The 57,671-nt window shown below is 47.3% G+C and carries 60 protein-coding genes and 1 pseudogene (1 of these 61 running past the window's edge); 60 read left to right on the forward strand and 1 reads right to left on the reverse strand.

Annotated features, from left to right (window positions below):
• The 5 genes and pseudogenes from L696_RS28810 to L696_RS0118210 form a co-directional block, all read left to right on the forward strand.
• Positions 1–530, forward strand: a pseudogene (locus L696_RS28810) (DNA ligase); the annotation flags it as partial.
• Positions 527–826: an EscU/YscU/HrcU family type III secretion system export apparatus switch protein gene (locus L696_RS0118195; RefSeq protein WP_025684909.1), complete on the forward strand. Its 300-nt coding sequence runs from the start codon at positions 527–529 to the stop codon at positions 824–826. The pseudogene L696_RS28810 and the gene L696_RS0118195, both read left to right, overlap by 4 nt.
• Entirely contained in the window at positions 826–1,209 is a 384-nt protein-coding gene (locus L696_RS0118200) for a YraN family protein (protein WP_025684910.1), read from the forward strand. The genes L696_RS0118195 and L696_RS0118200 overlap by 1 nt, the downstream gene beginning before the upstream one ends.
• A 153-nt stretch (positions 1,210–1,362) precedes the next feature.
• A complete protein-coding gene (locus L696_RS0118205) occupies positions 1,363–1,914 on the forward strand; it encodes a nitroreductase family protein (RefSeq protein WP_025684911.1) in 552 nt (183 codons plus the stop codon).
• A 150-nt stretch (positions 1,915–2,064) separates the two neighbouring features.
• Positions 2,065–3,816: a YifB family Mg chelatase-like AAA ATPase gene (locus L696_RS0118210; protein ID WP_025684912.1), complete on the forward strand. Its 1,752-nt coding sequence runs from the start codon at positions 2,065–2,067 to the stop codon at positions 3,814–3,816.
• A gap of 264 nt (positions 3,817–4,080) precedes the next feature.
• On the opposite strand, the gene L696_RS0118215 is transcribed toward L696_RS0118210, so the two are convergent.
• On the reverse strand, positions 4,081–4,509 hold the full coding sequence (locus L696_RS0118215; protein ID WP_025684913.1) for an organic hydroperoxide resistance protein: 429 nt from the start codon (positions 4,507–4,509) through the stop codon (positions 4,081–4,083).
• Between the two features lie 147 nt (positions 4,510–4,656).
• Between L696_RS0118215 and L696_RS0118220 the strand changes: the two genes are divergently transcribed.
• The 55 genes from L696_RS0118220 to L696_RS0118490 all read left to right on the forward strand — a co-directional run.
• Positions 4,657–5,130 carry a MarR family winged helix-turn-helix transcriptional regulator gene (locus L696_RS0118220; RefSeq protein ID WP_025684914.1) on the forward strand — a complete coding sequence of 158 codons (474 nt, stop codon included), beginning with the start codon at positions 4,657–4,659 and terminating at the stop codon, positions 5,128–5,130.
• 332 nt (positions 5,131–5,462) lie between these two features.
• Positions 5,463–6,623, forward strand: a complete 1,161-nt coding sequence (gene sucC / locus L696_RS0118225) for an ADP-forming succinate--CoA ligase subunit beta (protein WP_025684915.1) — start codon at positions 5,463–5,465, stop codon at positions 6,621–6,623.
• A 49-nt stretch (positions 6,624–6,672) separates the two neighbouring features.
• Positions 6,673–7,602 carry a succinate--CoA ligase subunit alpha gene (sucD, locus tag L696_RS0118230; RefSeq protein WP_025684916.1) on the forward strand — a complete coding sequence of 310 codons (930 nt, stop codon included), beginning with the start codon at positions 6,673–6,675 and terminating at the stop codon, positions 7,600–7,602.
• Between the two features lie 228 nt (positions 7,603–7,830).
• Positions 7,831–8,949: a DNA-processing protein DprA gene (gene dprA / locus L696_RS0118235; protein WP_025684917.1), complete on the forward strand. Its 1,119-nt coding sequence runs from the start codon at positions 7,831–7,833 to the stop codon at positions 8,947–8,949.
• Positions 8,950–9,009: 60 nt separating this feature from the next.
• Positions 9,010–11,112, forward strand: coding sequence for a type I DNA topoisomerase (gene topA / locus L696_RS0118240; RefSeq protein WP_025684918.1), 2,103 nt, complete (start codon positions 9,010–9,012; stop codon positions 11,110–11,112).
• Between the two features lie 27 nt (positions 11,113–11,139).
• Positions 11,140–12,480, forward strand: coding sequence for an FADH(2)-oxidizing methylenetetrahydrofolate--tRNA-(uracil(54)-C(5))-methyltransferase TrmFO (trmFO, locus tag L696_RS0118245; RefSeq protein ID WP_025684919.1), 1,341 nt, complete (start codon positions 11,140–11,142; stop codon positions 12,478–12,480).
• Between the two features lie 28 nt (positions 12,481–12,508).
• Positions 12,509–13,051, forward strand: a complete 543-nt coding sequence (gene hslV, locus L696_RS0118250; protein WP_014281071.1) for an ATP-dependent protease subunit HslV — start codon at positions 12,509–12,511, stop codon at positions 13,049–13,051.
• 36 nt (positions 13,052–13,087) lie between these two features.
• Positions 13,088–14,488, forward strand: a complete 1,401-nt coding sequence (gene hslU / locus L696_RS0118255; RefSeq protein WP_014281072.1) for an ATP-dependent protease ATPase subunit HslU — start codon at positions 13,088–13,090, stop codon at positions 14,486–14,488.
• Between the two features lie 408 nt (positions 14,489–14,896).
• Positions 14,897–15,304, forward strand: a complete 408-nt coding sequence (gene flgB, locus L696_RS0118260; RefSeq protein ID WP_025684920.1) for a flagellar basal body rod protein FlgB — start codon at positions 14,897–14,899, stop codon at positions 15,302–15,304.
• A 6-nt stretch (positions 15,305–15,310) separates the two neighbouring features.
• A complete protein-coding gene (flgC, locus tag L696_RS0118265) occupies positions 15,311–15,763 on the forward strand; it encodes a flagellar basal body rod protein FlgC (protein ID WP_025684921.1) in 453 nt (150 codons plus the stop codon).
• 39 nt (positions 15,764–15,802) lie between these two features.
• Complete coding sequence (gene fliE, locus L696_RS0118270; protein WP_025684922.1) at positions 15,803–16,117, forward strand: flagellar hook-basal body complex protein FliE; 315 nt, start codon at positions 15,803–15,805, stop codon at positions 16,115–16,117.
• Between the two features lie 35 nt (positions 16,118–16,152).
• On the forward strand, positions 16,153–17,739 hold the full coding sequence (gene fliF, locus L696_RS0118275; RefSeq protein ID WP_025684923.1) for a flagellar basal-body MS-ring/collar protein FliF: 1,587 nt from the start codon (positions 16,153–16,155) through the stop codon (positions 17,737–17,739).
• A gap of 11 nt (positions 17,740–17,750) precedes the next feature.
• Positions 17,751–18,767, forward strand: coding sequence for a flagellar motor switch protein FliG (fliG, locus tag L696_RS0118280; protein ID WP_025684924.1), 1,017 nt, complete (start codon positions 17,751–17,753; stop codon positions 18,765–18,767).
• Entirely contained in the window at positions 18,760–19,596 is an 837-nt protein-coding gene (locus tag L696_RS0118285; protein ID WP_025684925.1) for a FliH/SctL family protein, read from the forward strand. Before fliG ends, L696_RS0118285 begins: the two co-directional genes overlap by 8 nt.
• Positions 19,583–20,902: a flagellar protein export ATPase FliI gene (gene fliI / locus L696_RS0118290; RefSeq protein WP_025684926.1), complete on the forward strand. Its 1,320-nt coding sequence runs from the start codon at positions 19,583–19,585 to the stop codon at positions 20,900–20,902. Before L696_RS0118285 ends, fliI begins: the two co-directional genes overlap by 14 nt.
• A 10-nt stretch (positions 20,903–20,912) precedes the next feature.
• Positions 20,913–21,356 carry a flagellar export protein FliJ gene (gene fliJ, locus L696_RS0118295; protein ID WP_025684927.1) on the forward strand — a complete coding sequence of 148 codons (444 nt, stop codon included), beginning with the start codon at positions 20,913–20,915 and terminating at the stop codon, positions 21,354–21,356.
• 47 nt (positions 21,357–21,403) lie between these two features.
• Positions 21,404–22,387 (forward strand): magnesium transporter MgtE N-terminal domain-containing protein, encoded by a 984-nt coding sequence (locus L696_RS0118300; RefSeq protein WP_025684928.1) that lies wholly within the window; start codon positions 21,404–21,406, stop codon positions 22,385–22,387.
• Between the two features lie 27 nt (positions 22,388–22,414).
• A complete protein-coding gene (locus tag L696_RS0118305) occupies positions 22,415–23,887 on the forward strand; it encodes a flagellar hook-length control protein FliK (protein WP_025684929.1) in 1,473 nt (490 codons plus the stop codon).
• Positions 23,888–23,905: 18 nt separating this feature from the next.
• Positions 23,906–24,439 (forward strand): flagellar hook capping FlgD N-terminal domain-containing protein, encoded by a 534-nt coding sequence (locus tag L696_RS0118310; protein WP_025684930.1) that lies wholly within the window; start codon positions 23,906–23,908, stop codon positions 24,437–24,439.
• A complete protein-coding gene (locus L696_RS0118315) occupies positions 24,436–24,816 on the forward strand; it encodes a TIGR02530 family flagellar biosynthesis protein (protein ID WP_025684931.1) in 381 nt (126 codons plus the stop codon). The genes L696_RS0118310 and L696_RS0118315 overlap by 4 nt, the downstream gene beginning before the upstream one ends.
• A gap of 105 nt (positions 24,817–24,921) precedes the next feature.
• Positions 24,922–25,731 (forward strand): flagellar basal body rod protein FlgG, encoded by an 810-nt coding sequence (gene flgG / locus L696_RS0118320; RefSeq protein WP_025684932.1) that lies wholly within the window; start codon positions 24,922–24,924, stop codon positions 25,729–25,731.
• Between the two features lie 60 nt (positions 25,732–25,791).
• Entirely contained in the window at positions 25,792–26,016 is a 225-nt protein-coding gene (locus tag L696_RS0118325; RefSeq protein ID WP_014281086.1) for a flagellar FlbD family protein, read from the forward strand.
• Positions 26,013–26,486, forward strand: a complete 474-nt coding sequence (locus L696_RS0118330; RefSeq protein WP_025684933.1) for a flagellar basal body-associated FliL family protein — start codon at positions 26,013–26,015, stop codon at positions 26,484–26,486. Before L696_RS0118325 ends, L696_RS0118330 begins: the two co-directional genes overlap by 4 nt.
• A gap of 42 nt (positions 26,487–26,528) precedes the next feature.
• Positions 26,529–27,527: a flagellar motor switch protein FliM gene (fliM, locus tag L696_RS0118335; protein ID WP_025684934.1), complete on the forward strand. Its 999-nt coding sequence runs from the start codon at positions 26,529–26,531 to the stop codon at positions 27,525–27,527.
• Positions 27,517–28,824: a flagellar motor switch phosphatase FliY gene (gene fliY / locus L696_RS0118340; RefSeq protein WP_025684935.1), complete on the forward strand. Its 1,308-nt coding sequence runs from the start codon at positions 27,517–27,519 to the stop codon at positions 28,822–28,824. The genes fliM and fliY overlap by 11 nt, the downstream gene beginning before the upstream one ends.
• Before the next feature lie 29 nt (positions 28,825–28,853).
• A complete protein-coding gene (locus L696_RS0118345; RefSeq protein WP_014281090.1) occupies positions 28,854–29,219 on the forward strand; it encodes a response regulator in 366 nt (121 codons plus the stop codon).
• 12 nt (positions 29,220–29,231) lie between these two features.
• On the forward strand, positions 29,232–29,765 hold the full coding sequence (locus tag L696_RS0118350) for a flagellar biosynthetic protein FliO (RefSeq protein WP_025684936.1): 534 nt from the start codon (positions 29,232–29,234) through the stop codon (positions 29,763–29,765).
• Entirely contained in the window at positions 29,762–30,517 is a 756-nt protein-coding gene (gene fliP, locus L696_RS0118355) for a flagellar type III secretion system pore protein FliP (RefSeq protein WP_025684937.1), read from the forward strand. The genes L696_RS0118350 and fliP overlap by 4 nt, the downstream gene beginning before the upstream one ends.
• A gap of 37 nt (positions 30,518–30,554) precedes the next feature.
• Complete coding sequence (gene fliQ, locus L696_RS0118360; protein WP_007430038.1) at positions 30,555–30,824, forward strand: flagellar biosynthesis protein FliQ; 270 nt, start codon at positions 30,555–30,557, stop codon at positions 30,822–30,824.
• A 10-nt stretch (positions 30,825–30,834) separates the two neighbouring features.
• The gene (gene fliR, locus L696_RS0118365) at positions 30,835–31,620 is read left to right on the forward strand and encodes a flagellar biosynthetic protein FliR (RefSeq protein ID WP_025684938.1); all 786 of its coding nucleotides are present in this window, start codon (positions 30,835–30,837) and stop codon (positions 31,618–31,620) included.
• Positions 31,620–32,732, forward strand: coding sequence for a flagellar biosynthesis protein FlhB (gene flhB, locus L696_RS0118370; RefSeq protein WP_049827444.1), 1,113 nt, complete (start codon positions 31,620–31,622; stop codon positions 32,730–32,732). Before fliR ends, flhB begins: the two co-directional genes overlap by 1 nt.
• Before the next feature lie 23 nt (positions 32,733–32,755).
• A complete protein-coding gene (gene flhA / locus L696_RS0118375) occupies positions 32,756–34,789 on the forward strand; it encodes a flagellar biosynthesis protein FlhA (protein WP_025684940.1) in 2,034 nt (677 codons plus the stop codon).
• Positions 34,786–36,225 carry a flagellar biosynthesis GTPase FlhF gene (gene flhF / locus L696_RS0118380; RefSeq protein ID WP_025684941.1) on the forward strand — a complete coding sequence of 480 codons (1,440 nt, stop codon included), beginning with the start codon at positions 34,786–34,788 and terminating at the stop codon, positions 36,223–36,225. Before flhA ends, flhF begins: the two co-directional genes overlap by 4 nt.
• Positions 36,222–37,109, forward strand: a complete 888-nt coding sequence (locus tag L696_RS0118385) for a MinD/ParA family protein (protein ID WP_025684942.1) — start codon at positions 36,222–36,224, stop codon at positions 37,107–37,109. Before flhF ends, L696_RS0118385 begins: the two co-directional genes overlap by 4 nt.
• A 31-nt stretch (positions 37,110–37,140) precedes the next feature.
• Positions 37,141–38,670: a chemotaxis-specific protein-glutamate methyltransferase CheB gene (gene cheB / locus L696_RS0118390; protein WP_025684943.1), complete on the forward strand. Its 1,530-nt coding sequence runs from the start codon at positions 37,141–37,143 to the stop codon at positions 38,668–38,670.
• Positions 38,671–38,703: 33 nt separating this feature from the next.
• Complete coding sequence (locus tag L696_RS0118395; RefSeq protein WP_025684944.1) at positions 38,704–40,809, forward strand: chemotaxis protein CheA; 2,106 nt, start codon at positions 38,704–38,706, stop codon at positions 40,807–40,809.
• A 60-nt stretch (positions 40,810–40,869) separates the two neighbouring features.
• Complete coding sequence (locus L696_RS0118400; protein ID WP_014281101.1) at positions 40,870–41,331, forward strand: chemotaxis protein CheW; 462 nt, start codon at positions 40,870–40,872, stop codon at positions 41,329–41,331.
• Between the two features lie 3 nt (positions 41,332–41,334).
• Positions 41,335–41,961, forward strand: a complete 627-nt coding sequence (locus L696_RS0118405; RefSeq protein ID WP_025684945.1) for a chemotaxis protein CheC — start codon at positions 41,335–41,337, stop codon at positions 41,959–41,961.
• Positions 41,954–42,451, forward strand: coding sequence for a chemotaxis protein CheD (locus tag L696_RS0118410; RefSeq protein WP_025684946.1), 498 nt, complete (start codon positions 41,954–41,956; stop codon positions 42,449–42,451). Before L696_RS0118405 ends, L696_RS0118410 begins: the two co-directional genes overlap by 8 nt.
• 2 nt (positions 42,452–42,453) lie before the next feature.
• Complete coding sequence (locus L696_RS0118415) at positions 42,454–42,876, forward strand: hypothetical protein (RefSeq protein WP_025684947.1); 423 nt, start codon at positions 42,454–42,456, stop codon at positions 42,874–42,876.
• A 5-nt stretch (positions 42,877–42,881) separates the two neighbouring features.
• Positions 42,882–43,670 (forward strand): FliA/WhiG family RNA polymerase sigma factor, encoded by a 789-nt coding sequence (locus L696_RS0118420; protein ID WP_025684948.1) that lies wholly within the window; start codon positions 42,882–42,884, stop codon positions 43,668–43,670.
• Positions 43,671–43,715: 45 nt separating this feature from the next.
• Positions 43,716–45,125, forward strand: a complete 1,410-nt coding sequence (locus tag L696_RS0118425) for a flagellar assembly protein A (protein ID WP_025684949.1) — start codon at positions 43,716–43,718, stop codon at positions 45,123–45,125.
• A 76-nt stretch (positions 45,126–45,201) separates the two neighbouring features.
• Positions 45,202–45,522: a hypothetical protein gene (locus tag L696_RS0118430; RefSeq protein ID WP_025684950.1), complete on the forward strand. Its 321-nt coding sequence runs from the start codon at positions 45,202–45,204 to the stop codon at positions 45,520–45,522.
• 41 nt (positions 45,523–45,563) lie between these two features.
• Positions 45,564–46,190 (forward strand): DUF6115 domain-containing protein, encoded by a 627-nt coding sequence (locus tag L696_RS0118435; RefSeq protein WP_025684951.1) that lies wholly within the window; start codon positions 45,564–45,566, stop codon positions 46,188–46,190.
• Positions 46,187–46,834: an endolytic transglycosylase MltG gene (locus L696_RS0118440; RefSeq protein WP_025684952.1), complete on the forward strand. Its 648-nt coding sequence runs from the start codon at positions 46,187–46,189 to the stop codon at positions 46,832–46,834. The genes L696_RS0118435 and L696_RS0118440 overlap by 4 nt, the downstream gene beginning before the upstream one ends.
• 257 nt (positions 46,835–47,091) lie before the next feature.
• On the forward strand, positions 47,092–47,790 hold the full coding sequence (rpsB, locus tag L696_RS0118445; protein WP_013309916.1) for a 30S ribosomal protein S2: 699 nt from the start codon (positions 47,092–47,094) through the stop codon (positions 47,788–47,790).
• A gap of 132 nt (positions 47,791–47,922) precedes the next feature.
• Positions 47,923–48,570 (forward strand): translation elongation factor Ts, encoded by a 648-nt coding sequence (gene tsf / locus L696_RS0118450; RefSeq protein ID WP_025684953.1) that lies wholly within the window; start codon positions 47,923–47,925, stop codon positions 48,568–48,570.
• Between the two features lie 125 nt (positions 48,571–48,695).
• Entirely contained in the window at positions 48,696–49,424 is a 729-nt protein-coding gene (gene pyrH / locus L696_RS0118455; protein ID WP_013309918.1) for a UMP kinase, read from the forward strand.
• A complete protein-coding gene (frr, locus tag L696_RS0118460; RefSeq protein ID WP_025684954.1) occupies positions 49,424–49,978 on the forward strand; it encodes a ribosome recycling factor in 555 nt (184 codons plus the stop codon). Before pyrH ends, frr begins: the two co-directional genes overlap by 1 nt.
• Before the next feature lie 84 nt (positions 49,979–50,062).
• A complete protein-coding gene (locus L696_RS0118465) occupies positions 50,063–50,830 on the forward strand; it encodes an undecaprenyl pyrophosphate synthase (protein WP_025684955.1) in 768 nt (255 codons plus the stop codon).
• Positions 50,831–50,847: 17 nt separating this feature from the next.
• Entirely contained in the window at positions 50,848–51,639 is a 792-nt protein-coding gene (locus L696_RS0118470; RefSeq protein WP_025684956.1) for a phosphatidate cytidylyltransferase, read from the forward strand.
• Between the two features lie 81 nt (positions 51,640–51,720).
• On the forward strand, positions 51,721–52,860 hold the full coding sequence (locus tag L696_RS0118475) for a 1-deoxy-D-xylulose-5-phosphate reductoisomerase (RefSeq protein ID WP_025684957.1): 1,140 nt from the start codon (positions 51,721–51,723) through the stop codon (positions 52,858–52,860).
• A gap of 107 nt (positions 52,861–52,967) precedes the next feature.
• Positions 52,968–54,239, forward strand: coding sequence for an RIP metalloprotease RseP (rseP, locus tag L696_RS0118480; RefSeq protein WP_025684958.1), 1,272 nt, complete (start codon positions 52,968–52,970; stop codon positions 54,237–54,239).
• 50 nt (positions 54,240–54,289) lie between these two features.
• The gene (proS, locus tag L696_RS0118485; RefSeq protein ID WP_025684959.1) at positions 54,290–55,738 is read left to right on the forward strand and encodes a proline--tRNA ligase; all 1,449 of its coding nucleotides are present in this window, start codon (positions 54,290–54,292) and stop codon (positions 55,736–55,738) included.
• Positions 55,739–55,954: 216 nt separating this feature from the next.
• Positions 55,955–57,671, forward strand: the beginning of a protein-coding gene (locus tag L696_RS0118490) for a PolC-type DNA polymerase III (protein ID WP_025684960.1). 2,600 nt of this gene lie beyond the right edge of the window; the window shows 1,717 of its 4,317 coding nt (coding positions 1–1,717); it begins with the start codon at positions 55,955–55,957; the stop codon falls past the right edge of the window.

The following is a 57,671-nucleotide window of genomic DNA, read 5'->3' on the forward strand; positions in this document are numbered from 1 at the left end:
GAGCGCTGCTCCAGTTGATGAGCAGCGACGACCTGCCGCCTGCCCTGAAAGAGGCGGCGCAGCAGGTCGTGCAGCACCTGACGGGTCAGCAGTTGCTGCTGAATACGGACCGGACGGCTCCTTTTGCACAGGTACACATGTTTATTCCGTTTGTCGGACCGGATGGTCGTGAAACAGCTACGATCCAGATTCAGTCTCGACGCGGTAAACGCGGGGAGCTGGATGCATCCAACTGCCGGCTTTGGTTTGATTTGGACATGAAGGCGCTCGGGCCGACATTGGTGGATGTGCAAGTCGTGGACCGGATTGTGAGCCTCAAGCTCCATAACGATCAGGATTGGGCTGCTTCGCTGTTGACCAGCGGGCGTGAATCCATTCATACGGCGCTAGAATCGCTAGGCTATCAGCTTTTATCGCTGCGTACCGAACCGATGCCGGTAAGGACTGGACAGGAGAGCAAAGGTCTGGTCTCTGCGGAGGTACAATGCTATGTGCCTCAGCCGTATAAAGGAGTCGATCTTAAAATATGAAAGAGCCGTTGAAGGCTCCTTCTCCTTCCAGGAAGAAGGCTGTCGCCCTTAAATATACGCCCGGTGAGAGCGAAGCCCCTATCGTCGTTGCCAAAGGCAGTGGTCGTATTGCAGATAGCATTTTGGAAAAAGCCAAAGAGCATGGTGTTCCCGTTCAAGAGGATGCCGCACTAGTTGAGGTATTGTCCAAGCTTGACTTGGATGAACAAATTCCTGCTGAGCTATATCAATTGGTAGCAGAAGTGCTCACCTATATATATCAAATGGATAAGCTTGCTCCAAGGGATGACACCTGATGAGGAACGACATGGGGACCGGAGGCAAGGATCAACGAAAAGCCAAAGGAGCTTTGGGTGAACAGGCAGCGGCATCGTTTTTGGAAAATCTGGGTTATCGTATCATAGAGCGTAACTGGCGATGTCGTAGCGGAGAAATGGATCTGATTGCCGTGCAGCATGATATTCTCGTGTTTATTGAAGTACGCAGCCTAAGTAGCTCCAATTATGGAACGCCCGCAGAATCAATCACTGCACGTAAAATAACCCAAGTTCGCCAGACAGCCGCTGTTTATTTGCATATGAACGGGATTGAGGATGTTTCAATCCGTTTTGATATGATCTCTGTACGATTGATTGACGAAACCGCGGTCGTCACGGACCATATAATCGAGGCATTCTAAAAGAGCGATAAATTTTTTGAAGGTTCATTTCGAATTTCATATGCACAGGTTGACAGGAAGGAATGCTAAAGGTATATTTGTTGAGAATGGTTATCATTTTGATTTGTAGTTATAGTGAACATCCACGAGCTATTCCTACGAAGGAGGATATACGTGACAGAGCATACCTTTAGTGAACATGTCATAGATGTAATTCAGGAACGACGGACCATTAAACGGTTCAAATCCGACCCCATTCCAGTAGATACCATTAAAGAACTGCTGGACGTTGCTGTATGGGCTCCCAATCATAAAATGCGTGAGCCATGGCGTTTTCTCTTATTTGCTGGCGACGGACGGAAAAAGCTCGCTAAAGCTATTGAAGCTGATATTGGCAAGGATAACAAATTCGAAAGCGGCATTTTACACAATCCGATTCAGCTTTTAGTTGTGTTGGAGGAAGACCCTCGTCAGGCAGTTTGGGATGAGGATTTTGCAGCGGTTAGTGCCCTTGTACAAAACTTTATGCTTGCCGCATGGAGTAAAGGAATCGGAACGTTTTGGGTCACAAAGCCTTTTCTTTATTCACCGAAATTCCGCAAACATTTGGGAATTCAGCCTGGTGAGAAGATCATCGGCATGGTGTATGTAGGTTATCCTGAAGTCATTCCAGAGCCAAGACCACGTATTCCAGCAGCGGATAAGCTGACCCTGTTTGACAAATAATCTTTTGTCGAATAACCTTAATTAGACAGTTTGGAAATTAAAGATGTAACATTATATTTGCAACAGATGAAAATTTGGAAGCACCTTTTTTCATATATGCAATGCTCCTAGGGGGAGACATTTCAGTATGAGGAGAGGTGTTTTTTTGTTATGTATGGAAAATTACATGGAGCTTGTCTTTATGGAATAGACGGTGTTCTGATTGAGGTGGAGACGGATTTGTCGAATGGGTTGCCTCAAACTGCGATTATCGGATTGCCGGATTCGGCCATTCGAGAAGCCGTGGAGCGCGTAAGAGCAGCGATCAAAAACTGCGGTTTCAAATATCCGTCCCAGCGTGTAACCATAAATTTGGCTCCTGCTGATTTACGTAAGGAAGGCTCATCCTTTGACTTTGCTATCGCTTTGGGACTGCTGACAACCAGCGGACAAGTCGTTTTACCTACGGGGGAACGGACGTTATTTATCGGTGAACTAGCGTTGGACGGCAGTATTCGCCCCGTGAACGGGGTATTGTCTATGGTTGATTTGGCCAAGCGAGAAGGATTTCATTCGGTGCTGCTTCCTGAGGAAAATGCAGGGGAAGCACGCCTGATCACGGGTATACGTATTTACGCTGTTCGTCATCTGATGGATCTCATTCCAGAAAAAGGTCACACACAATACGTTATTGAAGGCCAATCAAAAGATCGGAATTCTAACTACCTACCTGATCCAATTGATAACGAGGGTACTAACCAAGTCACTAACCAAGTCATTAAGCAAGCTATTGATCCAGCCCCTAACCCAGTCTCGAATCAAGTTGAAAATCATGACCGAGGCAAGCGTATTACTGCTAGACAGCAGATCATTATCCATTCTTATGAGCATTTGCTTCCGGCAGATCAGATACCGATACGTGAGGTCAAAGGGATAATTGACGTTATGGAGGATTACAGCGATGTATTAGGTCAGCTACACGCCAAACGAGCGCTAGTTATTGCTGCTGCCGGAATGCACAATATCATCCTTATTGGGCCGCCTGGTGCCGGAAAAACGATGCTAATCCGCAGGCTGCCATCCATTCTGCCGCCCTTGACCGAAAAAGAAGCACTGGAGGTTACCAAAATATACAGCGCCGCTGGAAAGTGGAAGGAGTCATCGCCTCATTTGATGAACATTCGCCCCTTCCGTTCACCTCATCATACGATTTCTGCTGCTGGACTGGTGGGAGGAGGCGGGATTCCCAAGCCGGGAGAAATTAGTCTTGCACATCGGGGGATTTTATTTCTGGATGAGTTGCCTGAGTTTAGTCGTCATGTGCTAGAGGTGCTGCGCCAGCCATTGGAAGATCGCAATGTGACAATTAGCCGTTCACGTGCAGTTTTTAAGTATCCTGCACATTTTTTACTTGCAGCTTCTATGAACCCGTGTCACTGCGGCTTTTTCGGAAGTGATACGCAACATCAGCGTTGTACCTGTTCACCTTCTGCGGTAGCTCGCTATCGTTCGCGTATTTCTGGTCCATTACTGGACCGGATCGATCTTCAGCTTGAGGTATCACAACCGAAGGACTGGCGTGAGGAAAAGGAGTCGCTGTCGTCCGCTGAAATGCGAAGACAGGTACTAACTGCTCAAGCCATACAAATCGATAGGTACAGCAAGCTCCCTTTTTCATGGAATAGCGAACTATCCGGTCAAATGCTCCGGAAATATGCGGTATTAGAACGCAATGCGGCAGAGCTACTTGATCAGACGATGGATGCGCTCGGTTTAAGCATGCGTGCGTATGATCGAATTCTCAAACTGTCACGTACTATTGCAGACTTGAGTCAATCAGAGCAGATCACCGTGTCGCATGTAGCTGAAGCCATTCAATATCGGAATATGGACAGAGCACATGCCAGTTTTTTAGAAGAATAAAACAGCATAGGAATAACGATATGTCCATATTTTTTATGTAAGACAAAAAAAGCTCCAGACGCAAAGTTCTGGAGAAGAAAAAAGATTATGACAATGTGATTATACAATAAGTATATCAATTTCGTATATACGATTATGCATCATCTGCCATGTTACTTGATGGAAAAAAAACCAGCTGTCAATCCTTTGTTGTGAAGGTGTAGCTGAAAGTATACAAATCCTCCGGACCAGAAACAACTCGGAGGATTTTTTATATAATTCGGATTAGAGCACGTTCAGTTTCACTTCGATATTACCGCGGGTAGCGCGGGAGTAAGGACACTGTTCATGTGCGCCTTCTGCCAATTTTACCGCTGTTTCAGCGTCAACGCCTTTCACCAGAATATCGAGGTTCACTCCGATTCCGAAGCCACCGTCTTCAACTTTACCGAAATTGACCGTTGCTGTTACTTCGGTACCTTCATGTTTAATATGCTGCATGCGGGCAACCATATTCAAAGCACTGTCAAAACACGCTGAATAGCCTGCTGCAAACAATTGCTCCGGATTCGTACCCGCGCCACCTGCACCGCCCATTTCTTTGGGTGTATCAATATTTAAACGAAGTTCAGGGGAAGAAGACTCTACATAACCACTACGTCCTCCAACTGTTTTTACTGTTGTTTCATACATTTTTTGTTGAATGGTCATCATAATTCAATCACTGCCTCTCGCTCAATTTATATTTTACACAATTTAATTTATCAAAATAATTATTGTTTGTAAAGTGTTTTGTGCAATTAGCATGTTTTTTATTGTATAATGTGCTAAGATAATGACGAAAGCGGGTGATCTGACAGCATGGACAACAACAATCATAATGAAGGTGCAGTATTAAAACTTGATAATCAGTTATGCTTTGCTATATATGCGTGCTCCAGAGAGATTACGAAGCTTTACCAGCCTTATCTGGAAAAGCTCGGTGTGACATACTCACAGTATTTGGTGCTCATTGTGCTGTGGGAGCGCGAGGAATGTACGGTGAAGGAATTAGGCGAGGCGTTGTATCTGGACTCAGGCACACTGACCCCGTTATTGAAAAGATTGCAGAATGCCGGACTTATTAACCGGAAGCGTTCGACTCAGGATGAGCGTAAGGTGCTGATTTCCTTGACTCCGGAAGGGAGTGTATTGCGGGAAAAAGCGCTATCTATACCGGAATGTATTCAAGAAAAAACAAGCATGACCCACGATCAATTTGGCTCGCTCCTGTTTCAGTTCAATGATCTGCTGGATCGAGTTCACAAAGCGAATGTACAGGTTGAAAAATCATAATAGACATTTGCGGTTACTTTTAAGAATCTTATTGTTATGTAGCCGCCTGCAACTGAATGAAGGAATGCTCGAATGAACTGAAGTACCTCTCATACGGATTTAATAAATCCCGAACTTGAAGAGGTGCTTTTTTGTTTGTATGCTATCAAAATAAATATCCATTAATATCCAAGCATTCGATTTTGGGAATGATAATGATATCAAAATACTGTAATTCATAACGTTAAATTATAAGGAAAGCGTTTTAAAAACATGTTACAATGATGTAGGTTTAGTATAGATTTCCTTGTGAACCGCCCTTGTTGCAGTCATGTTGATAGGAGGATTCCAGAATGAATATCCATGAATATCAGGGTAAAGAAGTATTGAAGCAGTACGGAGTGGCTGTACCGAACGGTAAGGTTGCCTATACGGTGGAGGAAGCCGTTGCTGCAGCAGAATCGCTTGGAAGCGCTGTTACGGTGGTAAAGGCGCAAATTCATGCCGGTGGACGTGGTAAAGCGGGCGGTGTGAAGGTGGCCAAAAGCTTGGATGAAGTGCGTACCTATGCTTCTGAAATTTTAGGTAAGGTGCTGGTGACACATCAGACCGGGCCTGAAGGCAAAGAGGTTAAACGCCTTTTGGTAGAGGAAGGCTGCGATATTCGTAAAGAGTATTACGTCGGTGTTGTTGTGGATCGTGCGACCGGACGTGTCGTGATCATGGCCTCGGAAGAAGGCGGCACGGAAATCGAAGAGGTAGCTGCGGCTACTCCGGAGAAAATTTTCAAAGCGGTTGTTGATCCGGCAATTGGGCTTCAGGTATATCAGGCTCGTAAGCTGGCTTATGACATTAACATCCCCAATGAACTGGTGAACAAGGCGGTTAAGTTCATGCAGGCGCTCTATGAAGCTTTTGTGGACAAGGATTGTTCGATTGCAGAGATCAATCCGCTGGTCGTTACAGGTGACGGGAATGTGCTGGCGCTGGACGCCAAACTGAATTTCGACTCGAATGCGTTATTCCGCCACAAGGATATTTTGGAGCTGCGTGATTTGGACGAAGAGGACGAGAAAGAAATAGAAGCTTCCAAATACGATCTGAGCTACATCGCATTGGACGGAAATATTGGGTGTATGGTCAACGGCGCAGGTCTTGCCATGGCGACGATGGACATTATCAAATATTACGGCGGCGATCCGGCCAACTTCCTGGACGTAGGGGGCGGTGCGACGACGGAAAAGGTAACCGAAGCGTTCAAAATCATTTTGTCCGATTCGAAGGTAGAAGGCATTTTTGTGAACATTTTCGGCGGAATTATGCAGTGCGACATCATTGCGAACGGTGTGGTGGAGGCTGCCAAGCAATTGGGGCTGACCCGTCCGCTTGTTGTCCGTCTCGAAGGCACGAATGTCGAGTTGGGTAAACAGATTTTGGCGGAATCCGGTTTGAATATCGTGGCGGCTGATTCCATGGCGGACGGTGCCCAGAAAATCGTCGAACTTGTTCAATAGCCTGTTTGCATTCCGATATGCCGAATAAACGATAGGGGATGTGAAGATCGTGAGTATTTTGGTCGATAAGCATACAAAGGTGATTACACAGGGGATTACGGGAAAAACGGCGTTATTCCACGCCAAGGGTGCGCTTGATTATGGCACACAGATGGTAGGAGGCACCTCTCCAGGCAAGGGCGGCACTGAGGTGGAAATTACGCTGGAGAACGGACAACAGGTCAAGTTGCCCGTGTTTAATACGGTGAGCGAAGCGAAGGCTGCTACAGGAGCGACAGCGAGTGTTATTTATGTGCCGCCTGCTTTTGCTGCGGATTCCATTTTGGAGGCTGTAGATGCAGAATTAGACCTCGTCATTTGTATAACCGAGGGTATTCCGGTGCTTGATATGATCAAGGTCAAACGCTTTATGGAAGGTAAAAAGACCGTTCTGATCGGCCCTAACTGTCCGGGCGTAATTACACCGGGAGAGTGCAAAATTGGCATCATGCCGGGTTACATTCATCTACCGGGTCATGTAGGTGTTGTGTCACGTAGCGGAACGCTGACCTATGAAGCGGTGCATCAGCTAACTACCCGGGGCATCGGACAATCCTCCGCGGTTGGTATCGGCGGTGATCCGGTTAAGGGCTCGGAATTTATTGATATTTTGCAGCGCTTCAATGAAGATCCTAACACGCATGCTGTCATTCTGATCGGAGAAATCGGCGGTACAGCCGAGGAGGAAGCTGCCGAGTGGATTCGAGACAATATGACGAAACCGGTGGTCGGTTTTATCGGCGGTGTGACTGCGCCTCCGGGCAAACGGATGGGGCATGCAGGTGCCATCATTTCCGGCGGAAAAGGAACGGCCAAGGAGAAAATCGCTACGCTTGAAGCCTGTGGTATCAAGGTGGCACCGACTCCTTCCGAGATGGGCTCGACGCTGGTCAGTGTGCTGGAAGCACGTGGTATTTTGAATTTGTGTACGACACATTAAATCGTGTTTCTTCATTAATATACAAGCTGTAAAATGGCATCGAAATTTGCCGCCTGCTAGTGTATAATGAAAGAAAGGTAAGCAACCTTTTTGTCTTCTTAACAGGGGATGAAAAGGTTGCTTTTTTTTGCGTTGGGACAGGCTTATCAGGGAAACGCTTGCAAAATGATACGTTGTACCACAAAATAAGGGAGGGTTCACTCTTCCCGTGAACGGAGGAACCACAGTTTGGAAGAAAGATGGCTTTTGCTGGGTTTGCATGAATTAGAGGGGATCGGTAGAAGAACAATTCAGCGTATTTGGTCGAGTGACTACCGACTGCATGAACTGCTGCATTTTAGCGAGCAGAAATGGATTGAGATAGGATTAAGTCCCGCTCAGGCCCGCATAGCGGTGCAGCGTTACGATGAAGATTGGGTACATGAAAGATATCAGCGGGTTCGATCCGGCGATATCGAAGTGATTACTTATGTGGATGAAGATTATCCCCTATTAATGAAGGAAACAGTTGACGCGCCTTGGGTATTGTATACGAAAGGGGACAATTCACTTTTGCATACATGCTCTGTAGCTATGGTGGGGACCCGCATTCCTACGGCTTATGGACGCAGAGCGGCCGAAATGCTGACAGAGGGATTGTGTGATGCGGGCATTACGGTGGTCAGTGGATTGGCGAGAGGGATCGATAGTATTTGCCACGAAGCTGCTCTGCGCCGGGGAGGCAATACGATTGGGGTGCTTGGAACGGCGATTGATCAAATTTACCCGTCCCAAAATGCATCTTTATTTGCAGAGATGGCGAGCAAAGGCTTGATTGTATCGGAATATCCACCAGGCACCAGATCGCATCCGGGAATGTTTCCGCAGCGTAACCGGATCATTGCCGGTCTGACACGGGGAACCGTTGTCGTGGAAGCAGATGTAAGAAGTGGTTCCCTAATTACAGCCGATGCTGCGTTAGAGGCGGATCGAGATGTGTTCGCCGTTCCGGGGCCAATTACATCACCGAAGAGTAGAGGTACGTTAAGCCTGATTAAGCAAGGCGCTAAAACGGTCACCGAAGCTTCGGATATTGTAGAGGAGTACGTGGCCGATTTGCGCATAAGGGATGTTTCTTCATACAATAGAGAGCAGAGTCTGGATGTGAATGGGGTCTCCAAAGCACCAGCGAGTGAGACACCCGAGGAAAAGCGTGTCATGCTTTTACTGGAGCAAGGAACCATGACACTGGATGAACTGCTTGAAGCAACTGCATGGGATTTTGGACTTTTACACTCAGTTCTGTTATCGTTAATCATAAAAAAAAGGATCGCCCAGCTTGCGGGTACAAAATACAAACTTATTTAATAGTTGATTTTGCAAATCCTTAATGTAGTAATTGTACGTAAATGAGAGGAGGAAGAGCCTATGGCGGATTCACTCGTCATCGTGGAATCGCCTTCCAAGGCGAAGACGATCGGCAAATACTTGGGCAGTAAATATATCGTCAAGGCTTCCATGGGTCATATCAGGGATTTGCCAAAGAGTCAGATCGGCGTAGAGGTCGAAAATGATTTTAATCCCAAATACATTACCATTCGAGGTAAAGGCTCGATTTTGAAAGAATTAAAGGATGCCAGAAAAAAAGTAAAAAAAGTATATCTGGCGGCTGACCCGGATCGCGAAGGTGAAGCTATCGCTTGGCATTTGGCGCATGCGCTGGATCTGGACGATACAGCAGACTGCCGCGTTGTATTTAATGAGATCACAAAGCAGGCCGTCAAGGATGCTTTTAAAACACCACGCAAAATCAATATGGATTTAGTCAATGCCCAACAGGCACGGCGGATCCTTGATCGGCTTGTCGGCTACAAAATCAGTCCATTGCTTTGGAAAAAGGTAAAGAAGGGCTTGTCCGCAGGGCGCGTGCAGTCGGTTGCCGTGAAAATTATCCTGGACCGGGAAAACGAGATTAATGAGTTTGTACCGGAAGAGTATTGGACGATCACAGCTAAACTGGCGATTAAGGACAGTACCTTTGAGGCGAAATTCCATCAGCTTCGTGGCGAAAAGAAAGAGCTCTCCAGCGAAGCGGATGTACAAGAAGTGCTGGAGGCTATCGGCAAGTCGGCTTACAAGGTTCGTGATGTGAAAGAGAAAGAGCGTTTGCGCAATCCTTCTCCACCATTCACGACTAGTTCCTTGCAGCAAGAGGCGGCTCGGAAGCTCAACTTCCGTGCATCCAAAACGATGTCCGTGGCCCAGCAGTTGTATGAGGGTGTGGACTTGGGCAAAGAAGGAACCGTGGGTCTGATTACGTATATGCGTACGGATTCCACACGAATAGCCGTTTCGGCCCAAGAGGAAGCGAAGGAATTCATTATTCAGAAATATGGCGAAGCTTTTGTACCTGAAAGTCCTCGTCAATATTCCAAAAAAGCGGCCAATGCCCAGGATGCGCATGAAGCGATTCGTCCAACCTCCGCGTTGCGTGACCCGGAAACGGTTAAGCCGTTTATGAGCCGGGATCAGTTCCGTTTGTACAAACTGGTATGGGAGCGTTTTATGGCCAGCCAGATGGCTTCCGCTATTATGGATACCTTGTCCGTTGATATTGAAGCGGGTGAGACTATATTCCGGGCAGCCGGCTCGAAGGTTCGTTTTCCAGGCTTCATGAAAGTGTATGTGGAGGGGAATGACGATGGCAAAACTGAAGAAGATAGGCTGCTGCCGCCGCTTAAACCGGGCGACAAGCTGAAAAAGGAATCGGTTGAGCCGAAGCAGCATTTCACGCAACCGCCTCCCCGTTATACAGAGGCACGACTGGTGAAAACACTGGAAGAACTGGGTATCGGACGTCCGAGTACGTATGCACCGACACTGGAAACTATTCAGAAGCGTGGCTATGTCGCCATTGAAGAGAAGAAGTTCTTTCCTACAGAGCTGGGAGAACTGGTCATCGAGCAGATGGAGGAATTCTTTCCTGAAATTCTGAACGTGGAATTTACGGCTAATATGGAAGGTGATCTTGACCACGTAGAAGAAGGCGAAGGAGACTGGGTCAAGGTCTTGAGTGATTTTTACGAGTCGTTTGAGAAGCGTCTGGAAGTGGCAGAGGAAGAAATGAAGGAAATTGAGATAAAGGATGAAGAATCCGATGTCATTTGTGACAAATGTGGCAGCCCGATGGTGTATAAGCTTGGCCGCTTTGGTAAATTTCTGGCCTGCTCGGCATTCCCGGATTGCCGTAATACGAAGCCGATTGTCAAGGATATCGGAATAAATTGTCCTACATGTGGTGAGGGCCATGTTGTGGAACGGCGGAGTAAAAAAGGACGTATCTTTTATGGATGTGACCGTTATCCAGAATGCGATTTTGTATCCTGGGATAAACCGTCCATTAAGCCTTGTCCAAGCTGTGGTGGCCTAATGGTCGAAAAACGTACCAAACAAGGAACGAAGCTCAACTGTACCGTCTGCGATCACAGTGAAATGCTGGAAGATAGCGACGAGGGTGTAGAGTCTTCATAAGAACAACAATAGCAGGGGGATTTAAACGTGAGTGAACTACAAAAGGTAACGGTCATCGGAGCAGGTTTGGCGGGCAGCGAAGCTGCCTGGCAGATTGCAAGCCGTGGTGTGCCTGTCAAGTTATATGAAATGAGACCGGTTGTTAAAACACCGGCGCATCATACAGATAAATTTGCCGAGCTGGTGTGCAGCAATTCTTTACGGGCTAACGGCTTGACTAACGCGGTAGGTGTGCTGAAGGAAGAAATGAGAATATTGAACTCCTTGATTTTGAATGCCGCAGATCGTCATGCTGTTCCGGCTGGTGGTGCGCTGGCAGTGGATCGTGATGGATTTTCCGGTCATATTACAGATACTCTTCATCAACATCCGCTTATTGAGGTTGTCAATGAGGAGCTTCAGGAAATTCCACAGGATGGGATTGTGGTCATTGCTACCGGGCCTTTAACTTCTCCGGCTTTGTCGGAACAGATTAAATCGCTGATGGGAGAAGAGTATTTTTACTTTTACGATGCGGCGGCCCCGATTGTGGAGAAGGACTCTATCGACATGAGCAAGGTTTATCTGGCTTCCCGCTATGATAAGGGAGAAGCAGCCTACTTGAACTGTCCAATGAACGAAGCGGAATTTGACGCTTTTTATGAGGCGCTGATTACGGCTGAGGTGGCACAAGTTAAGGAATTCGAAAAAGAAATTTATTTCGAAGGCTGCATGCCCATTGAAGTGATGATGCAGCGCGGTAAGCAGACGGCATTGTTTGGGCCGATGAAACCAGTCGGTCTCGTGAACCCACATACAGGAGAGCTGCCATATGCCGTTGTGCAACTTCGTCAGGATAATGCGGCGGGTACACTGTACAACCTGGTTGGCTTCCAGACTCATCTGAAATGGGGAGAGCAAAAGCGCGTATTATCCATGATACCGGGCCTAGAAAATGCAGAGTTTGTACGTTATGGTGTGATGCATCGTAACACCTTTATTAATTCCCCACAGCAGCTTCATCCGACCTATCAGTTCAAAGGCAGAAGTAATTTGTTTTTTGCCGGGCAAATGACTGGAGTGGAGGGGTACGTAGAATCTGCGGCCTCGGGTTTGCTGGCGGGGATGAATGCAGCGCGTGCGGCGCGTGGACAAGAAATGCTTGTATTTCCTGCGGAAACGACACTGGGCAGCATGGCCCGTTACATCACAACCGCAGATTTCAAGCATTTTCAGCCGATGAATGCGAACTTTGGTCTGCTGCCAAAGCTGGAGACGCGTATCCGCAACAAGAAGGAAAAGAACGAAGCGCTTGCTAACCGTGCGTTGGAAAGCTTGCGTGGTTATATTAACGAAGCGGAAGTTATGCCAGCCGAAGTACAGTCATAAGGATGAAGGAAAAAAGGAGGAGCGCGTTATGGATATGTCCTTTCATGCTACCACCATCTGTGCTGTACGCCACAATGGCAAGGGAGCTATTGCCGGTGATGGTCAGGTAACGTTCGGTAACAGTGTCGTCATGAAGCAGACGGCGAAAAAAGTACGCAGATTATACCGTGGTCAGGTGGTCGCAGGTTTTGCCGGTTCAGTGGCGGATGCCATCACATTGTTTGAAAAGTTTGAAAACAAGCTGGAGGAGCATCACGGTAATCTTCAGCGGGCCGCGGTGGAACTGGCTAAGGACTGGCGGCAGGACCGTATCCTGCGTAAGCTGGAGGCTTTGATGATTGTTATGGATCAATCCGGAATGCTACTCATTTCCGGGGGCGGTGAAATTATCGAGCCGGACGATGATGTGCTTGCGATCGGCTCAGGCGGTAATTTTGCATTGGCGGCGGCGCGCGCATTCAAGCGTCATGGCTCCGGCATGGAGGCAAAGGATATGGCCCGGGAAGCGCTGGAGGTTGCCTCGGAGATATGCGTGTATACGAACAATCAGATTATCGTGGAAGAACTGTAAATCGGCTCTGAGTATTCAAGGGTGGAGGAGTGCAAAATGAATAATCAATCGTTGACGCCCAGACAAGTTGTATCCGAGCTGGATAAATATATTGTCGGACAGAAGCAGGCTAAAAAATCCGTTGCCGTTGCCTTGCGCAACCGTTATCGGCGCAGCAAGCTGCCGGACGATATCCGGGATGAAATTGTGCCCAAAAATATTTTGATGATCGGTCCGACGGGCGTGGGTAAAACCGAAATTGCACGCAGACTGGCCCGGCTCGTGGGAGCTCCTTTTGTTAAGGTAGAGGCGACTAAATTTACAGAAGTGGGTTATGTCGGCCGGGATGTGGAATCCATGGTGCGTGACTTGATGGAAACCTCGATTCGCATCGTTAAAGCGGAGCGGACAGAGAATGTGAAGGACAAAGCCGAGGACATGGCGAATGAACGGATTGTTAGTATTCTTGTACCTGCTGAGAAATCAAATAAATCCCAACGTAACCCTTTTGAAATGCTGTTTGGCAATAACACCGGGAATTCGGTAGAGGAAGAACCCCCACAACAGGACACATCCTTGGCAGAGAAACGGCGTAAGGCTAAATTCGATCTGTTGTCCGGCAAGCTTGAGGATGAAGTGATTGAGATTGATGTGGAGGACACCGCACCCAATATGCTGGATATGTTTGCTGGGCAGGGAAATGAGCAAATGGGCATGAACATGCAGGAAATGTTCGGAAGTTTTCTGCCAAAGCGGACCAAAAAGCGCAAACTGCCGGTGAAGGAAGCCCGTAAGGTGCTAATTCAGGATGAGGCTGCCAAGCTGATCGACATGGATGATGTCATTCAGGAGTCCGTGAAGCGTGCCGAACAATCCGGTATTATTTTTATTGATGAAATCGACAAGATTGCCAGCCAAGGCAAGGGCAGTGGTCCTGATGTGTCTAGAGAAGGTGTCCAGCGCGATATTTTGCCTATTGTCGAGGGTTCTACCATTATGACTAAATACGGCCCGGTAAGGACAGATTATATTCTGTTTATCGCCGCTGGGGCTTTTCATGTTGCTAAGCCTTCTGATCTGATTCCCGAACTACAGGGGCGTTTCCCGATCCGTGTCGAACTTAGCAGTCTCACATTGGATGAATTTGTATCCATTTTGACAGAGCCCAAAAATGCGCTGACCAAGCAATACACGGATTTGCTCCGTACCGAAGAGATTGAAGTGGAATTTTCGGCGGAAGCTATCCGTGAAATTGCCAGCATTGCCGAGTCTGTCAACCGGAACACGGAAAACATCGGTGCGCGCCGCTTGCATACCATTTTGGAGAAGTTGCTGGAGGATTTGTCCTTCGAGGCTCCGGAGCTTACTTTGGACCGCATGATCATTACCCCGGAATATGTTCGGGAGAAGCTGGGTGATATTGCCCAAAACAGGGACCTTAGTCAGTATATTTTATGAGTGGGAGCTTTTAAAATAGGATGCGTTGTCTAGAATAACACTATCTTGCACCGTCATATAGACCTAGATGAACGTCCCTTTGATGATTTGTCTGTCTATTCCAAAAGTAGGACGTATAATCTTTTACAGGCGCAAAGTGCTAAGAAAACGTCCGTTTTATTGAAAAAAACCTGAAAAATTTAACATTTTATGCATCGAAAGCCCTCTTTTTTAAAAAAGATAGGGCTTTTTTCTTATTGTAATTAGGTCCCAACTCTACGAAACTTAGAATATATGACGCAAAGCAATTATTTTCTACTTAAGACCTAAGAGAAATGTATAATTATGAAATTTAATTGTCGAAAAAAAGTGAAAAATCTTGTTTTATTGAATCTTACTTTGGAGTAGACGCTGGAAGGGAGGAGCTAAATGAATCTGCTGGGTGATATGAGCTTTCAAAAGCTTCAGGCAGGTGTACAGGCGGCGAATACGAGACAACGTGTGATCGCTGACAACATTTCCAATGACGATACCCCGTATTTTAAGCGTTCAGAGGTTTCATTTGAAGAATTGCTTCAGCAGCAAATGGGTGGCGACGTGACACCATTACGTGGAAAAGTAACCAATGCGAAACATTTTCAAATAGGACCTGCGAACTCCATTCCAGATGCTGTGGTTACCAAAGATGGGTATTCTGTCATGAACAACAATATGAATAACGTGGATATCGACAGAGAAATGAGCCTTATGGCTGAGAACCAACTGAGATATAATACCTACATCCAAGAAATTAATGAACGCATCAAAATGATGAGAACAGCGGTAGAAGGGAGATAGGACCAGGTGAAGATTAACAACGGCTTTGATATCAGCGCATCTGCTCTTACGGCCCAAAGGTTGCGGATGGATGTCATATCGAGCAACATTGCCAACGCAGAGACAACCCGGGCAAAAGTGGAGAATGGACAAGCGGTTCCATATCGAAGAAAAACGGTTGTTTTGGAGCCTAACCAATCTCGGTTTGCCGATGTTTTGCGGGCTCGAATGGAAGGAAATGGCACGGGCGCCACTGGCGTCAAGGTTTCGCAAATACAGGAAGATCAGTCACCTTTGAAGCCTGTGTACAATCCGGGTCACCCGGATGCTGATAAAGATGGCTATGTATATATGCCTAATGTAGACATTATGAAAGAAATGGTAGACATGATTTCCGCAACACGCTCTTACGAAGCCAATGTAACAGCTCTGAATGCATCTAAGGCAATGGTTTCCAAGGCACTTGAAATCGGTCGCTAAGTTCCAGGACTACTAACTACAGAATAGGGAGAGTAAAACATGATCCAGAACGCCATGTTTAATGTACAGACACCGGTAATACAGCAAATTCAATCACCTAACAATGAGTTGACGAAATCAACACCTTCCGAATCCTTGAAGGATTTTGGTTCGTTCCTAAAGGATGCGCTCAATGAAGTGGGGCAGCAGGAAGCCGCTACACACACGATGTCCGACCAGTTCATGGCAGGAAAAGTTGATGTTGATCAGGTCATGATCACATCCCAACAAGCGCTGCTTTCCCTGCAGCTTACTACTCAGGTCCGAAACAAAGCGATTGAAGCCTATCAGGAGATCATGCGTACACAGATGTAAAGAGGGTCTAGCAAAGTTTCGGATGGGGTGACGGAGTGAACGAGAGAATCGCCCAATATCGGGATAAGATTTCCGGGTATTGGAATAATTTCAGCAAAAAACAAAAGATATTACTTGTTTCGACCTTGGCATTCATCATCATTGCCATTGTAGTGCTAACGATGCAGTTTACCAAAACCGAGTATGAAGTGGCTTTCCGGGATTTAAACGCAAACGATGCTGCCGGGGTCATTAAATATCTCGATTCTGCGGGTATACCGTATCAGCTCAATGATGGCGGGACGCAAATCGCAGTCCCAACCGCAAACGCGGATAAGGCAAAGGTAGATGTTGGGTCTCAGGGCCTAATTCAGAAGGGTTCAATCGGCATGAGTACCTTTGACCAGTCCTCCTCGGCAATTGGCATGACGGAGAACGAGTTCAATGTGAAGTACAATAACGCATTGAACGGCGAAGTGCAGCAACTGTTGGAACGGATGGATGGTGTCCAAAGCTCCAAAGCTGTCATTAATATGCCGAAGGAAAACATTTTTGCCGGACTTGAAGAAAAGGACAAAGCTTCTGCTTCGGTTCAAATGGAATTCGAACCTGGTTTTACGCCAAATCAGCAAGCCATCGACGGATACTTTAATCTGGTAAAAACGGCTGTGCCGAATTTGCCTGTAGAAAACATTACGATCACCAATAAGGAGTATGAACTGATTCCAACGGCCAAGGGCGGCCAGGGAGGTCTCTCCAGCGGTGTTCAGGAAAACATGGCTCTCCAGAAGAAGTTTGAGAGCGATGTAAGGAATAATGTCCAACAATTTTTGTCGAAAATTGTTGGCGAAGACAAAGTGAATGTGCTAGTTATGTCACAGTTAAATTTCGACAAAGTAACGTCGAAAGAACAACTGGTTACACCGGTTGATCAAACGAAAATGAAGGGCATTGAAATCAGCGCCCAGCAAATTCAGGAAAGCTACACTGGCAGCAGTGGACAAACCGGAGGAGTCGCAGGCACAGGAACGCAGGATGTACCTGGTTACCCTGGAGGAAGCAATTCGGGCAACACAAGCTCAGACAAGAGCTCAAGCACAATTAACTACGAAGTTAACCGAATTGCGAAGGATATTATCCAAAGTCCGTACACTGTAAAAGATTTAACCATTAATGTAGCAGTTGAACCACCAACGGGGCAGCAAACTTTGGATGCTGCAACTCAGGCCGCAATCCAAAACATCTTGGTTAATATCGTAAGAGCTTCATTGGCGAACTCCGGCGTTACTATTACAGACGCTGATTTAGCCAAAAAAGTTTCAGTGTTCTCTCAAACCGTACCGGCGCCAGCGAACAGCAACACGTTTTTCTCGGCTTCCAACCCTTGGGTATGGGGCATCGGGGCTGCTGTACTGGCACTGTTGGCAGGTGCAATCTTCCTGATTGTACGCGGTCGTCGTAAGCAGCAGGAAGAAGAACTGGAAGAAGATCTGCAACTTATGCCAACTCCGACGGAGTTCCCGTCCATTACCATGGAAAGTGTGACAAATGAAAGTCAAGTGCGTAAACAGCTTGAGAGTCTGGCGAAAAAGAAACCCGACGAATTCGTCAATCTGCTTCGTACATGGCTGGCTGACGAATAGAGGTGAGTTCATTGGCAAAGGCAAGCAGTCAAGGTTTAACGGGAAGACAAAAAGCGGCAATTCTGCTAATCACGATGGGGCCGGAGGTATCTGCTCAAATATTCAAGCATTTGCGTGATGAAGAAATTGAGCAACTTACATTGGAAATCGCCAATGTGAGGAAGGTTGATGCAACGGAAAAAGATTCGATTATGGCTGAGTTTCATCAAATTTGTTTGGCTCAGGAGTACATTTCCCAAGGCGGCATCAATTATGCCAAAGAGATATTGGAAAAGGCACTCGGGTCACAAAAAGCAGTTGAGGTCATTAACCGTCTGACGGCGACGTTGCAGGTGAGACCGTTCGATTTTGCCCGCAAAGCTGATCCGAATCAGATTTTAAACTTTATACAAAATGAAAATCCACAGACGATTGCTCTCGTGCTCTCGTACTTGCAATTTGAGCAGGCGGCAGCGATTCTGTCGTCCCTGCCACAGGAAAAGCAGGCTGATGTGGCCAGACGTGTCGCTGTAATGGACAGCACTTCGCCGGAAGTTATTTCACAAGTGGAACGTGTGCTGGAGCAAAAGCTGTCGGCAACCGCGACACAGGATTACACGAATGCGGGCGGTATCGAGTCCATTGTTCAGATTTTGAATGGCGTAGACCGAGGAACCGAGCGTACGATTCTCGACTCGCTTGAAATTCAGGACCCTGAACTGGCCGAAGAAATCAAGAAAAGAATGTTCGTATTCGAGGATATCGTCAATGTGGACAACCGTTCCATTCAACGTATTATCCGCGATATCGACAATGCCGATTTGCAGTTGGCGCTTAAAGTGTCCAGCGAAGAAGTTCGCGATGTGATTTTCCGAAATATGTCGAAACGGATGGCGGAAACCTTCAAAGAGGAAATGGAGTATATGGGACCGGTACGGCTGCGTGATGTGGAAGAAGCGCAGACTCGCATCGTATCGACGATCCGCAGATTGGAAGAGGCCGGTGAGATTATAATCGCACGCGGCGGAGGAGATGACATCATTGTCTAACTTGATCAAATCTTTCCAATATGTGCCTGTTGAAGCTTTGAAAACCATTGATGTGGCACATTCGTATGCGCCTGAAACGTCGGAAGAGGAAGTCACAACTGAACATATGGAGCCGGAACCACAGAGAGATTACGAGACTGAACGGCTCCGGGATGAAATGCTGAATGATGCCAAGGATTTTGCTGAACGGCAGGTTCGTGAGGCAGCTGAAGAAGCGGAACGGATGCTTCAGGAGGCACAGCAGCAGATCGAAGGTTGGTGGCAGGAACGCCGTGAGCAGGACGAGCAGTTAACAGAGTCCTTAAAGGCTGACGGATTTCAGCAAGGCTATGAGGAAGGTCGAAAATTGGCTGAGGCTGAGCTTCAGGCGAAATCGGAACAGATGATGGTAGAGGCGCAGGATATTTTGCGTCAGGCTTATGAGACCAAGGAACAACTGATTCAGGAGGCTGAGCCTTTTCTGGTCGAGCTGAGTAGTGCTATTGCTGAGAAAGTCATTGAAAAACAGCTTAGCATAGAGCCGGAATATACAATTGAGCTTATTCGTAATAATCTGGCTCGTAAGCGGGAAAAAGGAACAATTACGTTGTGTGTGTCGCCTCAGCATTTCGCATTTGTGCAAGGAGCGCGCGAAGAATTGTCATTAACTGTCGATTCGCAGGCAGAACTGCAAATTATTCCTGATGGTACTGTGAAGGATCGCGGCTGTGTCATTCGTTCTTCCTTTGGAAGTGTGGATGCGCGGATAGATACACAGCTGGCTGAGATCAAAAAGGAATTGCTACGTCTGGCACACGAGAACGAGGAGCGAAGACATGAAGGGGCTTAATGCGCAGCGCTACATGGATCATTTGCGACAACTGGACCCGGTTCGGGTAAACGGCAAGGTGACACAGGTTATCGGTTTGATGGTGGAATCGGAAGGTCCGGACGCCAGTATCGGGGATGTCTGTTACATTTATCCGGGTAAAACGGCTAAGCCACTGCAAGCGGAGGTCGTAGGCTTTAGAGACAATAAGGTACTTTTGATGCCGCTTGGGGAACTGCAATCCATTGGACCCGGTTGTGATGTCGTAGGAACAGGGAAGCCATTGAACGTACAGGTGGGATCGGAGCTGTTGGGCAAAGTGCTGGACGGTTTGGGCCAACCGCTGGACGGTTCATTGATTCCCTCACGGATGGCGAGATACTCGACCTTCAACATTCCATCCAATCCACTGAGTCGCCCGCGTGTACAGGAGCCGATCAGTATCGGTGTACGGGCCATTGATGGATTGCTTACTATCGGTAAAGGACAGCGGGTCGGTATTTTCGCAGGCTCTGGTGTAGGTAAGAGTACCCTGATGGGAATGATTGCCCGTAATACGGAAGCAGATGTGAACGTAATTGCTCTGATCGGGGAACGTGGACGCGAGGTGCTGGACTTTATTGAACGGGATTTGGGTCCGGAAGGGCTTGAACGTTCAGTAGTCATCGTAGCGACTTCCGACCAACCTGCATTGATCCGCATTAAGGGGGCGCTTATTGCAACGACGATCGCTGAATACTTTCGGGATCGCGGCTTGAACGTCATGCTGATGATGGACTCGGTTACCCGGTATGCAATGGCGCAGCGCGAAGTAGGACTGGCTGTCGGGGAGCCACCAGCGATGAGGGGTTATACCCCTTCCGTATTCGCCAGTTTGCCCAAGTTGCTGGAACGTGCGGGAACCGGGCCAACCGGCTCTATAACCGCCTTTTATACGGTACTGGTTGATGGTGACGACATGAATGAACCCATCGCGGATGCGGTGCGCGGGATCTTGGATGGACACATTGTGCTCAACCGGGGAATTGCGAACAAGGGGCATTTTCCTGCGATTGACGTGTTAGCCAGCATTAGCCGGGTCATGAAGGACATTGCACCACGTGATCAGATTGACGCTGCCGAAAATATTAAGCGCCTGATGGCTGTTTATAAAGATTCAGAGGACCTGATTAACATCGGGGCTTATCAGCAGGGTTCGAATGCAGAAATTGACGAATCCATGGAGCGTATACGGGATATATGGGATTTTACAAGGCAAAGAACAGATGAAAAGGCTGAGCTGGACGAGGTACGTAAGCGTTTGATTTCTGAATTTACGAGGAGATGAAGGTTGAACGATGAGATTTCAGTATTCCTTTCAGAAAGTTGTAGACTTGAAAACCAACGAAAAGTCGCAGGCCGAATGGTTGCTTTCCAGTGCTGTTGGACAATTGCAGGCTGAGGAGCAGACATTGATACAGCTTGTAGGCGAAAGGAATCGGGTCATATCAGCCATTCAAAAGGCTGCCGAGGATTGCGCGTCGCTCTCTACCATTCAGGAATTACAGGCTTATGTCAATCATCTGGATCAATGTATCACACGCAAGCATAGGGACGTTCAATATGCGCAGCAAAATGTGCAAAGTAAACAAACCGTTTTGACCGATAAAATGCTGGATGAACAAGTTTGGCTGAAAGCGAGAGAGAAGGCCAACGTGAAATTCCAACAGGAAATGCTCCTGCGCGAGCAGAACGAGCTGGATGAAATGGCTTCCGTGAGATTTGCCATGAAAGCCCGGTAAGCGGAAAGTCACAGGATACGCATATCAGCTGCCTGAGGAGGAAGACGATGGCACGGAATTTAGCAGAAAATGAACTGGATATGGATTTGGAAAAAGAGTCAGGTGGGGGATTTGAACGGTTTATGTTTTTCCTGATTCCGATTGTTTTTACAATCGTTCTGGTCGGGGTCCTGCTTACGCTGTTCAACGTGGATTTCAGAAGTGAAATGATTTCATTGGGAAACAAGATTCCAATTGTGAAGAATTGGATTCCCGAACCGAAAGACAAGGTTGCCAAGAGCAAAGAGGCAGATCAGAAAGCCCAGTCCGTAAGCTCTGAAGCAACCATCCAGCAGCTTAAGGCAGATTTGGCCAAGCAGACGGAGGAACTCAAAAAGGCTACCGCTGCCAGAACAACTCAGGATAAAAAGGTTACAGAACTGCAAAATCAGGTCAATACGCTACAAACGGAAACGCAACAACAGTCGCAGGTCAGTCAGCAGGGACAGACGGGTACACAGGCGGCGAGCGGAACAGCGAATGAAGACCCATATGTAAAACAGGCCAGAGACCTTGCTTCCATGTATGAAGGAATGACGGCAAGTAAGGCAGCACCGATTATGGAAAACTTGACCACCGAAGAAACGGTACAACTGCTAAGCTACATGGACCCAGCGAACAGTGCGAAGATCTTGCAAAAGATGGATGCTAAAAAAGCAGCCGATATCACGATGGCTCTGAAAAACGTAACACCATCTACTGATTTGTCAGTGGCTGCGTTGCAGTCCCGTTTGAAAAAGGATCAAAGCACTACAGCGGGGACAACGAGCAAAAGTCTGCAAAACACTCAAATTAGCAGCACATTTGCTTCCATGGACAAGAAGAGCGGTGCCGAACTGATTTTACAAACTTACAAAATCAGTCCGGACAAGGCATTAAACATATTAAATACAGTAGATGATTCGACACGTGCTTCTTTACTGCAAAATATGTCTGCGAAGGACGCTGCACAAACGGCGAAAATTTTAAACAAGCTGATGGGCAGCAAGTGATTTGAATGAAGGGAGGTGAAAAAATAAATGACACTTATTTCTCAAAGTGTATCTCTCAGCAATTCCAGTCAGACGGCTGGTAGCACAGCTAGTACAGCGACAACCTCAACAGCAGGGACGGCAGCAGCAGGAGCCACAGGCGGTGCTTTTAATCAGACGCTTACGCAAATGATGACTGGCGGGCAAACGGGCTCTACAAGCACAGATGCTGGGAAATCTCCATTAGTTATGGTGATGCCGCTGGTTACTGCCGGAGAATCGACAGAAGCTTCAACAGAGCCGCTTGTTGAGACGTTGGCTCCGTTACTGCAAAACCTTGAAAAGTTGGATGATCAGGTAGCGTCTGACCCAGCCTTGTTCGCAGCTCTGCAATCGTGGGTCCAGCAAGTACAGCAGTTATTACAAGGTGACGGTGGTGCAAAGGAGCAAACAGACGGTGGGGAAACGAATGCGGCGACAGGCTTAACGGCTTTGGCAGGACATCCGGCTACCATTCGGTTTGCGCTACAGGATGCTTTGTCACAGCTTGCAAATGTAGCGAATCAGGCTACGGGAGACCAAAAGGTCCAGATTACACAGTTGCTACAATCGCTTCAAAATACGACGGCTGGTACGGGAGCTATTTCCGATGAGCAGTGGGCCGGCGTACTGAAAGCGGTGGAGCTTGCTGACGGCTCAGATTCACAAGCAGTTCAACCTTCTACGAATCGGGCGAATAGCACTCAGACATTAACGGCTGTTTCTACAGACAAACAGGTTGTTGCTACTGAGCAGCAGGCGAGTCAAGGCGGGACAAGCCAGCAAGGTGCAGAAGGACAACGTTCATCAGCTAATGTTCATGTTCAAGCCGCAGTTAAAGCAACTCCAACGGATGAAACTGGTGCAGTAGTGGACGTAACCGAGCAGGCTGATCCGGCAGCGACCGACAGTCAAACTCCTGTGATTACGACCGCAGGCCAGCTTTCGGTGCAGACGCAAGGCACAACTCCTTCGGCTCCGGCGCAGCCTGTCGTACATGTGCGACAATTTGCTAAGGAAATGACGGACTTTGTAGTGCAAAAGCTGGATATCGTGAAGCATTCTGGATTAACAGAAGCCACTATTATGCTTCGTCCAGATCATTTGGGACAGCTTGAAGTTAAACTGACGATGCAGAATGGGCACTTGGTCGCCCAGTTCATGACTGAGCACAGCGGAGCTAAAGATTTGCTCGAACAGCAAATGTCACAGTTGCGTGCAAGTCTTCAAAGTCAGGGAATTCAGGTAGATAAGGTGGAAGTAACGCAAAATGAATCACTTTCTTCCCATATGTATCAGGATGGCCGTGGATCAGGTGCAAATCAGCAGCAACAATCCGAGCAACGTTCCAAGACGCGGAGCAGAGAAGAAGCCGATGATGCTCTAAAGGTAGCTGAAATGGCGGAAGAACTCCGCAACTGGACAGCAGAACAACGCACAGATGATGTAAATCGGACAGGCTCCTTTACAGCACAAGCGTAGCATGGAGGTGAGAACACAATGACGACTGCGGACAATAATGTATCCACCAGTAACGTCTGGCCGAATTACAACGTGAATAACGTCAAAACGGCAAGCGCCAAGGATACCAAAACGATGGGTAAGGATCAATTTTTGAAAATTTTGATTACCCAGCTCCAAAACCAGGACCCAATGCAGCCTCTGGAAGATAAGGAATTTATCGCGCAAATGGCGCAATTTTCTTCCGTGGAGCAGTTGATGAACATTTCTACCCAGTTGAATACGTTGGGACAGTCTTTAGGGATATCCTCCGGTTTGATTGGAAAGGAAGTCAGTTGGATTGAGGCTGGTAAAAAGGATTCGCTTACGGGTGAAACAGGCGCAGGTACGGTGAAAAGTGGAATCGTGGATTCCATCGTTATTCGTGACGGTGTACAGTATGCCAAAATCGGAAAGTCAGAGGTTGCACTGAAAGATGTGACATCGGTAAGTCAGGCTCAAACAGCAGCTTCCTCGGCAGGGGCATCGGATACTACAACTTCTTCCTCTACTGGAAGTGGTGAGGACTCATGAATGACCGGATAACGGTCGGACGTCTTTTTCCCGCCAATGTTCCTCCGGCGGCGATTCCGCAGAATCGGGTAAATCCGGTTGCGAAGGATGGTAAGCCCTTCGGACAGGTGTTGCAGGAGCAGGTACTCAAGCTGAGTAACCATGCAGCAAAGCGTCTGGAGCAGCGAGGGATAGAGCTAAGAAGTGACCAGATGGCGAAGATTAACTCCGCTGTGGATAAAGCAGCTGCCAAAGGCGCCAAGGAATCATTGATTTTAATGCAGGATATGGCGTTGATCGTAAGTGTGCCCAACCGGACAGTAGTTACCGCGATGGATAAGCAATCCATGCAGGATAACGTATTTACGCAAATTGATAGCGCCGTTATTATTTCATAGAACATTTAGCAATAAGTGGCTGGCCCGAGCAGGAAAGCCATGAAGAAGCCGCGGATCGACTGATGCGGTTAATCAAGCAAGTATTCAGAGGAGGATTTATACTCAATGTTGAGATCAATGTATTCGGGTGTATCGGGTATGAAGGGCTTTCAAACAAAGCTGGACGTTATCGGTAACAACATTGCAAACGTAAATACAACTGGCTTCAAGTCAAGCCGCGTCATGTTCAAGGATATTTTGAGCCAAACAAGTTCGGGAGCAAGCGCACCGGACGGTACGACAACTGCAGGGCAAAATGCCAAGCAGGTTGGTCTGGGGGTATCAGTCAGCTCCATTGATACATTACATCTTCCAGGTAGTGCAATGACCACCAATAATCCGACAGATTTGCGGATTAACGGTGACGGATTTTTCCTGGTCAAAATGAATGATGCACAGGTAGACCCTTATCTGACTCGCGCGGGTGATTTTCATGTAGATGCGAACCGAAATCTGGTTACTTCTGATGGCTTTTTCGTAGGAAATGCGGATGGAGATCCAATCACACTGGCTGACAATGTGACATCGTTCTCTATCTCGCAGGACGGTACGATTGTACAGCAATTGGATGATGGCACCGTAGACAATGGCACGCAAATTGGTATAGCCAGAGTGACAAACCCCGAAGGCTTGGAGAAAATCGGAGGTAGCTTGTACCGTACCACTGTTAACTCCAACATTGATGCACTTGAGCCTGGAGTAGCCAATTCGGAGGGCCGGGGCGCTATCATCGCGGGTCAACTGGAAATGTCCAACGTCGATTTGACAGGCGAATTTACCGAAATGATCGTAGCTCAGCGCGGTTTCCAGGCGAACTCGCGTATCATTACGACCTCGGATGAAGTGCTACAGGAAGTTGTAAACTTGAAACGTTAATCGCATCTAAACGCGGGGGAGTAAAGGCTCCCCCGTACCTATCAGGAGGTTGGTGTTACGATGATTCCGTTAACGCGGCTGAACGGCTCGCCTATGTGGCTTAATGCTCTGCTCATTGAGACTGTGGAGGAAACGCCGGATACATACGTCACTTTAGTGACGGGGAAACGGTTGATTGTATTGGAAAAAGCGGCAGATGTCGTCTCCTTGATCAAGGGTTACAGCCGTGAAATCGGCATACATGCCGCCACGATAAAAGTGCAACAAATGGAGGAAGACGAATGAAAAAGATGCTGCCATGGCTCATTACAATTTTACTCGCGATTACTTTGATTGCAGGTGCGGCCTTTGTACTTGTACCAGCGCTTAGCGGGAAAAAGTCGGAAGCCACTCCAAATGCGCAAGCCGCTCAAGCAGAACAGCTTCCCCGACTGTCAGCAGATGAATTGGTGGAAGTGAGTTCTGAAATTACTGGTATCAAAACCAATCTGGCAGACGCTGATTATATTGTCCAGATGAATCTTGCTTTTCAATTAAACGATGCCAAAGCAAAGGAATCTTTTGAAAAAATCAAGGACATCAGTATCAAGCCAATCGTTATTCAATTACTTGCAGACACCAAGCCTGATGAGCTCAGAACAGCCAAAGGCCGAGACCAGTTCAGTGACAAGCTGACGGATCTCATCAACAAGTCGCTCCCTGAAGGTCACCTGGGGAACGCCAAAATTACAGACTTTTTGCTGGCAGCCATTTGATTCCAGGTGAACTTGTCAGAACATGTAAGGGGGTGAATAACATTGGTGGATGTAATGTCGCAAGGGGAAATTGATGCCCTTTTAGCAGCTCTCTCGTCCGGTGAAATGGATGCGGAAGAACTTAAAAAGGAAGATACCCAAAAGAAAGTTCGCGCTTACGACTTCAAAAGAGCGCTTCGGTTTTCTAAGGATCACATTCGGAGTTTGACGCGGATACACGAAAATTTTGCGCGGTATCTGACCACTTATTTTTCAGCACAGCTCCGGACGTTTGTCCAAATTAATGTCGTTCAGGTGGAGCAGCTTCCTTATGATGAATTCATTCGCTCCATTCCGAAAATGACCATTTTGAACATTTTTGAAGCCGAGCCGCTGGAAGGACGTATGGTGCTTGAGGTTCACCCGAACATAGCTTTTGCAATGCTGGACAGGCTTCTCGGAGGGACCGGATCAGCGCCGTCCAAGGTTAACGCATTGACAGAGATTGAGACGACAATCATGGAGCGGATTTTTAGTCGTACCTTTGACAGCCTGCAAGAGGCATGGAAAACGGTATTGGATATTGAACCGCGTTTGGAGGCGATGGAAACCAATCCGCAGTTTATGCAGATTGTTTCACCCAATGAAACGATTGCCCTAATCTCACTTAGTACCAAAATTGGTGATACCACAGGGATGATTAACCTTTGTATCCCGCACGTGGTATTGGAGCCGATTATGGCTAGACTGTCCACGCACCAGTGGTTTACATCCGAAAAGAAATCAAGGGCGCCTGAAGAGATTGACGCCTTGAGATTACGGGTCACGAAAGCGCAGCTTCCCATTATTGCCGAGCTAGGTGAATCCCGAATAAATGTGGCCGAGTTTTTGGGCCTTTCGGTGGGGGATGTCATTTCATTGAATAAACCCGTCAAGGAAGGGCTCTCCATCCGGGTGGGCGAAAAACTGAAATTTTTGGGAAGTCCCGGCATGGTAAAAGATCGTGTTGCCGTACAGATTGATGAAATTGTCAGCGAAGGAGTTGAAGAAATTGACGAGTAAAGACTATTTGTCCCAGGAGGAAATTGATGCCCTGCTGAAACAGTCTGAAGCGGGCACGGATTCTACTCCCGCCAACAAGACCGTTGACGATTTTCTGACTCCTCTGGAGCAGGATGCTCTCGGGGAGATCGGTAATATTACGTTCGGCAGCGCAGCGACGGCTCTTTCCACACTGCTTGGTCAAAAGGTTGATATTACAACCCCTAAAGTTTCAATTATTACCCGCTCTGAATTCGAAACAGCATTTCCTAAGCCGCACGTAGCGGTACATGTGAATTATGTAGATGGATTTGAGGGTATTAACTCGCTCGTGATCAAAAAGCGTGATGCGCAGGTCATAGCGGATTTAATGCTTGGCGGTGAAGGAAACCCGGTAGATGAAGAATTGAATGAAATTCATATCAGCGCTGTGCAGGAAGCGATGAACCAAATGATGGGCTCGTCGGCAACCTCAATGTCTACCATGTTTAACCGTTTTGTTAATATCTCCCCACCTGGAATTGATATTTTGGATCCGATGCATGGTGATGGAGTATCCAGCCTGCCAGATGAACAGACGCTGATTACAGTATCCTTCCGTTTGTTGATCGGTGACCTGATTGACTCCACATTGATGCAACTGTTGCCTGTGCATTTCGCCAAAAAGATGGTGAGCATTCTAATGAATGGCGGAGAGGATGACGAGCAACCGCAAGCGTCCGCACAGCAAGTAGCAGCAACGGCTGCTCCAGAAGCGCCACAACCAACCGAGATTCCGCAACAGCAACCCGCACCAACGTATCAACAGCCACCGGCAGCCGCACAGGTGCCCGTACAACCGCCGCAGGATGCAGGTTATGGACAGCAGCCGCCTATGTACCCTCAAGACCCGGGATACGGTCAGCAGGGAGCGCCAGGTTATGGAATGCCTGGAGGTGTACAACCGCAGGCCCCTTATGGAGCGCCTCAACATTATGGTTCGATACCGGGACGAAATGTAAATGTGCAGCCTGTACAATTTTCAAACTTGCAGTCCGGTGCATTTGCGCAAGTGGATGAAAACAATTTAAATTTATTGATGGACATTCCCCTTAGAGTCACCGTAGAATTAGGAAGGACCCAAAAGCAAATTAAAGATATTCTAGAGCTCTCACAAGGTTCGATTATTGAACTGGACAAGCTTGCCGGGGAGCCAGTGGACATTCTGGTCAACAACAAACTGATTGCCAAAGGCGAGGTTGTCGTAATCGACGAGAACTTCGGCGTGCGTGTGACGGATATTGTAAGCCAATGGGACCGTATTCAAAAATTACAATAATAGCATAATTTAGGGAGGATTTATTTCAGATGGCAAACCGTATTTTGATCGTGGACGATGCTGCATTTATGAGAATGATGATTCGGGACATCCTGTCCAAAAATGGATATGAAGTAGTAGGAGAGGCCCAGGATGGATCACAGGCTATTGAAAAATTCAAGGAGCTTCGTCCGGACCTGATTACGATGGATATTACGATGCCCGAAATGGACGGCATTGCCGCTCTGAAGGAAATTAAAAAAATTGACGCGAATGCAAAGGTTATCATGTGCTCCGCGATGGGTCAGCAAGCGATGGTTATTGATGCCATTCAAGCAGGCGCAAAAGATTTTATCGTTAAGCCTTTCCAATCGGATCGGGTTATCGAAGCCATCAACAAAACATTGGGTGTGTAAGGCGCATCCGCTATGGATACAAAACAGGGTGCCTCTGACGCATTGAGTACATCCAGCAATATAGGCAACATTGCCTGGGTCCTTTTCGTGCTGATCTTTATCATCGTACTGATCGTGTACTTGATACGGTTTTTGAGTAAAAGAAATCAGAGCTGGTTCAGCAACCGCTCCGTTCGCATACTGGGAGGCGTGGGGCTGGGCCCTAACAAATCCCTTCAGCTTGTTGAAGTTGGCAGCAGTGTGTATCTCATTGGTGTGGGAGAAGATATCCGGCTTGTTGACAAAGTATCCGATCCTGAAGAAGTGGAGCAAATTTTGGCCGCACTGGAGCAGGAAGCTTCTCTGCAGCGCGGCCCGATTGCCCCGCTATTCGCTAAAATTGCGGATAAGCTTCGCCGGAACAACGCGGCACAGCAGCAGCCTGAAGAGGAAACGTCTTTTCACGAGATGTTCGAATCCAAGCTTCGGCAGATGCCGAAGCGCAAGGATAAACTCGAAAAGCTGCGCAATGAGGAGAATACTACAGATCGGTCGGGAGATTCATGAGAAAAAAGATTATACTTGCATGTTTGCTGCTCGTCTTGTTCAGCTTCATTTCGGTGACGGCGGCCTCTGCGGAACCGATTCCGAACATTGATATTCAAGTCGGCAACTCGGACAAAGGACAGCCCGGTGCCACCTCGCTGTCTATTATTTTACTTATTACTGTCATCAGTGTAGCACCCGCTTTGCTTGTGCTTATGACGAGTTTTACGCGAATCGTGATCGTGCTGGGCTTTGTTCGCACCTCGCTGGGGACCCAGCAGATGCCGCCTAACCAGGTGCTTGTCGGACTGGCCTTGTTTCTTACCTTATTTATAATGGCCCCGACGTTCTCCGCTATGAACGAGACTGCGCTCCAGCCGTATCTCAAGGGGGATTTGACGCAGTCTCAGGCGCTGGACAAGGCTGCAGTACCAATCAAGACCTTTATGTTCTCTCATACACGGGAGAAGGATCTACTGCTCTTTATGAAATACACCAAGATGGAAAAACCTAAGAATTATCAGGACATTCCACTAACGGTGATGGTTCCGGCTTATGCAATCAGCGAGTTGAAAACGGCATTTCAGATGGGCTTTATGATTTTTATACCATTTTTAGTTATAGACATTGTAGTGTCGAGTACACTCATGGCTATGGGGATGATGATGCTGCCGCCGGTAATGATTTCACTTCCTTTTAAAATACTGCTCTTCGTACTTGTAGATGGTTGGTATTTGGTTGTCAAATCATTGCTTCTGAGTTTTAACACATGAATACTTCATGCAAGGACAGCAATCAAGGAGGACGGCAATGACTTCGGAGTTTATTATTTCCCTGGCTGGGCAAGCGGTGTACATTGTACTCAAGGTGAGCGCTCCGATGCTGATTTTGGGGCTAGTCGTGGGTTTGATTATCAGCATTTTTCAGGCGACAACCCAAATTCAGGAGCAGACACTAGCCTTTGTTCCGAAGATTGTCGCCGTATTGCTGGCATTGCTTTTGTTCGGGCCCTGGATATTGACCACATTAGTGGACTTTACGTATAACATTCTGGACAATTTGTACAAATATATAGGTTAGGCTGAATGTTATGAACATATTGTTACAGAGTTTTCCTGTTTTTTTGCTGATTTTTTGTCGGATTACCTCATTTTTTGTAGTAGCGCCTATTTTTTCAACCCGAGGGGTACCTAATATCTTTAAGGTTGGAATTTCAGGATTTCTAGCTTTGGTCGTGTATCTTACATATGGTACGCATCAACAGGTACCGACCGATGTAGCGTATGTGCTGTTAGTGGGTCGTGAAGTGCTGATTGGATTGTTATTGGGGTTTACTGCGTATCTGTTCATGACAGCGATCCAAACCGCAGGTTCATTTATAGACCTACAGGTGGGCTTCGGGATGGCCAGTGTGTTTGACCCGATGACAGGAGCTTCATCACCTTTAACGGGAAATTTCAAGTTTGCGATAGCTGTATTGTTCTTTTTAAGTATAAATGGGCACCATCATCTGCTAAATGCTATCTTATACAGTTATGATTGGGTGCCGCTGACGAATGATTTTTTTGTAAAGCTGTATGGAGGCAGTGTGACGGAATTTCTGATCCGTTCCTTTGCTGAATCTTTTATGCTGGCTTTTCAAATTGCTGCTCCTATAGTAGTAGCTACTTTTTTAACGGATGTGGGACTCGGATTTTTGGCTAAAACGGCTCCGCAGTTTAACATTTTTGTCATTGGTGTGCCACTCAAAATTATTGTGGGACTGTTCATGTTATTGCTTCTCATGCCAAGTTTTGCTTTTATATTCGAAAGATTGTTTTCTGTGATGTTCGAATCCATGCGCAACTTGTTGGATATTATGGGTAATCGTCCTTAATGTCTGGTCTGGAGGAACGTAGTTTGTCATTTAAATATGCTATGAACCTGCAGTTGTTCTCAGGGGAAAAAACGGAAAAAGCCACACCCAAAAAGAAACAGGATGCAAGACAAAAAGGGCAGGTTGCCAAAAGCATGGAGTTGCCCGCAGCGGGTGTCCTGCTGGTCACGTTTTTTTGCCTCATGATTTTCGGCGGGTATTTCAAGGATCATGCGGTTCGCTTGTTTCGTGATATTTTTGTAAACCGGTTATCGATGGAGGTAACGCCGAACACGACAATGCTGATGATGGGTGAGTATGGCGTGCAAATCATGATTATGCTGGCGCCTATTTTTATTGGGGCCATTGTCATCGGGGTAGCTGCGAATTACATGCAGATCGGTTTCTTGTTAACCGGTGAGGGGATTACGCCCAAGTTTAGCAAGATTGACCCGATTAAAGGATTTAAAAATATTTTTTCCATGCGGTCACTGGTTGAATTCCTGAAATCTGTTTTAAAAATGACCGTGATCGGTTATCTGGTGTACAGCGTGCTGTGGAAAACAAAAGCAGACTTACCCAAGCTGGCCGAAATGTCCGGTGACCAAATGTTGAGCTTTACGGCTTCATTAACAATGGAGCTGGGACTCAAAATTGGTGTGGTGCTGTTCGTTTTAGCAGTATTGGATTATATGTATCAACGCTATGAGCATGAGAAAAATCTGAAAATGTCCAAACAGGATATCAAGGATGAATACAAGAAAATGGAGGGTGACCCGCTGATCAAAGGGAAAATTCGTGAACGACAGCGCCGAATGGCTATGCAGCGCATGATGCAGGAAGTTCCCAATGCAGATGTCATCATTACCAATCCTACGCACTTTGCTGTGGCTTTGAAATATGACGGTTCGGAGATGGAGGCGCCGCAGATTATTGCGAAAGGGCAAGATTACGTAGCGCTCCGAATTAAGGAAATTGCCAAGCAAAACGGCGTTATAACGATGGAAAACAAGCCGCTGGCACGGGCGCTGTTTCAAAGAGCCGAAATCGGGGATGCGATTCCAGCCGATCTGTTCCAGGCTGTTGCCGAAGTGCTGGCGTATGTATATAAATTAAAAGGTAAAGTGAAATAATGGGATCGGAGGCCAAGAGACCCGTGAAAATAAAAGAAATAACCGTCCTTGCAGGCGTCATCGGCATCGTTCTTATGATGATTCTACCGATCCCTTCATGGTTGCTCGACATTTTGCTCGTGATTAACATATCGATTGCTTTGATGATTCTACTCGTTTCTATGAACACGAAGGAAGCTTTACAGTTTTCTATTTTTCCTTCATTGCTGCTCATCACAACGTTGTTTCGTCTGGCGCTTAACATTTCTACGACCAAGCTCATTTTAGGTGAGGGACATGCCGGAGAAGTCGTGGCTACGTTTGGTAGTTGGATTGCAGGCGGACAAATTGCGGTCGGTTTTGTTGTCTTCCTGATTCTCGTGGTTGTGCAGTTTATCGTGATCACCAAGGGCTCCGAGCGGGTTGCTGAGGTAGGCGCACGGTTTACGCTGGACGCGATGCCGGGTAAACAAATGAGTATTGATGCCGACCTGAATGCAGGTCTGATCAACGAACAGCAAGCCCGTGAACGGCGTAGTAAAATCGAACGGGAAGCGGATTTTTACGGAGCAATGGACGGTGCCAGTAAATTTGTTAAAGGTGACGCTATTGCAAGTATTATCATTTTGATTATTAACCTGGTCGGCGGTTTCATTATTGGTATGGCTGTTCAGGGTAAAGGGTTTCAGGAGGCGCTGTCGACTTACTCTGTTCTGACCATTGGTGATGGACTGGTTAGCCAGATCCCCGCATTGCTCATATCCACGGCGTCAGGCTTGATCGTTACACGAGCTACATCTGATGGAAACTTGGCGGATGATTTGACGGGTCAGCTCTTTTCATATCCAAAGCTAATTTACATTGTGGCTGCCACGATTGCTTTGTTGGGCTTGTTTACTCCTATTCATATCATTACGACCCTTCCACTGGCTGTTCTGCTGTTTTTTGCGGCCCGAAGAATGCAGGGCAATATGGAACGTAAGCAGATTGCTGATGAGCAGATGGAAGAAGAGCAACAGATCGAAGAGGTTCGCAGTCCGGAAAGTGTAATTAATTTGCTTCAGGTGGATCCGATTGAATTCGAGTTTGGATACGGGCTGATTCCGCTGGCTGATACACAGCAGGGCGGGGATTTGCTGGACCGGATTATTATGATCCGTCGTCAATGTGCGCTGGAGCTAGGATTGGTTGTACCGGTCATTCGCATACGGGACAATATCCAGCTCAAGCCGAACGAGTATGTAATCAAAATTAAAGGCAATACGGTAGGCGGCGGGGAATTGCTGTTGAACCATTATCTGGCGATGAGCCCAGGATACGACGATGATTCCATTACAGGGATTGAAACGACAGAACCAGCCTTCGGATTGCCTGCGCTCTGGATTGATGAGAATACCAAGGATGTTGCGGAGCTGTCCGGTTATACGGTTGTGGACCCTCCTTCGGTCGTAGCCACTCATTTGACAGAGACGATTAAGAAACACGCCCACGAGTTGCTTGGCAGACAAGAAACGAGGTCGCTGGTCGACAATCTCAAGGAAAATTATCCAGTGCTTGTGGACGATCTTATTCCTTCCGTATTGGCGATTGGAGATGTACAAAAAGTGCTTGCCAAGCTGTTAAAAGAAAAAATATCCATCCGCGATATGGTGACCATTTTTGAAACACTGGCTGATTACGGCACTTATACAAAAGATCCGGACGTGCTGACTGAATATGTCCGTCAGGCGTTGTCCCGCCAGATTACGCAGCAGTTCGCCCAGCAGGGAGAGACACTACGTGTCATTACCGTGGGACCAGGGCTGGAGAAGAAAATTGCCGAAAGCGTACAACAGTCGGAGCAGGGCAGCTATTTGGCTCTTGACCCGGTATCAACGCAGACGGTGTACCAAAGGATGATGGAGCAAATCAACCGTCTCATTCAATCCGGGCAGCAGCCTATCGTATTAACGTCACCGACGATTCGTATGTATTTGCGGCAAGTGATGGAACGGACGATGCAGGATGTCCCGGTACTGTCGTACAGTGAGCTAGAGCCGAACGTTGAAATTCAAAGTGTCGGGGTGGTGAACTTATGAGAGTGAAACGATATGTAGTGGATACCATGCCGGAAGCCATGATGCAAATCAGAGGTGACTTTGGAACGGATGCCGTCATTTTGAGCACCAAGGAAATGAAGATCGGCGGATTTATGGGTATGTTTGCTAAAAAGAAAATCGAAGTCGTCGCTGCGGTAGAGGAGCAGCAGCTTCAAAAACCACGACGAGCTCAACCGCCGCAGGAACCGCATGTTGAGGCTTTTCCAACCATGAATGCTCCTGAGCAGCAGGAAGCACCGTCGTCACCAGTGGTTCCCAGACAAGCCGCTCCTGAAGCCTATCGACGGGTAACGCAGATGACAAACGGTTCCAAAGAGGGATTGGCTGATTTGATGGCTGCGGCCGAACAAGTTGCCTCAGGCACAGAACGTTCTTCATATGGTGCAGGTTATAGTGTGGAAGCTGAAAATGAAGCTTTTAACAACAAAGCAGCAGTTCCGAAAAAGGAAACATCCAACGAGTTGTTTAAGCAAGCGTCGGAGGCAAGCATTCTAGACAAGATGGGGGCAGAGGAAAATCAATCCCTGCTTTATGAATTACGGGAAATGAAGGCCATGATGACTCGAATTTCCCGCAATTCTGTGATGGAGAACACTTGGCCGGAACCGTTACAAGAGATTTGTGAGCGTATGCTGGAGCAGGAAGTGGAACGCGATTTGCTGGAGCATTGGCTGGAACGGGTATACGAGCGCCGAAGTGAGCATCCGTCTGATCCTGAATCTTTTGATTGGGAGCAGGCCCTTCGTGCAGAAGTGACCGAATTCATTCGGGAAAGGCTGGACAAGGGCATCTCGAAAGATACCAAAATTGTCTATGTGGCAGGTCCAACTGGAGTAGGGAAAACAACGACCATAGCGAAGCTGGCAGCGGAACAGTTATTTAAGCATCACCGCAAAGTCGGATTTATTACCTCGGACACGTACCGTATCTCGGCTGTCGAGCAGTTGCGTACATATGCTACGATTTTGAATGTGCCGCTTGAAGTTGTGCAATCTCCCGGAGATGTTCACAGAGCCATTCAACGTCTGGAGCATTGTGACTTGATCCTAATGGATACCGCAGGACGAAATTATCGTAATGAGCTGCTCGTTTCCGAATTGCAAAGTCTGCTTTCACCTATTAAGGAAAGCGAGACGTATCTGGTGCTTAGCCTAACATCCAAAAGCAAAGATATGCTTAACATAACCGGACATTTCAGTAAGTTTGGCCTTGGTAAGGTTGTATTTACCAAAATGGATGAGACAGGTAGTTGCGGCGGTTTGTTTAATCTGTTGCACCAGTTTCCAATGCAGTTGGCCTATATTACGAACGGTCAAAATGTGCCTGACGATCTGCTGCATCCAGATACAGAAATGGTGACAAGCCTGCTGTTCGGAGCCACAGAATCGTCAGGAGATACCGGGGATTCTGTATGAGTGACCAAGCCCAATCTCTTAGACAAATGGCTTCTGCACTGGATAAGTATCGACTACCTGCACGTAATCGCCATGCGAAAATCGTGACAGTCACCAGTGGTAAGGGCGGTGTGGGCAAATCCAATTTCACCCTTAATTTTGCTTTGGCCTTGCAATCGCTTGATCGAAAGGTACTCGTATTTGATGCTGATATCGGTATGGCCAATATTGATGTGTTGATGGGTGCCAACTCAAGATACAATCTTCTTCATCTGTTAAAACGTGAAAAATCAATGGCCGAAATTGTTCAAACGGGCTTGGGAGGCTTGCCTTATATTGCTGGAGGATCTGGCCTGAGCGAGCTGTTCTCGTTATCCGATGACGATCTGAATTACTTTGCCGATGAGGTGGAGAAAATTGCGGCAGATATGGATTATGTTTTGTTTGACACTGGCGCGGGATTATCTAAAGAAAACCTGAAATTCATAACCTCTGCTGACGAGTGCATGGTCGTAACTACGCCAGAGCCGACGTCTTTGACGGATGCTTATGCGCTGATCAAAGTCGTCAGTGGATTGCAAAAGGATACAGTATTCAAAATTATAGTCAATCGTGCCGATAACGATAATGAGGCCCGTCAAGTTGCCGATAAGATAGCTCTGGTTGCGCGACGCTTTTTGGAGATCGACATTCCGTTGCTGGGACATATCAGTGATGATACGCATGTCATGCGGGCAGTCAAAAGGCAGGTGCCTTTTTCAATTGCTTATCCGGGATGTACGGCATCCAGAGATGTGTTGAATATGGCGCACCGTTTTGCAGCCATGCCACAGACTCCGCAATCAGGTGCTTTGAACGGAATCAAAGGATTTATGCAAAAATGGTTGCGGCGTTCGGCCCATTGATTTTGACTGAAAGGAAACAGAGGTGTTTAACATGTGTGCTTACCGGGTGCTGGTTGTGGATGATTCGGCCTTTATGCGCAAAATTATTTCAGATTTAATTGTAAGGGATGAGTCGTTCGACATCGCAGGTACAGCCGCCAACGGCAAAGAGGCTGTAGAGAAAGTGAAGGAGTTACAGCCTGACCTAGTCACAATGGATGTCGAGATGCCTGAAATGAATGGCCTTGAAGCGCTTCCTCTTATTATGGCGGCCCATCCGCTTCCGGTCATTATGCTCTCTGGTATTAATGAACAGGGTATGAAGGAGACCATTATGGCTCTGGAAGCAGGAGCTTTCGATTTTATACGGAAGCCCTCCATCTCTCACGCGCAGGATATCCAGCAGGTGGGCAAGGTGCTACTGGAGCAGATGCACACCGCTATGCTAGCAGTCCGCAGCCGATTGGAGCGCAAGGAAGCTAACGAACGAAAAGCGGCGCTGGAGCAGACTACAGAAGGACAAGCTTTAGCTGACATGGGAACGGAAGGTAAAGAAGCTACAGGCAAGGCTCCTATTGCACCGATTGCTTCTGCAACTGCTGCACCGGTTCCGCCGAAGCGGGATGCTGGCAAGGCCGTTCCGGCAGCCAAGTCGGCCGTGAAACGGTCGCAGACAGAAAGTTCTGTACCTGACAGCCATTTAAGTAAGCCAGTCGCCCAGCCGCGGAAGACCGCCCAAGCACCTGCTACGCAGAAGAAGGAAGAGCCGCCCAAGGGAGTTGAACGTGCGCCAAGGCAACTGAATACTTCGGGTACGTCCGCAGGTAAATCGCAGCACAGCACGGATAAGGCAGGGCTTAGCAAACCTGAGCCCCAGAAAACGGTGTCTACACCGATTCCTTCGACTCCAGTTGCTTCTTCAGCTGTTACGCCCCCAGTGAGGGCACCCGTTGTTCAGTCAGCGTCCAAGGGGTTCTCCCTTAAAAAAGGAGTATATTCGCCCAACTTCCGCAAGCTGGTGGCAGTCGGATGCTCTACCGGTGGTCCGCGTGCGCTCAAGACGTTGTTGGAACGCATTCCCGGGGATTTTCCCGCCCCGATTGTCATTGTGCAGCATATGCCGCCAAACTTTACCCGTTCGCTGGCACAGCGTCTGAATACGTTGAGTCCGCTCCGGGTGGTTGAAGCCGAGCAGGGGATGACGCTGGAGACTGGAACAGCTTATATCGCTCCGGGAGGATATCAATTGAGAATTGTGCCGGGAGCCAGTGGTAAATACACCGTGTCACTGAAGACGGAAGAAGCTCGTAACGGTCACCGTCCTTCTGTTGACACAATGTTCGAATCGTTACTCCCGTTAACCTCTCTGGAACGGCATCTGGTGTTGCTGACTGGCATGGGAAGCGACGGGGCTAAAATGATGAAAAAGCTTTATGATGCAGGGGTACAATCCACATTTGCTGAAAATGAGGAAACTTGCGTAGTGTACGGAATGCCCCGCTCGGCTGTAGAGTTAAAATGTGTGCGCCACCTTCTGCCGATGCAGGAGATCGCCCCCAAGCTTGTACAAGTTGTGAAATAATCGGAGTGTAACTCATAGAGGAGGTGTCTCACAATGGACATGAACCAATATTTAAACATGTTTATTGATGAGTCGAATGATCATCTGCAATCTCTTAACGAAAAAATGCTTCAACTGGAAAGTAATCCTACCGATCTGAGCATCGTTCAGGTGATTTTCCGGTCTGCCCATACCCTTAAAGGAATGGCTGCTACAATGGGTTTTGAAGACCTGGCATCGCTCACTCACCAAATGGAAAACGTTCTTGATCTGGTACGTAACAACAAGCTTGCGATGCAGGAATTTATATTCGATACCTTTTTCAAAGGGTTGGATGCGCTGGAGTCCATGGTACAGAACATTACAGAGGGTGGCGATGGAAAAGCGGATGTATCCTCTATTGTAGCTTCACTGCAATCCATCGTGCGTGGCGATTTCCAAAAATCAGGCACAGATACTGTTACTGAGGCGGTTACGCCGAAAAAAGCGGCTGATAGCGAAAGCGTGGGTCTTGTGCTGGATCAATTCCAGTATTCTGTACTGGAGCAATCTATTTCCGAAGGTCATCGGGTTCACTATATACAGGTAACGATTAGCTCAGAAAGCCAGTTGAAGGCTGCGCGTGCCTTTATGGTATTTAATACGCTGGAGAACACCGGTGAAATCGTAAAAGCTTATCCGTCTGTGCAGGATATTGAGCAGGAGAAATTCGAACAAAATTTCTCGTTATATTACATAACGCAGAAAGAGGTAGGAGAGCTGGAAAAGGAAATCGGCAGTATTTCCGAAATCGAGTCCGTCTCCGTTGTACAGCTGGATCAGGAATCGCTTAAGCAAATGAGCGAAGTCAATGCCGGAGTGGCAGAAACTGCTGTAGCGCAGGAAGCCCCGGTAGCCCCGGTAGCTGTACAACAGTCCGCTGCATCCCAGCCGCAGTCTCCAACTGCGGCCTCCGGCGCTAAGCCAGCCGAGGCTAAAGCTCCAGTAACCAAGGCAGCAGCGCCTACGCACAACCGTACGATTCGTGTCGACATTGAACGTCTGGACGTATTGATGAATTTGTTCAGTGAATTGCTCATTGACCGTGTACGGTTGGAGCAACTGGCGAGTGAGGCTTCTAATCCGGCGCTGACGGAAACGGTAGAGCATATGAGCCGTGTAAGCAGTGATCTGCAAAATGTCGTGCTTAAATTGCGGATGGTACCCGTGGACACGGTTTTCAATCGTTTCCCGCGTATGGTGCGCGACCTGGCCAAATCGCTGGATAAAAAGCTGGATTTGGTTATTACTGGCGCGGACACCGAAATGGACCGTACCGTTATCGACGAGATCGGTGATCCGTTAGTGCATTTACTGCGTAACTCTGTGGATCACGGCATCGAGCCAGTAGCGACCCGTATTGCGGCAGGCAAACCGGAGACAGGAACAGTTCATTTACGTGCTTTCCACAGCGGCAATAACGTGTTTATTGAGATTGAAGACGACGGTAGCGGCATTAATCGTGAGAAGGTACTGAAAAGTGCCATTTCCAAAGGAATTATGACGGAGGAACAAGCAGCTGCAATGACCGATGAAGAGGCTCATCAGGTGCTATTCGCTCCGGGATTCAGCACTGCTGAAGTCATTTCGGACGTTTCAGGACGCGGCGTTGGACTCGATGTAGTTAAATCTAAAATCACTTCCCTTGGCGGTAACGTTACGATTCATTCTGTTCTGGGCAAAGGAACCAATTTTTCTGTACAGTTGCCACTGACACTATCCATTATTGCGGCCATGATGATACAGATCGGTTCCGAAAAATATGCGATTCCGTTGTCTTCTATTGTAGAGACCGCGATCGTCAAACGGACACAAATCCGTTCTGTACACGGCAATAAAATGATCGCTTTCCGCGAATCCCATATCCCGCTTATCTCCTTGAGTCAGCTGTTTGAAGTACCAGACTTCAATGAGGATGAAGAAGAAGAGACAGAGGTTGTTGTTATCCGCAAGGGTGACCGTCTGGCAGCTCTTTCTGTTCAGGACTTTTTGGGACAAAGTGAAATTGTTCTTAAAAATCTGGGCAAATACCTTCCGAACATCCAGGGAATTTCAGGCGCCACGATTTTGGGTGACGGTCAGGTTGCTTTGATCATCGACCCTAATGTTTTCATTAAATAATGTCTTCATTAAATGAAAGAAATGTGAAATTGCTGACATCCATAAGGAGGGTTTTTAGACATGGGAGAAGAAATTAAAGTTATCGTATTTAAACTTGGTGAAGAGGAATACGGTGTCGAAGTAGAAAAAGTCCAGTCCATTGAGCGCATGGTGCCGATTACACGTGTTCCAAGAACATACGATTTTGTCAAAGGCGTATTCAATATGAGAGGCGTGGTCATTCCTGTTATTGATCTGCGGGGTCGTTTTGGATTGTCTGAGGCGGAATACACCGATCAAACCCGGATTATCATCGTTGCAGTGGGTGAGATGCAAGTCGGCTTTATCGTTGATTCGGCGAACGACGTAATTGACCTGAATACCGACAACATTGAGACACCACCGGAAGTCGTTGGCGGAGTCAAGGCTAAATATTTGCGTGGAGTCGCTAAAATCGGTGAAGAGCGCTTGCTCATCATGCTGAATTTGTCTGAGGTGCTGAATCGGAGTGAAATGAACCAACTGGAAGGCTTAGAGGATTAATTTATGGAAAATCTTGAGAATCTCGAAGATTTCAAGTTGGATGTTTTGAAGGAAGTCGGTAACATTGGTTCGGGGAACGCTGCTACAGCGCTCTCCCGACTTCTGAATAAACCCGTTGATATGGGCGTACCTAAAGTACAGATGCTGCCTTTTGAGGAGATTGCCGAAAAGGTTGGCGGGAATGAGCAACTTGTCGTTGCGATATTTTTCAGAGTCGAGGGGGAAGCCCCGGGCAATCTCTTTTTCATATTGCAGCCCCATGCGGCGAAAAGCCTGCTTTCCCGGCTGGCAAATATTCCGTCGGATGATGAGGACAGCTTTAACGAAATGGAGCATTCGGCTTTGTCCGAAATCGGAAATATTTTAGCGGGTTCATACTTGTCTTCGTTAGCCGATTTTACCCGGTTGTCCATGTATCCGACGGTTCCCGCACTAGCCTTGGATATGGCCGGGGCCATTCTCAGCTATGGGCTGTTGCAATTTGGGCAGATGGGGGATGCAGCCTTGTTGATTGACACATCGTTTCTGGAGGGGCAGAATCAGATTGAGGGTCAATTTTTCCTGATTCCTGATCCGGAATCGTTTGGGAAAATATTCAGGTCGTTAGGAGTCCCGATGAACGATGATTGAGGATAAAAGCATCATCAAAGTGGGTATGGCAGACTTGAACGTAACCAGCAATCCAAACTCCATTCGCACGACAGGACTTGGCTCCTGCGTCGGGTTGACCCTCTACGATCCTCATTTAAAACTGGCTGGTATGGCACATGTGATGCTACCGTCCTCGGACATTGCGCGTGAAGGGCAATTGAACATTGCTAAATACGCCGATACCGCGTTGCCAGAGCTATTTGAGCGGATGCTGAAATTGGGAGCCGAACGCCGCAGACTGGTCGCCAAAATGGCAGGGGGAGCGCAAATGTTCGCCTTTGCCGGCAGCGGGGACACCATGCGAATTGGTCCGCGCAATGTGGAATCATGCAAGGAAATGCTCGTAGATCTCGGTATTCCACTGCTTGCGGAGGATACAGGCGGTAGTTATGGCCGAACGATTGAACTGGATTGTGAAACTGGCGTTTTGAATATTCGAAGCGTACAAAAAGGTGTAAAGGAATTATAATCATGTTATTTGGCAGCTTACGCATTAATCTTTGGTCTGGAGTAGTCGGATTTATCCTGACTTTTGTGTTGTCCACTGGCAGCAATCTGCTGACCACGAGCTTAATTCGTGGCTTGATCGCCTTCGTTTTTTGGTTCCTGCTTGCATTTGTGCTGCGCTGGGCACTGGGTGTCGTAGCGCGGCCAGATCTGGGTAATGCCCAAAGCCGGGCAAGCTCTCAGGTGGATGGCGTAGGGGGGAATCTGGACCTGACGACACCAGACGAAGATGAAAACCTGAATGAACTGTTGAAGCCGAAACCAGAGCAGACGGACGGGAAAAACACCGGTTTTGCGCCTTTAAACCCGCCTAAGCTGGTTTCAAACAAGGACCCTGAAGAATTGGCCAAGGCCGTTCGTCACCTGACAGACAAACAAGGAGGGTGAAGCCGATGAACGAGCGAAAAGCCGCTCATTTAAACCATTCCGGACTGTGGGAGCAATGGAAAGAACACGGTGACAAGGAAGCAAAAAAGCAGTTAATTGAAAAGTACCTCCATATTGTGGAGTATGTGTCGGGACGCCTTGCAGTAGGTTTACCTAAAAATGTATCCAAAGATGATCTGGCCAGTAACGGGGTCATGGGCTTGATTGATGCTCTTGAAAAGTTTGACTATGAACGTGGTTTGCAGTTTGAGACTTATGCTTCCTGGCGCGTTCGAGGAGCGATTTTGGATGGTCTTCGCCAAGGAGATTGGGTTCCACGTTCGGTCAGGGAAAAAGCGAAAAAAATTGAGGATGCCTATCAGCATCTGGAGCAGAGATACTTACGCACAGTAAGTGACGAAGAGATGAGCCATTATTTGGACGTCTCTGAAAAAGAGTTTCAAAACATGATCCAGGAGGTCGCCGTTATGTCGATCGTTTCACTGGAGGACCCGATTCGTGAAGAAGAGTCGGAGACACGACTTTCCCTTTTAGTCGATGAAAAAGCGAAAAATCCGGATCACAAGGTCAATGAGTTTACACTTCGTGATGCTCTTGCACATGGCATTGACAAATTGACTGAAAAAGAACGTATCGTTGTTTCTTTATTGTATTACGAGGATTTGTCACTCAGTGAAATCGCTGAGGTCATGTCGCTTTCACCCTCGCGTATTTCACAACTACATTCCAAAGCCATATTACGGCTGAGAGCGACACTGGACAAACAGCGGGATCTGCTAATGCGTAAAGATTAAACGTACGGGAGGTTATAGTAACAGTTAGACGGAAGGAGCACCCCTGTGGAGAAGCAATATGCTTTGGACCAGTATTTAAAAGTGGTCGTCTCACCCGATAAACTTAGCGCTTATTTGGAGTTTGCCAAACGTGAAGAAGGCTTTTCCTGTTCTGTGGAAGAATTGGAGCGTTTCCTGAATATCCAAAAAATAAGGCATGGTTTGATTACTGATGCGATTCATACGTTTGTGGCAAGATCGGAAGATTATTTTTTCACCAAATTACTGATTGCTGAGGGAACACCGCCGATTCATGGCACGGACGGAAAAATTAATCTTGCTGAAGTTGTGACCGGTGAAGATGCCCATAAGCCGCTCGAAACCGTGGATGGACGAGTGGACTATAAAGAATTAACCCGTTTAAAGAATGTGAAGCGTGGACAACTGATTGCCGAGCGGGTTGATCCATTGCCGGGTGTACCTGGTATTGCTGTAACGGGAGAGGAAATTCCTTACCTTTCAGGCAAAGAGGCACGGTTTAAAATCGGGAAAAACGTAGTTGTTCATCCAGAGGGCGTTGCAATGTACGCAGCTATCGACGGGCTGGTGACTACGACTGAAAAGGGTAAGCTCAATGTGTTTCCCGTATATGAAGTGAACGGTGATGTGGATTATAGCGTCGGCAACATTGACTTTGTTGGAACCGTCGTCATTCGGGGTAATGTCCTGACGGGTTTTCGTATTCGGGCGGCTGGCGACATTCGTGTCATCGGCGGTGTGGAAGGTGCTGAATTGGATGCGGGAGGCTCAGTCGACATCAGTGGCGGTATTATCGGTTACCACAAGGGGTATGTGAAAGCTGCACAAAATGTGAAATGTTCCTTTATCCAGGATGGTAACGTGATTGCGGGTGGCGAAATACTTGTATCCCAAAGCATCATGCACTCCCAGATCAAAGCCAGTAAGAATGTACTTTGCGGAGGAGCTAAAGGACTGATCGTAGGTGGTAGTGTACAAGCTGGCGAAAAGGTAGTGGCGCGCACCATCGGTAATACAATGTCCACGGCCACTATAATTGAAGTAGGTGTACTGCCAGAGCTGCGCGATGAGCTGACTGAACTCCGGGCACGTTTGAAGCAGCAGACAGACAGCCAGGATAAGACCAATAAGGCCCTCACCATATTGGACCAGCTTGCTGCTGCCGGACAGCTTGCCCCTGAAAGAATGGCGATGCGAATCAAGTTGACATCTACCAAAAAATCAAATGACAACGAGCTTCTGGAAACCAAATCAAGAATGCTGGAGATTGAACGAACCTTGGAAGATACAAGCCGCGCAAGGGTAGAAGTCAAAAACGTTATTTACGGTGGCTCTAAAATAGTTATCGGCAGATATACAAAATTCATTAAAGATTCGGTGGAAAGAATGGCATTTTATTATCATGAGGGTGACATCAGCATGTCCTCCTCCGTGTAATCTGGCACAGGAATAACAAGTTTTCTAATTCTTCGGAAAACAGATACGGATGCCCAATCGGAAAGGGTGTGGTCCAATGAGCCTGAAAGCTGTTGAATTACAAATCGCCGTACCTCGTACCAGTGAAGCGGGTAAGTACCAAAGCGAATACCAGCAACGTCCGATGAATGAGCAAGCGTTGTTAGGGCAAAAGAACGAGCAGGAGACAGAAAAGATTCGTCAGCGAAGCAGTGCGGTGGATGAATCTGCGGAAACATTCGTCGGTGAGAGGGAAACTGGAGGGCAGGGCAGTGATTCTTCCGGACAGAGCCGATCTCGGTCCAGTGAAAATGAACTGCCAAAGGAGCATCCTGCAGAGCATCCATACAAGGGACATCATATAGATTTTTCGCTCTGATCCGACAGGTAGAGAAGCGTTATAAAAGGAGACGATGGGCAGTGGATCAACCATGGATATATATTGTTCTGCTGGGCGCCGCAGCTGTTGTCTACGCCTGGCTGCTGCCCAAGCGGCAGGCGGGCCGGGGAACAGAAGAGGCCGTCGTCCAAAAGGTCGAGGCCACCTTGGAGCAATATATGGCCGATATTGAAAACGACAATGATGAGCTGATAGAGCTCGTATCCGGCATAAAGCAGGAACATGCGGTTAAACAGGCCTCATTGCAGGAGCAAGTGGCTGAGCTTCGGAACCGGATTGTGGAGCTTGAACGCCAGGCTGCGCTTGCTTCAGTTTCTACACAGACAGTGTCTGGATCTGAGGTACTACTACATACTGGTACCCCGCATCAGGTGGTGGCAGCTTACGGTCAGTTCCGCAATACGCAGACTGCTATTCCCATGCAGGCAGAGCAGTCTGACGCCTCTATTGTAGCTGTGGAAGAGCAGGCGCCGTTGCAAGAAGCTGAGCCGGAAGCTCAGCAGGAATCTATCCGTGAGCGTTATCAGGAACTGTTCGCACTGTATGAGCAGGGCAAATCGGTGGATTACATTGCTAAGCAATCAGGCATCCAACGGGGCGAGGTACAGCTCATATTACAATTGGCGGAACGGGAGGACCTGACGTGATCAAAAATCGTTCATTCATGCTGGGCATGGGCACCGGACTTATTACAGGCGCACTGCTGCTGCAACTGGCGATGATCGGTCAGGGGCAATCGCAGCCGTCTGCAGCAGACCCAAAAAACATGACTCGTGAGCAATTGGAGAAGGCGGCAGCCGGACTGAATCTTCAAATCAGTGACAGCTCTGATCCGAAGATGACAGAAGAGGAATGGCGTAACAAGGTGATCAAGGAAGGCAATAAAACACCGGCTGCTCCCAAAAAGGCAGAACCGGCACAAACGCCTTCGTCACCCAAGACACCTGCAAACAGCACACCTTCGGCTGTTTCCAAGCCTTCAGCAAGCACGTCTGCGCTCCAAAGTCCGAATAAGCCGCTAACTAAAGGTTCGAGTGCTACAACTGCTCCAGATACGCCCAAACAGCCTGCCACTCCGCAAGTACAATATAGCATTGCGTCGGGTAGCAATCTGAGGAGTGTGGCATCTGGCTTGCAGAAGGCGGGCATTGTATCGGATGCCAGCGCGTTTGAGGCAGAGGCTAAGGCTCAGAGAATCAATACCAGAATTCGTACTGGCACCTATGAGTTTGCCAAGGGTGAGGATTTCGGTTCTATTATTACTAAAATTACAAAGAAGCCGTCCAACTGACCGTGATCGGGAAGTGGACGGTTTTTATTTATTACTAAAAAGTCCATCAGGCGGAAGTAAACAGTCACATTTCGCGCGTATCCAACTATTGTCGAAAAGTTGGTTGCAACGCTGCGGGTGTTATGGTATATTAATTGACGGTGTTAAAAACGCACGTCGATTAATTTTGTAAAGGGTGCTTTCCCAATGGAAAGTCTTTGCGAGAAATGATGTCGGCGGAGGACACACAAAAAACCAAACTTAGGAGGTGCGTGAAGATGGCAGTAATCTCCATGAAACAGCTTCTGGAAGCTGGGGTTCACTTTGGTCACCAAACACGTCGCTGGAACCCGAAAATGGATCGTTATATCTTCACTGAAAGAAACGGTATTTACATCATTGACTTGCAAAAGACAGTGAAAAAGGTTGAGGAAGCTTACAACTTCGTAAAAAGCATTGCAGCTGAGAATGGTACAATCCTGTTCGTAGGCACGAAGAAACAAGCGCAAGATTCCGTTAAAGAAGAGGCAGCACGCGCTGGTCAATTCTATATCAACCAACGTTGGTTGGGCGGTACGCTCACTAACTTCCAAACCATTCAAAAACGTATTGATCGTTTGAAACAACTGGAAGCTTGGGAAGAAGACGGTACTTTCGCAGTTCTTCCTAAAAAAGAAGTTATTATTCTCCGTAAAGAGAAAGATCGTCTTGAAAAATTCTTGGGCGGTATCAAAAACATGAAGGGCCTTCCAAGCGCTCTGTTCATCATTGATCCACGCAAAGAACGTATCGCGGTTGCTGAAGCTCGCAAATTGGGTATCCCAATCGTGGGTATCGTTGATACAAACTGCGATCCAGACGAAATTGACTATGTTATCCCAGGTAATGACGACGCGATTCGCGCTGTTAAATTGCTTACAGGTAAAATGGCTGATGCAGTTATGGAAGCTAACCAAGGCGAAGAAACTACAGCATAATATTTCCTTGCGGAAATACTTATATGAATTAAATGAAAAGGGTGGTTGGCAGGTGTATAACCTCTCACTGCCCTTTTTTTAAAGAATAAAGCTTGTGTACACCACTGAAAATCAAATTTGGAGGGAAATAATATGGCAGTTAATGCTAGCGCAGTAAAAGAGCTTCGTGAAAAAACAGGCGCAGGAATGCTGGATTGTAAAAAAGCGCTTGAAGAAGCAAACGGTGATTTGACAAAAGCAGTTGAAGTTTTGCGTGAAAAAGGACTTGCGGCTGCAGCGAACAAAGCAGGCCGTATCGCTACTGAAGGCGTTGTTGAATCCTACATCCATGCTGGCGGCCGTATCGGCGTACTGGTAGAAGTAAACTGCGAAACGGACTTCGTCGCTAAAACAGACCAGTTCAGAGATTTTGTACGTGACATCGCTATGCATATCGCTGCATTGAACCCTCGTTATGTTCGTCGTGAAGAAGTGCCACAGGAAGAGATCGAAAAAGAAAAAGAAATCCTGAAAGCACAAGCTTTGAACGAAGGCAAACCAGAAAATATCGTTGAGAAAATGGTTGAAGGCCGCATCGGTAAATTTTATGAAGAGTTCTGCCTGCTGGAGCAATCTTTCATTAAAGATCCGGACAAAACAATCTCCACACTCATCAACGAAAAAATCAGCACCATTGGCGAAAATATTTCCCTGCGTCGTTTTGTTCGTTTTGAACTGGGCGAAGGCTTGGAGAAAAAAGAAGACAACTTCTACGAAGAAGTTATGTCTCAAGTGAAATAATAATTACCAACGAACGGTAATTGCATACGGAAAGAGCAAAGAATTGGAACACATCAGTGTTCCTTTTCTTGCAACAGGACATCTATCCTGTACATAATATATAGTCGATATTGGAGGGTGATCATTTGGAAAAACCTGTTTTTAAGCGTGTTGTTCTGAAAGTCAGCGGAGAGTCGCTGTCAGGCCCGAACGGTTACGGTATTGATGCGGATACAATTGCGTCGATCGCCGAGCAGGTCAAGGACGTTGTCGAACTGGGAGTAGAAGTTGCTATCGTGTGCGGAGGCGGCAACATTTGGCGGGGTATTGCCGGAAGCGCCAACGGAATTGACCGGGCAACAGCGGATTACATGGGGATGCTGGCAACGGTGATGAACTCACTGGCACTACAGGATGCTTTGGAACAAATTGAAGTTCCTACGCGTGTACAGACATCTATCGCAATGCAGCAAATTGCTGAGCCTTACATTCGTCGTAGAGCTATCCGCCATCTGGAAAAAGGCCGTGTTGTTATTTTTGCGGCAGGTACAGGGAATCCGTTCTTCTCAACCGATACTACAGCTGCTTTGCGTGCTGCGGAAATTGAGGCTGAAGTGATTCTGATGGCTAAAAATAAAGTGGACGGCGTGTATTCAGCTGATCCGTTTAAAGACAGCACAGCCGAGAAGTATGAGCAACTTACGTATTTGGATGTGCTCAACAAAAATCTCGGTGTCATGGACTCCACGGCTTCCTCGTTGTGCATGGATAACAATATTCCGTTGATTGTCTTTGCTATTACAGAGCAAGGTAACATTAAACGTGTCGTGTTGGGTGAGAAAATTGGCACGATCGTCAAAGGGAGTGTAAATTAATGCCACAATCTGTAAAAAAGAGCGCTGAAGAGCGCATGCATAAAGCAATTCAGTCGTTGCAACGTGACCTTGCATCTTTGCGCGCTGGTCGAGCGACACCAGCTCTACTGGATCGTGTTCAGGTTGAGTATTACGGTGCAATGACTCCGGTCAATCAGTTAGCTAATGTAAATACACCGGACAGCAGGACTCTGATGATTCAGCCTTGGGATAAATCCTCCTTGGCCGACATTGAGCGTGCTATCCAAAAATCCGATCTGGGGTTAACTCCTTCCAATGACGGGAATACCATTCGCCTGAGTATTCCTGCATTGACAGAAGAACGCAGAACGGATCTGGTGAAGCTGACGAAAAAGAACGGCGAAGAAGCGAAGGTCGCCATTCGTAACATTCGTCGCGATGCAAATGATGATATTAAAAAAATGGAAAAAACGGATATATCCGAGGATGAATCCCGTAAATATCAGGAAGAGATCCAGAAAACGACCGATAAATTTATCGCTGAAGTGGATAAAGTTTTGGCTGCAAAAGAAAAAGAAATTATGGAAGTATAAGAGACTGGTAGCCCCTCCCTTACGGTGGGGTTTGTCTCTTTTCAAGCCTGAGGCACATTTTCAGAGAATGCTGGAGGAACTGGAATGATCAAACGGGTTCGGTCTTGGTGGAACGGGGAACAAAAACAGCAAACACCGGCCATTTCAAAAGACAATATTCCGCAGCATGTTGCTGTCATTATGGATGGGAACGGCAGATGGGCCAAACGGATTGGAATGCCGCGGATTGTAGGGCATCAAAATGGAATGAAGGCAGTGAAGCGCACAGCAATTGCTGCGGATGAACTGGGCATTAAATATTTGACCTTATTTGCTTTTTCAACTGAAAATTGGTCGCGTCCCAAGGATGAAGTCGATTTTTTGATGCGGCTGCCGCAAGAATTTTTGGCTATTGAGCTTGACGAGCTGATTGAAAAAAATGTACAAGTACGTATGATGGGAAATAAGGAGTATTTGCCTTCTCATACCGTTGATGCGCTGACTGAAGCGACTCGGCGAACCGAAAATAATACCGGACTTGTTCTTAATTTTGCATTGAATTATGGAAGTCGGCTGGAAATCACTGAATGTATGCAAGCGTTGGGTCGTGAAATTGAGGATGGGAAGCTTAAACCCGGAGATATTACGCCCGAACTCATTGAGAACTCTTTGCTCTCCAGCGGTATGCCGGACCCTGATCTTCTGATTCGGACAAGTGGCGAGCTGAGACTCAGCAATTTTATGCTCTGGCAACTTGCATACAGTGAGCTATGGTTTACTGATATTTATTGGCCTGAGTTTAAGAAAGAGCATTTACACGAAGCAGTGGTCGAATATCAGCGGAGATCACGGCGGTACGGCGGGCTGAAGTAAATGGAGGATGAAAGCCGTTGAGACAGAGATTGATTACCGGTATTGTGGCAGGCGCATTTTTTTTGGCGATGGTCCTGTGGGGCGGATTGGCCTACCATTTACTTATTTTGGCCATGGCCCTAATCGGATTCTATGAATTCGCGCGGATGACCAATGTATCTCCTTTCGGCGGTACGGCGTTAGTTGGCTATGCAGGAATATTAGCCTTTGTATTTCCTTATCAGCCCTTGGGTCTGCACTCACCATTACCGTCTATAAGTCTGCTTTGGCTGCTGATGATTATTTTTATGATCATTACGGTGGGAACGAAAAATAAAATCACAATTCAAACGGTGTCCATACTATTTCTCGGTATCGTTTATATAGGCCTTGGATTTTCGTATATTGCGGAATCACGCCATATGGAACATGGGCTTTTATGGACCTTTTTGTTGCTGGCTTGCATTTGGGCAAGTGATGCAGGGGCTTATTTTGTAGGCAAAATGGCGGGGAAGACAAAACTATGGCCTGCGATCAGTCCAAACAAAACAGTCGAAGGGTCTATAGGCGGGATTGTTTTAGCGTTGGCTACAGCACTGGTATTTGCCGGATTGTCAGAAGGGCTGCTGCCATGGGACAAAGCTTTCGCTATCGGTTTATCTTGTGCAGTTGTGGGCCAACTGGGCGATTTAGTGCAATCTGCGTACAAGCGGGTGTACGACATTAAAGATTCCGGTAATCTGCTGCCAGGGCACGGTGGTATACTAGACCGCTGCGACAGTTGGATTGTCGTTTTTCCATTTGTACATATGCTGATGCTGCTTCCATGACTCTTACCTGGTGGTTACAGATTATGCTCAGGGTAAAATTAGTGCAGAGTAACGGTTATTTTCAAGATAGGAAGGTGCTTCATGAAAAGAATTACGGTACTCGGTTCAACCGGGTCTATTGGAACACAGACACTGGATGTCGTATCTATGCACCCGGATCAGTTTGCCGTAGAGGCTTTAGCAGGTGGCTCAAATATAAAGTTGCTTGCCGAGCAGGCGAATCTATACCAACCCAAGAAGGTGTCCGTTGGCACCAAGCAATTGGCGGAGGAAATCCGTCCTTTGTTACCTTCCGGAATGGAGCTGCATTGGGGGAATGAAGGACTCGTCGAGCTGGCTGCGAATACAGATGCAGATATGGTTGTGACAGCTGTAATGGGCAGTGTCGGATTGCACTCCACGCTGGCCGCGATTGAGGCTGGAAAACAGATCGGTTTGGCCAATAAGGAAACACTGGTTACCGCCGGTCATCTGGTCACAGAACGGGCCCGAGCGAAAGGAGTGCCGTTGCTGCCGATTGACAGTGAGCATTCAGCTATTTTTCAATGCTTGAATGGTGAGCGTATGAAAGATGTGGCACATATTACTCTCACGGCATCGGGTGGTTCTTTTCGTGATTTGACAAGGGAACAGCTCCGTGAGGTTACGGTGGAAGATGCGCTCAAGCATCCCAATTGGTCGATGGGTGCCAAAATTACGATTGATTCGGCAACGATGGTAAACAAAGGACTAGAGGTCATTGAGGCGCACTGGTTATTCGGACTTGACTATGAGCAGATTCACGTACTATTGCATCCTGAAAGCATCATTCATTCCTATGTAGAATTTGTAGATACCAGTATTGTCGCTCAACTGGGTAACCCTGATATGAGAGTTCCTATTCAATACGCCTTAACATATCCTGAACGGATGAAGTCTCCCGCCAAGCCGCTGTCATTGGCTGAGGTGGGCAGGCTCCATTTTAAGGAAATGGACTTTAATCGTTTTCCTTGTTTAAGGCTTGCCTTTGAATGTGGTAAAATGGGTGGTACAGCACCAACTGCATTTAATGCGGCTAATGAGATTGCTGTTGCCCGTTTTCTGCGTGGAGAAATTCCTTTTCTGCATATCGAAGCCGTTATTGAGCGTGTGTTGGAACGGCATGTCAATGTCACTAACCCCGATTTGGCTGCGATTGAAGCCTGTGATCGTGAGGTTCGCAGCATAGCTGCCGGAATATAGGCTGACTTTGGGTTCGGAAGTGAATTGTGATTCTCTTGTGTAGGATCGGAGAATAATGATAATCTAGGAAGACAAACTCGATCTCATTGAAAGGGGAACGGAAACGATTGGAAACAATTCGAATAGTTTTGATGACGGTGCTCATGTTTTTCGTCATAGTGACGGTGCATGAATGGGGGCATTATTATTTTGCCAAACGTGCCGGAATTCTGGTCCGTGAGTTTGCGATCGGTTTCGGTCCGAAACTGTTTTCTTATAAAAGAAACGAGACGCGATTTACACTACGTTTGCTGCCGTTCGGTGGTTTTGCCCGCATGGCGGGAGAAGATCCGGAAATCAATGAAATTGAAACTGGACAAACAATTGCTGTACGCGTAACGGACGGTGTCGTCAAAACCATTTATTTAGACCAGTTGGATAACCGCAAAAATGTGGTGCGCGGTGAAGTGCAGCACATTGATCTAGAGCAGGCGCTGACTGTAAAATTGGATGTGGATGGCGAAGACCTGCAATATACTGTACACCCACAAGCGATGATGGTAACCAAAGGGCAATCCATCCAGATTGCGCCTAAGGATCGACAGTATGGCAGCAAAACAGTAGGACAGCGTGCGATGGCTATCTTTGCCGGACCGCTGATGAATTTTATTCTTGCCTTTGTGCTGTTTGGTCTGCATATCCAGATGGTCGGCGTACAAGTGGACAACCCGACTTATGTTCAGATTAGTGACATTACAGCGGGGATGCCTGCTGCTGAAGCTGATTTGCATAAGGGCGATATCATTGAATCAGTCAACGGGGTTGCAGTTGGTGCGAATGTTGAAAATATGATCAAACTGATTGCCGATTCCCAAGACAAGCCGATGAAATGGGTTGTTCGCCGGGATAATAAAACTTTTGATCTGACGATTACACCTCGTGCAATGGAAGGAGAAAAGGGAGGCAAAGTGGGCATCGTGCCTGAACTTCCGACACGGCAAGCCGGAGTCGGGGAAACGTTTAAATTTGCCGGACAATCCATGGTACGAACGACCGATATTATTTTCCAGGGGTTTAGTCAGCTTATCCAACGTTTCTCCATTAATGATCTGGGAGGTCCGGTACGCACTTTTGAAGTGACAGGACAAATTGCCAAACAGGGCATTGAGCAACTTACGTATTGGACTGCTATAATGAGTCTTTATTTGGGGATATTTAATCTATTGCCAATTCCGGCGCTAGATGGAAGCAGACTTGTTTTCCTCGGTGTAGAGGCGGTAAGAGGACGTCCGGTTGATCCGAGCAGGGAAGGTATGGTCCATTTCGTTGGTTTTGCCATGTTATTCCTGCTCATGATTGCGGTCACGTACAATGATATTTTAAGATTAATTAACGGTTAATTAGAGACGGACTTATATAAAAGGGTCTGTATGGGAGGACATGCGTTTCTATGTCGAACGATAAACAGTTTGTCGAGGAAATTACGCCACAGAGTGAAGATTTTTCCCGATGGTATATTGATGTTATTAAAAAAGCTGAACTGATGGATTACTCCCCAGTTCGCGGATGTATTGTGTTCCGTCCCGACGGTTTTGAAATTTGGGAACATATCAAGGAAGCCATGGATGTGCGTTTCAAAGAAACAGGTCATCGCAATGCCTATTTTCCGATGTTCATTCCCGAGAGCTTTTTCCAGAAGGAAAAAGAGCATGTTGAAGGGTTTAACCCGGAGCTTCCTTGGGTAACCGAGGCTGGCGGGGAAAAGCTGGAGGAGCGCCTTGCGATCCGTCCGACTTCAGAGACAATGTTCGGTCATATGTACTCCAAATGGATTCAATCCTATCGCGATCTGCCAGTGCTTATCAACCAATGGGCTAACGTGGTTCGTTGGGAAAAACGCACGCTTCCTTTCTTGCGTACAAGTGAGTTTTTGTGGCAGGAAGGTCACACTGCTCATGAAAATGAAGAAGAAGCACGCGAAGAAACGATGAAAATGCTGGAAGTATACCGCGAGGTTATCGAGGAAGTGCTGGCTATCCCGGTTATTACTGGGCAAAAAACGCCTTCTGAAAAATTTGCAGGTGCGAAGGATACGTTCTCACTGGAAGCGATGATGAAGGATGGGCGTGCGGTGCAGGCGGGAACTTCCCACTACATGGGAACCAATTTTGCCGTTGCTTTTGATATTAAATACTTGAGCCGGGACAATAACCTGGAATACGCTCATACCACTTCATGGGGAACAAGCACGCGTCTGATTGGTGCGCTGATTATGGTTCATGGGGATGACCGTGGTTTGGCTTTGCCTCCTAAGGTTGCGCCTACACAGGTCATTATGGTACCTATCGGGCCGCCTAAGAAGCGTGAAGCAGTTATTGCCCGTGCAGATGAACTGTTCGCTGAACTGAAACAGGTGGGTGTACGCGTGAAAATGGACGATCGCAGTGATGTGAGTCCAGGTTGGAAGTTTAACGAATATGAAATGCGCGGCGTACCGGTGCGTCTGGAAATCGGACCTCGTGATATGGAAAATGGCGTTTGCGTGCTCGTATCCCGTATTAGTGGCGAGAAAAAGATTGTACAGCAGGATAACCTTGTTGAAGAAGTCCATGCGATGCTGGCACAGGTACAGCAGGAAATGTTTGATCGTGCCAAGAGCTTTATGGATGAAAACTTCTATTCCGTAGATACGCTGGACGAAATGAAGGCGCTCATGGAAGAGAAACGCGGCTTTACTTTGGCAGGCTGGTGCGGATCTGAAGAATGTGAAGACAAGGTCAAAGAAGTGACAGGCGCTACAAGTCGCAATATACCTTTTAAAACTACCGAGCAAAAGACCACATGTCTGTGCTGCGGCAAACCAGCCAAGCATACTGTAGTGTTCGCACGGGCGTACTAATAAAGAAGTAAAGCTATACCACCATACTCACTTCATTCTCTCCGCCAACGAGCATAACCGTAAGGGGTTGCTATGGTGGAGGATTGAGGGGTTACGAAAAGCTTTTGCGGTCGGAGATGTTTTAGACGCAGAAGCTTTTCATGTTTTCAGAATTGCAGATTTGGAATCCGGGGTGCGATTAAAGTTGTTAAGTCAATGGAAAACGGGGGGAGAGCCATGGGCGGAGCTGAAGAAAAGAGAAAACGGCTGGAACTGCTAATGAAGCAGGTAGTGATGCCGGAGGGAGTGGTGAAACCTTATTTCCTGGACGGTTGGATTGAGCAGGTGGAAATAAGCCGTACCAACAAGGATTGGAATATTATCATCGCCAAGGAAACACTGGTTCCCGCTCAGGTATATCGGGCCTTCTGTATTCAAGTGCAGGAGAAAATGAACCACATTGCTAAAATCACCTTTCGATTTCATTATAGTGAGCAGGTTCAGCCTGCGGATATCATCAGTGAATACTGGAAGCTTTTTCTGGAATGGGTGCACCGTGAAATCCCATCCGTGAACGGCTGGATGACCCGGGCTGTACATGAGTGGGAGGACGGCCTGTTATTGTTGACGATGAGCGATAGCATGTCACTGGAGTTGGCACGTAAAAAGCAGATTGACCAAGCAATCATCAAATTCTACGATAAATATTTTGGTCTCTCGATGCGCATTAAAATCCAGGTGGGTGAAAGTAATCAGGAGGCTTTGCAGCAGTTCCAAGAGAAAAAGATGCAGGAAGAACGTGAAGTTATTCAGCAGATGATGGAAAGCATGGAATCGGAAATGCCGCCAGTGGATGAAGAAGAGGGAGATGTAAGGCTTCAATTTGGCTATGACATCAAGGAACCGCCTGTTCCGATGCAGGACATTCAGGATGAAGAGAAGAAAGTCACATTACAGGGGACGATCTTCGGTCTGGATAGCAAAGAACTACGTAACGGAAGTACGTTGTTTACGTATTATTTGACTGACTTTAGTGATTCGCTGCAAATGAAAATGTTTGCCAAAACAAAAGAAGATCTAAAAATTCTCAGCTTGCTGGCTAACGGTAAATGGGTTAAAGTCCGTGGTCGCGTCGAATATGATCGTTTTATGCAAATTCCTGAGCTGGTTATGATTCCTTCTGATCTGGTAGAGGTGCAGGCTCCTCCTTCCCGTAAAGATAATGCAGAGGAAAAACGGGTTGAGTTTCATCTTCATACGAAGATGAGCGCGATGGATGCTGTAAGCTCCATTGACCAGTATGTTAAAACAGCCGCCAAGTGGGGGCACAAGGCGATTGCGGTCACCGATCATGGTGGAGTGCAATCTTATCCCGATGCCGCTAAGGCCGCCAAGAAAAACGGAATTAAAATGATTTATGGTATCGAGGCCAACGTGGTCAACGATGCGGTTGAGGTTGTAATGCAGGCACAGCCGCTTAATTTGAAAACAGCGACTTATGTCGTTTTTGATATAGAAACCACCGGGCTATCAGTTACACAAAATAGAATTATTGAGATTGCCGCTGTTAAAATGCATGAAGGCAAAGAGGTTGACCGTTATGCTACCTTTGTAAATCCACATGAGCGCATTCCTTACAATATCCAGCAATTGACCAACATTAACGATGAAATGGTCAAGGATGCACCGGATGTGGAGCCCGTTATGAAGGAATTCGTGGCTTTTGCAGGCGATGCTGTATTAGTTGCTCATAATGCGCGATTTGATGTCGGCTTTATCCAGGCTACGCTTAGGAACATGGGATTGCCTGAGATGACGAACCCAGTACTCGATACACTGGAATTGGCTCGCTTGTTGTTCCCGACAATGAAAAATCATCGTCTGAACACACTGACCACCAAATATAAGGTTGCGCTCGAAAGTCATCACCGGGCCATTGATGATACAGTTGCGC

The organism is Paenibacillus maysiensis (assembly GCF_000520815.1).
GTDB classification, from domain to species: Bacteria; Bacillota; Bacilli; order Paenibacillales; family Paenibacillaceae; genus Paenibacillus; species Paenibacillus maysiensis.

Excerpts from the sequence above, each read along its gene's own strand:
- fliE (WP_025684922.1), top strand. The coding sequence starts at position 15,803 with ATGATCCAGAACGCCATGTTTAATGTACAGACACCGGTAATACAGCAA.
- L696_RS0118315 (WP_025684931.1), top strand. The coding sequence starts at position 24,436 with ATGAATGACCGGATAACGGTCGGACGTCTTTTTCCCGCCAATGTTCCT.
- flgB (WP_025684920.1), top strand. The coding sequence starts at position 14,897 with ATGAATCTGCTGGGTGATATGAGCTTTCAAAAGCTTCAGGCAGGTGTA.
- L696_RS0118395 (WP_025684944.1), top strand. The coding sequence starts at position 38,704 with ATGGACATGAACCAATATTTAAACATGTTTATTGATGAGTCGAATGAT.
- L696_RS0118330 (WP_025684933.1), top strand. The coding sequence starts at position 26,013 with ATGAAAAAGATGCTGCCATGGCTCATTACAATTTTACTCGCGATTACT.
- fliQ (WP_007430038.1), top strand. The coding sequence starts at position 30,555 with ATGACTTCGGAGTTTATTATTTCCCTGGCTGGGCAAGCGGTGTACATT.
- L696_RS0118430 (WP_025684950.1), top strand. The coding sequence starts at position 45,202 with ATGAGCCTGAAAGCTGTTGAATTACAAATCGCCGTACCTCGTACCAGT.
- L696_RS0118310 (WP_025684930.1), top strand. The coding sequence starts at position 23,906 with ATGACGACTGCGGACAATAATGTATCCACCAGTAACGTCTGGCCGAAT.
- L696_RS0118220 (WP_025684914.1), top strand. The coding sequence starts at position 4,657 with ATGGACAACAACAATCATAATGAAGGTGCAGTATTAAAACTTGATAAT.
- L696_RS0118195 (WP_025684909.1), top strand. The coding sequence starts at position 527 with ATGAAAGAGCCGTTGAAGGCTCCTTCTCCTTCCAGGAAGAAGGCTGTC.
- L696_RS0118215 (WP_025684913.1), bottom strand. The coding sequence starts at position 4,509 with ATGATGACCATTCAACAAAAAATGTATGAAACAACAGTAAAAACAGTT.
- L696_RS0118200 (WP_025684910.1), top strand. The coding sequence starts at position 826 with ATGAGGAACGACATGGGGACCGGAGGCAAGGATCAACGAAAAGCCAAA.
- hslU (WP_014281072.1), top strand. The coding sequence starts at position 13,088 with ATGAATAATCAATCGTTGACGCCCAGACAAGTTGTATCCGAGCTGGAT.
- fliR (WP_025684938.1), top strand. The coding sequence starts at position 30,835 with ATGAACATATTGTTACAGAGTTTTCCTGTTTTTTTGCTGATTTTTTGT.
- tsf (WP_025684953.1), top strand. The coding sequence starts at position 47,923 with ATGGCAGTTAATGCTAGCGCAGTAAAAGAGCTTCGTGAAAAAACAGGC.
- hslV (WP_014281071.1), top strand. The coding sequence starts at position 12,509 with ATGGATATGTCCTTTCATGCTACCACCATCTGTGCTGTACGCCACAAT.
- fliJ (WP_025684927.1), top strand. The coding sequence starts at position 20,913 with ATGAGATTTCAGTATTCCTTTCAGAAAGTTGTAGACTTGAAAACCAAC.
- L696_RS0118405 (WP_025684945.1), top strand. The coding sequence starts at position 41,335 with ATGGAAAATCTTGAGAATCTCGAAGATTTCAAGTTGGATGTTTTGAAG.
- L696_RS0118345 (WP_014281090.1), top strand. The coding sequence starts at position 28,854 with ATGGCAAACCGTATTTTGATCGTGGACGATGCTGCATTTATGAGAATG.
- proS (WP_025684959.1), top strand. The coding sequence starts at position 54,290 with ATGTCGAACGATAAACAGTTTGTCGAGGAAATTACGCCACAGAGTGAA.
- frr (WP_025684954.1), top strand. The coding sequence starts at position 49,424 with ATGCCACAATCTGTAAAAAAGAGCGCTGAAGAGCGCATGCATAAAGCA.
- cheB (WP_025684943.1), top strand. The coding sequence starts at position 37,141 with ATGTGTGCTTACCGGGTGCTGGTTGTGGATGATTCGGCCTTTATGCGC.
- fliI (WP_025684926.1), top strand. The coding sequence starts at position 19,583 with ATGAAGGGGCTTAATGCGCAGCGCTACATGGATCATTTGCGACAACTG.
- rpsB (WP_013309916.1), top strand. The coding sequence starts at position 47,092 with ATGGCAGTAATCTCCATGAAACAGCTTCTGGAAGCTGGGGTTCACTTT.
- topA (WP_025684918.1), top strand. The coding sequence starts at position 9,010 with ATGGCGGATTCACTCGTCATCGTGGAATCGCCTTCCAAGGCGAAGACG.
- fliP (WP_025684937.1), top strand. The coding sequence starts at position 29,762 with ATGAGAAAAAAGATTATACTTGCATGTTTGCTGCTCGTCTTGTTCAGC.
- L696_RS0118400 (WP_014281101.1), top strand. The coding sequence starts at position 40,870 with ATGGGAGAAGAAATTAAAGTTATCGTATTTAAACTTGGTGAAGAGGAA.
- L696_RS0118350 (WP_025684936.1), top strand. The coding sequence starts at position 29,232 with ATGGATACAAAACAGGGTGCCTCTGACGCATTGAGTACATCCAGCAAT.
- L696_RS0118325 (WP_014281086.1), top strand. The coding sequence starts at position 25,792 with ATGATTCCGTTAACGCGGCTGAACGGCTCGCCTATGTGGCTTAATGCT.
- L696_RS0118300 (WP_025684928.1), top strand. The coding sequence starts at position 21,404 with ATGGCACGGAATTTAGCAGAAAATGAACTGGATATGGATTTGGAAAAA.
- sucC (WP_025684915.1), top strand. The coding sequence starts at position 5,463 with ATGAATATCCATGAATATCAGGGTAAAGAAGTATTGAAGCAGTACGGA.
- L696_RS0118305 (WP_025684929.1), top strand. The coding sequence starts at position 22,415 with ATGACACTTATTTCTCAAAGTGTATCTCTCAGCAATTCCAGTCAGACG.
- flgG (WP_025684932.1), top strand. The coding sequence starts at position 24,922 with ATGTTGAGATCAATGTATTCGGGTGTATCGGGTATGAAGGGCTTTCAA.
- L696_RS0118475 (WP_025684957.1), top strand. The coding sequence starts at position 51,721 with ATGAAAAGAATTACGGTACTCGGTTCAACCGGGTCTATTGGAACACAG.
- L696_RS0118410 (WP_025684946.1), top strand. The coding sequence starts at position 41,954 with ATGATTGAGGATAAAAGCATCATCAAAGTGGGTATGGCAGACTTGAAC.
- L696_RS0118415 (WP_025684947.1), top strand. The coding sequence starts at position 42,454 with ATGTTATTTGGCAGCTTACGCATTAATCTTTGGTCTGGAGTAGTCGGA.
- flhB (WP_049827444.1), top strand. The coding sequence starts at position 31,620 with ATGTCTGGTCTGGAGGAACGTAGTTTGTCATTTAAATATGCTATGAAC.
- L696_RS0118465 (WP_025684955.1), top strand. The coding sequence starts at position 50,063 with ATGATCAAACGGGTTCGGTCTTGGTGGAACGGGGAACAAAAACAGCAA.
- L696_RS0118210 (WP_025684912.1), top strand. The coding sequence starts at position 2,065 with ATGTATGGAAAATTACATGGAGCTTGTCTTTATGGAATAGACGGTGTT.
- L696_RS0118385 (WP_025684942.1), top strand. The coding sequence starts at position 36,222 with ATGAGTGACCAAGCCCAATCTCTTAGACAAATGGCTTCTGCACTGGAT.
- flhF (WP_025684941.1), top strand. The coding sequence starts at position 34,786 with ATGAGAGTGAAACGATATGTAGTGGATACCATGCCGGAAGCCATGATG.
- L696_RS0118420 (WP_025684948.1), top strand. The coding sequence starts at position 42,882 with ATGAACGAGCGAAAAGCCGCTCATTTAAACCATTCCGGACTGTGGGAG.